The sequence below is a fragment of the Ochrobactrum sp. Q0168 genome, from assembly GCF_016427605.1.
In the GTDB taxonomy this organism is placed as follows: Bacteria; Pseudomonadota; Alphaproteobacteria; order Rhizobiales; family Rhizobiaceae; genus Brucella.
Genome location: NZ_JAELXQ010000015.1, coordinates 1 through 54,072 on the forward strand (window position 1 = coordinate 1; position 54,072 = coordinate 54,072).

Genomic DNA, 54,072 nt, shown 5'->3' on the forward strand with positions numbered 1-54,072 from the left:
TGCATAGCGTAAGCCTCCTCTGGCATAGCCGTGACGGGCGGTTTCAGTCCAGGTAGTCTTGGTAAACCACAGAGAACCATAAACAACTGAAATCGCTCAACTTAATTTTCGCGTAGGCTCTTAGGCTCCATGCTTTTCTGCGCTTAGCATTTTTGCAAAGGTCATCTGCCATTAGCGCAAGCGTTTTGCGTAAAGCGTGCGGGTTGAAATATGGAAGCTCGACAGCTGGCATGCAGGTTTGATTATTTTGCGGACTGTGCCCTGATCCATGAGCGGAAGAACTTCGTCAGATCGCGCTCTATGACGAATTGGATCCATTGCTCGCGGAAACAGTGGGGCTGACTTATTGGATATGCCGTCGTGCAGTTACCCAGTTTGTGAAAATTGCCTCGAATTCCTCACCAACAGGAAACCAGGCTGTGTGCATGGTTTTTGCATTCTTGGTTTTGACGATGCGTGCATTTTGGAAAACACTGCGGTTCTCCAAATTGATGTGTCGCAGTTGAAGGCTCAGAGCTGCACTGATGCGCGTGCCGCTGAGCAGCAAGAATGCGAGCAAAGCCTGATCTCGTCTTTGGATGAAATTCTCATGAGGCATGGCCAAGACGATGGTGAGAACTTGTTTATGCGTTGGAACAACGTCGTCCTTCCCGGGCGCATCTGTCAATGCTTGAAGGTTGTGCGACGGGGAGAAAATTTACTCAGTCCTGATGCCACCGTCTTAATGTCCGCGTGGCTTCGAGCCAATCATAGAACTTCTTGAGATCAAGTAACGTGTGAAGCACAGTGGACGGCGAGCGCTGGTCCGATGTGCTCAGCGATAGAATTCAGCCTTAGCCAGATGCACTTGCACTTGCTTGCAGTGAACGCAAAAGACCTCACCCAAGCCTAGTGGACGGGACTTATTCCGTTTGTACCAATTCTGAAAATTATTGAGATCCTGACCAAGGTAGAGATCTGTAGCGCTTCGTGAAGCCGGAAGTCCAAGTTGCTTCCATGCAGTCAAGGTATTCGGCGTAATGCCATAAAGATCCAAGACTTCTCGGGTCGTATAAATTAAATGAGATTTTGCCGCTATATGACTATGGCGGCGAGAGTTCCGAACATTTGTTTGATTGGAGGTCATATTATGCCTCCAGATTACGGTTTTCAAATGCCAATAGGTCTGACATGCGCCAGCGCGACGTACCCGGACGAATGATGTGAGGTTTAGGAAAAGCCTCGACTTCCTTTGACCAGCGCCAAATAGTGGGAACACTATTCGAATAGCGGAGCGCGACTTCTTTAACGGAAAGGTATTTTTCTTCCTCTGTGGAAGGGGCAGTATATCCGTTGGGAACTGGCGCTTGCTTGTTCGCAGGTTTCGCTACATTGCGTTTTTCAGGACAAACGCTCTCAGAAATCGATGGGCGACCCTTAAGGTCGGCATAAGTCTGCTTGCCGAAAGAATGGGCGTTATCTGAAGAAGGCTCTTGGGTGTTTTGTGAAACTGGCAAAGCATTGTGCTTAACATCCAGATCCTGCGCATCTTTTTCAGTTTCGATAAACGAAAGCTGGCCATCCATAGTCATGATATACCCCAACCCACCGCTTAAGGGATAGGTTTCAGATTGGAGCACGTCATGCGCAAATGTTGATGTTTAAGCGATTCTAGGTATCAATCGCCACGATTGGCAAGCGGAATTTCTATCAGCGATATTTGGTGTGAATTTATGCCCCGATGAGCCCGTTGATAGGCTGATTGTGAGCGCCGTGTATTTTATAAAGAAAAAACAGTGGCTTATAAATGTCGCATGGCGGAGGGGGTGTCAGTCCAACTAATTAATCTAAATATCTGCTTTTAATGGTAATAATCTCCTGTCCTCTGCGAAGATATACGAAGAAATGTACACATTTTTTGACTCAACGGTTAGCGGTAAAATGGAAGGCTGTTCTCGTGGACGTAGCCGATCAGGTTGTGGCGTAGATTGCGTGAATGGACGCCGGTACTATCCGCGTACGCGATCTAAACGAATCAAGGCACCAGATGTTTCAACAAATAATCGATTGGCTATTGAACATTGTTATCTCAACGGGTGCCATTGGCTTCATTGCTTTCATAATGCGGGATACCATTTCACAACTATTCACTCGTTCGGTTGCAAACCATTACGAAAAGGAGCTGGAAACCTTTCGCGCCGAGATTCGAGAGAAAGAAGAGATATTTCGAACTGAGTTGCGCGGAAGTGAGAAGGAACTCGACGAAATTCGGAGCTATCTGATATCTGCCAACAAAGAGCGAAACACGCTAATTCAAGCAAAACGCCTTGACGCAGCAGAAAGCTTACTTAAAGCAAGACAATCTCTGTCTCAGTTCAGCATGTTGGTAGAATACATTAATATTCTCAACATTGACCACATACTCGAGAATGGCAACAACCCAAAGATCATTGAATTTATAAAGACATTATTGAATCCATTTGATATTGACAACAAAATCCAAACGCTGAGTGCCACAGATAAAACGCTATTCAACCTTTATTTAAGCGATCAAACTCTGAAGCTTTACTCCGCTTATGAAAGCCTGATTTACAGCGCCGTGATACTAATGAAATTTATGACTGTTCCGCTCGAAGATAAAAGCGATATCATTGACGCCGTTGGACTCAGAAAAAAGATAATCGAAATAGCTCCAACTTCCAAAGAAGGTTTTGATAAGTTTGGTGAGCGTTATGCATTTCATTGGAGTGGATACGTTCATGATCAAATTCTAATATCAACGCGGCGGGATATTTTCGGAGACGATTCAAGTCTTGTAGAAATGAAATCAATGGAACGCGTTGCCGTCCAGTCGCGAGAAGCACAAAACAACATTCGCGAAATATTGCGTCGCTCAGGTCTCTCCGACGCATTGTTGGAGCCTCCTGATAAAACTAACGCAACGTGATGAATAGGCGGGGGTTAACGTGAGCCGCCGAGCTAGAACAATTCTTCGGATGCCGGCTTAGAAGGCAGGTATTTTTATTTCAGAAACAAAGAAGGTTCCAACATCTGAATCGTCACTGTAGACGCTGAAAGATCAAATGTTGGAACCCATTTAAACCAAAAATAGTATTGATCAGATCATCCTATTAAAAGAATCCATCCTGTCTGCTCACCAATTTAATCAATTCATTGTATAAAGCCGCAGAACCACTCGTGCCCGGAGGAAAACGTTCAGTTGTGAAGTCCTTATCCTCTAAATCGGAAGCTTCAAAAATTTTTAAGAATTTCTGCTTTGACACTACTTCTGGACTTCCAGTGATCTCCAAGTAAGCGTCCTTAAGAAATCGAATTAATGCATTAAAGCCATTAGTTCGGGCCAAAATAGCACCACGCCCACGCGACTCCCAGGCATTTGGCCATCTTTCCTTTACCGCGTTGAAGTAATTGATAAGAATCGCAAGAACTTTGTAATCCTCATTCTTTTGAAAGAAAGGATAGAATATGCGACTATTAAAATCTTTCGGGCCGCGATCTGGCCATGCCCCCGAACGCCTGCCAATATCGCGATCACCGATTGGATCTTTTGTGATAAGTGGCAATATGCCCTTAACGATTGTTGCCTGAGAGAGTGTCTCTCCAAAAACTCCGTCAGTAGCGGATCCGAGACGTTTGATCGACTTATAAAATGGGCTATCTGGAATGTCATTCAGATTAACCACTATTTCATGGCACGTCTTCTCCGGACTTCTGCCTCGATCAAGTGAGAACAAATCGTACACGAGGCTTTTATTAACCTTAGTCTGAGCCAAGTTAACTTTAGAAAAGATCATAGCCTGCGTACCTTCATCGATGCCAACGAAAATATTCACAGAAAGATCCCAGTTAATACCGGTCCCCTCAAACGCTTTAAGACGATGTTGTCCATCGATAATTGTCGCGATTGAATCAAATGGAATATCGACCGACTGGGTTTCTTTATTGTAATATTCGCTAAGCTGCAGCTTGCGCTGCCCAGAATCATCAACAATAAACGAAGCGCATCTTTCGTCGACTGAGATCACGATCGAAGTGGGAAAGCTACCATCTTCGGTTCGGATATACTGGCTGATCTCCTGAACGCGGGATGCTTTTAATGGCCGTTGAATACCCAAAAACTCTTTCACGCCATTATTTTCACGGATCTGGCGAAAATCAAATGTACACAGCTCAAGCAGCGTTTGAGCTTTTATCACACACGAATAGAATACACCTACACTCTGCTCCAGTTCGAGGAAATTCAAAACAATATCTTTATTGTTCGTCACTGCTAAACTCCTCAAACTTACTGCGCATTGAGTTTGTCTCTCTTTTTAAAGTGTCCCCGGCATTTGGTGGATCTATTCTCGAATAAAAAATCGATAGATAATACAGGAAAACGACCATAGGATAGAATATATAGCTTGCGCGAATGACAGACCGATTTACGACGTTCGTAAACGTCGGGTCAAACCCTGAGTAACCTACGACTATTAACATAATTATTGTCGTTATGAACCCGACAAATATACGTGCATTGTGTCTAGCTGTCTCATTTTGAACAACAGACAACCAAAATATCGATCCAAACAATCCATATGACAATAAAAATAGTTGCCCCTTTCCCATCAACGGTTCCAGGACAGATGCATCCCATCCATCGGCCTTTGCCATGCTAATGAAGGCAGGAACCACAAATGGGACCAATGAAAACAATGTTGTTACTGTCACTTCAGTGATAGCTCGTTGGTGCAATCCACCTCGCGTGAAGAATTGACGCATCCAATACATCATACCCTCACGATCAGTTCGGTGGTTGTACCGCGAAAAGCGGAGCTGCCACTAATAACAGAATGTCTCGAGACTTCAGACTTCGTTCCCAAATCCCCATATAGTTCAGCCACAGAAATATGATTTGCATTACTAAGGATTATTGAAGCTCCACGAGCCGCCGCTGATTCAATACTTTTTTTCAGGCGGATCTGATCAGACCACGTGAAGATCTTTTCATTATATTTGACGAACCCATTCATGTTGTGCGCGACAGTATATGGCGGATCAATAAAGACTAAGTCACCACTTCCGGCCCTACTCAGAACTTTCTCAAAATCTCCTTGAATAATTTCTGCTTGCTTCAGAATTGAGGAGGCGCGGAAAAAATCATCCGATGGCAACAGGACCGCCGTTTTAGAACCAATAGGAACGTTAAATTCACCTCTTTGATTGAGACGGTACAAACCGTTCCAACACGTTCTATTTAAGTACAACATCCGCGCCGCAGATTCCAAGGAAGACACAGGAACTTGCTGTCTTATATAATAATAATAGTCTTTCGAGTGGTTCGCCTGGTGATCTTGAAGAAGTTGAATTATTCCAGCGGGATTATCACGTACATTTTCATACAGATTGATAAGTTCAGAATTTACATCTGATATCAATGCAGCATTAGGCTCTAAGGCAAAAAAACCCGCCCCACCGCCCAAGAATGGCTCGATATATCGCTCAAACTTGGGCAATGTCTTGATGAAATTGTCATTAAAGAGCCAACGTTTCCCGCCAGCCCATTTAAGAAATGGCAGCATGTTTCCCCCTGTGTTGGGCTTATATCGCCGAGGAAATGACAGCGGTCAATATTGACTTTTTAATAATAGTTAATTTCAAAAACTGATATGTCTGATCCGAACGAATCTTGGTTGTCTTGTAAATAGCCCAAATTCTGGATTGACTCATTTTCAGAATGAGAACATTTTAGGAACATCGGGGATTGACCCGATGACATTACAGACATGCTTGGTGGCGTGTATGTCTGCTTCACTGGAGCAGAACAATGAGTGCGGTTGCGCAGAAAAATGAATACGAAGACGAAATCGATCTGGTGCTATCCTATCACGATGGCGATGCGCGAGCTGCTATCCAGACCTTGCTGAAAGACCGCGATTTTCTGGTGAAGGAAATCGAATACGCCAGTCTGGCAATGTCCATGGGCTTTGCCCGCGGCTGGAAGCCACCGGTGTCCGTGAAATGAGCAGCAGGTCACGCGGTGAGCCGTCAAAAACGTTCATCAACAAAGAGTATCCGTTTCAGGTCGTGCTTTACCTCACAGACTGGCACCGAACAAACCTTGTTCAGATGTTGAACGACCGGCAGAGATTGGGCGGCTATCACCTGTGGGCCGGTGTGTATCACGATAAGAAAGATTTCAGCACGGCCATTTTCCAGACCGAGGAAGGCCAGCAAGAATTCATCCGGCTTTATGGCGGCAAGGCACATAACCCGCACGACAAGTCTTCCAAGCCGTGGGAGACGTATTTTGAAAAATGAGAATAAGACCGACCTTCCTGAAGGAAATGCCTGCTTCAGCACGGATAATGGATCTGTTCGGCTGGTACGAACTTTACGGCTATTGCTGCCGCTGCGGTCATATCGGCTCAGTAGACAGAACCATCATTCTGCGAAAGTTCGGCACGCACACCTACTTCGTGGATCTGCACCCGCGAATGCGGTGCAAGGCCTGTACAGCCAAGGGCGATGCACAATTCGGAATTACCAAGGCGCCGAGATAAATGAGCGGATATAAGAGCGAGAACACCGTCGCATCCAAAGGCGGCAAGCTTTTTGAGCATTATTGCGATGCAAAAGGCTGCAAGGCGTGGGGATCGTTCGGCTACAAGACGGCGGCCTACGGACAGCTGTGGTTCTGCCGCGAGCATAAACAGGAAGGCGAAGATGCCTTGGCTGGACGAAAACAATAAGCGCACTACATTCCTGCAACCGGGAGGCGCGCATGTGCGGACGATTTACCCAGACTTATACGTGGGCTGAAATCCACGCGATGTACAATCTGACGGCAGTTACGCCTCGGAATATCCAGCCTCGATATAACATCGCTCCGACAACGCAGGTTGGTGTCATTACGCAAAACGGCGGAAACCTCGACTATTCAGAAATGCGTTGGTGGCTCGTACCCAATTGGTGGTCGAAGGATATGAAGAGTGTCCCGGCTACTTTCAACGCTCGATCTGAAGAGATCACCGGCAAGCCAATGTTTCGCTCCGCTTTCAAAAGTACCCGTTGCCTTATCCCGGCCTCTGGTTTTTTTGAATGGACCGGCCCGAAAGAGGCACGCCAACCTTGGTTCATATCTGCCAAGGACGGCAAGCCCCTAACATTCGCCGGGCTTTATGAACGCTGGAAAAATCGCGAGACAGGCGAGGAAGTGAAAAGCTGCACGATAATCACCTGTGCGGCGAACGACTTCATGGCAAAAATTCACACCCGGATGCCCGTCATTCTGGAAGAAAAAAACTGGCATCTTTGGCTGTCAGAGCCGCGCCAAGACCTTCTCAAACCCGCAAACGACGACATATTGCAAGCATGGCGCGTGTCGCCCCAGGTTAACAATAGCCGCTACACAGGCGACGATACCATGGTGGAGGTGCACGATGAAAGGCCCGAAGCGTGAAGGGGAATACGACGATCGCGATCTGGATTGTCAAAGAGCGATTTCCGACAGCCTAGTGGAAACAATTGACGAAGCCGAAGCGGCTGGATGGAGCCGGATTGAAGCCGCTCAAGCTCTCTTTAACGCTGCCGCCGCGATCTTGGCCGGTGAAGCGGGCACAGATCCGGAGGAATAATGCTGGGCTTCGCCCATTCTAATTGAAACAATCCTCACCCTCGCCAGTTTGGACGCCCATTCAGGCCATAGCCATGCGCCTGTTTACGGCGTGGCTCGCTTCGGCAGGCGCATACCCCGTCAGCTAAACGGCTGGCGGGGTTCAATATTTTTGCTTGAGAATTAGAATTAATATTAAGTGATAATAATTAGATATCTAATATTTCTGAACGGCGTACGCTTGCCTTCTAAATATAAGGAGGCTGCCATGCCGTTTTTTAACGAAGCGAGCCGAATATATATGCCTGTGGAAGTCAATTTCTTACGTAGCTGTTTCACTCATTCAGCCATCATCCTTGAAGAAAGTAACCACAATTATTCTGCTCAAGAACTTTCTGCTAGCATAATTATGCTTTACGAACATGGGCTTCGGGACCAATCCTATCTTTGCGAACTTGCTGCAAGATTGGCCCATCAAAAGTATGCCATGCGACACAGCATGGATTCGTCGCACGCCAACTCGGACCAGCTAGAGGGAACAATTTCCTAAGCGCGCGGTTCGGAGCCGTCGGTGCCAGCGACCGTTTTGCAAGCTCGGATGCTGCGCCTACCCTGCACCGTCATGTAGGGTAACCCTTATTGGGGACGGGGACGGCGCGAGGTAACCCCGACTGACCAATACCCTGCGCAGCCCCGGCGACCTCGCAAAGGCGCCGGGTTTACTGTTTTTAAGCATTCATTATAAGAACCGCTTCATTGGCTCTGGGGGAATTTTGGCGTGTCTCGCCGACAGGATTGGGCCGTGGATCGTTCAATTGTGTATGGGGAACGCAAATGAGTTGGATTATCTTGGCCGAGGCCGTACTCACATCTATTTTAGCGCTGATTGCTCTTGCGATGATCTGGCAAGGGAAACGCTAGAACCTGCCTGAGACCGCTGTGGCTCGCATATCATTATCGGTTACGCCATCGCATTGCCGTGTCACCAGCACCCGGGAAATAGCCTTTTCTGCGCCAAGGGCATGCTTTTCAGAAACCTTCTGGGCTGTTCCGCATTAACCAATATCACTTGAATCAATGCCGCACGGCTTTTGCTTTGGTTGAGGACTGAAGGGAGGCTAGCCATGCCGTTTTTTAACGAGGGAAGCCGCATTTATACAATCGAGGAAGTGAACTTTATGCGACGGATTTATTCCGATGCTGTTGTCCTGCTCGATGAAAGCGAACGTGAATATGTGGGGATAGATCTCTCTGGAACAATTATCATGCTCTATGAGAGCGGGCTACGAGACCTCGGCTACATGTCAGAACTGGCCGCCAAATTGACGCACCAGAAATATCAATTCCGTCATCCAGACGATCATTTCCCCGCCGCAAACTCCAATATGGAACCAGCCAATTCGGATTAATGCGCGAACAAAAATGATTCGCATACACCGGAACGAATCAAAGAGTGATTCGTTCGGACTCGGTTGAAAGTGATTCGGATGAATCGCTTTGGTTGTGTCGGGAGTATGCGAGATGGTTGCGCCAAGAGCGAATTGGAAGGGCTATATCAAGTTCGGAGAGGTGTCTTGTCCAGTAGCTTTGTACACCGCCGCGTCTACTTCCGAGCGGATTTCATTTCACACAATCAACCGCAAAACCGGCAACCGGGTCAGAAGAGAATTCGTCGACAGTCAGACCGGCAAGCCCGTTGAACGTGAAGATCAGGTCAAGGGATACGAAGTGGATGATCACCGATACGTGGTTCTTGAGCCCGATGAGGTAGCCGCCGCGATCCCCGAAAGCAACAAGACCTTGCAGATCGAAGCTTTTATCCCATGCGACCAGGTTGATACTGCTTATTTCGACAAGCCCTACTACCTCGCTCCCGACAAGATGGGCACGGAGGCGTTCGTCCTGCTTCGTGATGGCATGAGGAAGGCCAAGGTGGCCGCCATAGCGCGCACCGTTTTATTCCGCCGCATGCGAACGGTGCTTATCCGTGCCCACGGAAGGGGGTTGACCGCTTCCACGCTCAATTTCGATTACGAGGTGCGTTCTGCTCAAAAAGCTTTCGATAATGTGCCGGATATCAAGATTGAAGGCGAAACGCTGGAGCTAGCGGAACACATCATCGGCACCAAGGCCGGAGAATTTGACGCCAGCAAATTTGACGACCGATATGAGGAGGCTGTGGCCGAGCTGGTCAAGGCAAAGATCGAAGGTAGAACCCTTCCTAAGAAAAAGGCGCCCGTCGCGTCCAAGCCGAGCGATTTGCTGCAGGCTCTCCGCGAAAGTGCCGGTCTTGGCGCCGCGAAGACGAAGCGTACGGCAGCTAATGCGGATCGCGCCCCAGCTCGGAGAAAGGCAGCGAAAGCTGTCACAAATTCCAGAAAGTCTGCTTCACCCACGAGACGGGCAAGTTAAGGAAAATTTGAGATGGCCGTTCGTCCATACTGGAAGGGATACCTGAAGCTCTCGCTTGTCACCTGCCCTGTCGAAATGATGCCAGCGACTTCCGAAAGTGAGAAAGTACGTTTTCATACCTTAAACCGACAGACCCAAAACCGCGTTGTCAGTCACTATGTCGACGCGGTGACTGGCAAGGAAGTCAGGGAAGGCGATGAGGCAAAAGGTTACGAGCGAGGAGAAGGAGAATATGTTCTCCTCGAAGATGATGAACTGGAGAATGTTGCGCTCGACAGTACCAAGACGATCGACATTGAAATGTTCTCGCCTCGTGAAAGCATCGGGTGGATTTGGCTCGGCACCCCCTACTATCTGTCTCCTAGCGATCCCGTCGGCGAGGAAGCTTTCGCGGTTATTCGCGAGGCTATGAAAGCTGAGAAAAAGGTTGGCATATCCAGGTTGGTCCTGTCTCGGCGTGAACGGGCCGTTATGCTTGAGCCGCGCGGCAAAGGGATAGTTCTCTGGACACTCCGCTACGGTGACGAAGTGCGCGACGAAGATCTCTATTTTGAAAGGATTGGCGAGGAGAAGGCCGATCCGGACGCACTGCCGCTGATAGAAAAGTTCATCAAAAAGCAAACCCGGGACTGGAAGCCCGACCTGGTTCACGACCCCGTCCAGGAGCGCCTGCTTGACATCATCGCAGACAAAAAGAAATCGCTGAAGAAACCGGTAAAAGCCAAGTCCAAAAAGGCCGAAACGGAACCAGCCGCCGGCAATGTCATTAATATCATGGATGCACTGCGGAATTCTCTGAAGAAAGAAACCAGCAAGACGAAATAGCTTTTGGAGGGAGACTAATGGCCCAGAAGAAAAATCCATGGTCAGATCCCGATCTCGTACGGGAAAAGGACGTAACCGACCCATCACCGGTCGAACCCAGCGACCATCAGGAAAAACCTACCCATGAGCAGACAAACTCGCCCGGCAATCCTAATATTAGATTGCCAAAAGAACCCTATCCGGATCGGGCGAAGGACTAGTAATTACTTTTTTGCCCAATTGGATAAATTTCTGTCGCCCTTGGGAGAGAGGGCTCAGTTGCCTAACCCCGCGCGGTTTTCGCTGCGGGGTTCTTTTTTAAATGGAATTTCGACACGGTATCAGTTGGACATCCGCATGAAAACTGCGCCCCAGTAATCATATTCCTCCTTCGTGCCGTTTGCCCATGCATTGAAGGCAGTCCATGCAACACTGGTTTTAGCGTGCTCCCCAAATCTTTCGTAGGCGTAGTCGATCATTTGGTCGGCTGGCACGTCGGCGTATTCCTCAAGATCGATCTTTATCCCATCGTCAAAATTCATTGTCGCGTCCTCCTCAAAACATGAGGATAGCCACAATTGACAGAAACGCAAAAACCGCCCCGAAGGGCGGCTGATTGTTTTATTGGCGTCTCTGCTCCAAAGCCTTCAGCCTCTCCGCGAAATATATAATCTTATTCAGATCGTACATTCGGCTGGCCGCGTCTTTCTCACCGAACCTATAGCAAGCCTTGAAGATGTTGCCGAGCGCGAAGGACATGCCTTTGTGCTCGATCAGGTCGTTTAGCTCGGTCGCATGGGGAGGCAGCTCGTAATAGCTCGTGCTGCCGCCGTCGGAGGTGACTGATTTAAACTTGAGGTCGGCATAAATGGGCGCTGTTCTGTCGACGACGAAACTCATACCTCTTCCCTCACCTTCCGCTTCGGCTCTTCAAACTTCTCAGTTACTGGCCCGCCCGCAAGCAGACCGCGCAGCGCCGACAGCTTATCGCGAACAAGCGGGCGAAACCGACGCGCCGCGAACGGCGGATTGTCATAACCGAACTGCGGGCAGATGCCTCGATCAATGCCCTTAAGGCGAACGCCGATGTAGTTGCCCTGCGTGTAATGCTCGAAGGGGCCTATCCAGGCGATTTCATAAATTTCGCCTTCCTTGATCTCGATGAACTGCTCGAAGCCGACCTTGGCATCGATGCAGACAACCTGATCACCCATGTGGAAGTTGGTCATGGCGTCTCCCCGATCATTTCGAGAGCTTTTGTGTAGCGTACTCGATGTTCCTCATCGTCGCGATAGGTGCGCAGATTATCGCGCAGGTCTGCGATTTTGACCGGTCGCGCGATAGGGTTAGAGCAGGCCCTTTTGACAAACACGAAGTAGTCTTCGTCATCGCGACGAGTGATCGCATTCAGGGCCAGCACGATGTCGTCGTCAAAGCCAAATGAATAGATATCATTCAGCGACGTGTTCGTGTGCTCAATCATGTCGTGCATAACAGCGAGGATCTGCGTTTCGCGCGTCTCCTGAGCCATCATGACGCGCAGCGGATGAAGAATGTAGGGATCGCCGTTGTCGCTCTTCTGGTCCATATGCGCCGCTGCCGCTACCGCAATTGCTGTCTCAAGGTTACTCATAGTTTTTCTCCTGCGGCGCTCTCAAGCTGCGGCCCTTGCTTCAATATTGCGGAACTCGACCAGCACACCAAACCGCTTGGCCCGCTGGATGCCCTCGATCATACCACCGCTAATGCCACGGTCACCGTAAACAACGCATTTCTCTGCCACGCGATACCATGCGAGGCCAGCCTCAATGCCGAGCTCACGTTCATCAGGCCGCGAGTCGTCCAACACTTGCGTGTGCAGCAAGTGGCTCGTGATGGGTGCCTCTCCGCGCCGCAAACTGTCCAGAAGGCAGGCGCGGGCATATTCAGTGTTGCGTGCGATGTCGCCGCCGTACGGGCTTTCGATGATGACGAGGGGCTTGCGTGCTTGTTGCTGGGCAACGAGCACCGGCTGCGGCAGAGGAACGTCACCGATGCAAAGCTCCCCAGCCCTTATCGTCACTCTGGCTACCGGCTCGTTGTCGTTATTAGGTTTTGGCAGGCAACTTATAACCGCCCCACCTGCCCTCATCCGCCGCCCTTCAACAGCCGCTCGCGCAGCGCGGTCTTCTGCTTCTTCAAGCATGTTATCTCCTCGTGTTTGTGGTGAAAGCGCCGCTTGGTGGGCGGCGCGGTGGTCAGGCTGCAGCTCTTTCCGGATTATTATCATTCGCCGCAACCGGCATACGCGCTGCGCCCTGCACCATTTCAGGCCGGAGTGTCAGCCGTGAAACTTCGCCGTACAGCTTCGAGTACGTGATGACCTTCGCCGATCTGCCTGACAACCAGCCGCCGCCAGCAGCATATGCGTCTGGAGCCGCCAGCGTCTCATGGCGCTCGACATACATCAGTCCGGACTTACGCCCCTCGTCCGAATGCAAATGGCCGATGTGCGCATAGGCATATTTGCTCCGGCCGTACATTTCGCGAAACATGCCAGCGAGCGTCGCATCGACGTTATTAACGCCGCGCTTGTGGCCGTGATGTGCGAATATCGCCGTATTGCCCCACTCGTAGGCGTAATAAAGGCTGGGCGAGTTGTCGACGGTGATGCGGGGCTCGTTCTCATACATCGCTGCCAGCATTTCCCGCAGCCATGCCGATGAGGCTGGATCATGATTCCCTTGCGCCATGATGATATGCACTTGCCGATGCTTTTGCAGTAGCATGTCGATGACACGACGAACTGTCCGGATGATGACGCGAATTATCTTCTGCAGTCGTGAATCCGAATCCAGCACGTGCTTGCTGGCGGGCGTGACCGTCTCCATGCTGTCGTAGTGAGCAAGGTCGCCAAGCTGCGCCAGAACAGCGGTATGTGCGTCGGGCGCAAGATCAATCGCGGCAGCGAACCAGTCCATAACAAGCTGCTCTGCAATCTCGATATCGTAATCGGCGCCGGTTTCTTCACGCCATGCCAACATCCCAAAATGGGCGTCTGTTAAACAAAAGAAGTTCAACAGATCCGCATTAGAGCCTCGCGGAGCGCGCATAATGCTGACACGAGGCAGGCTTTCCGAGAGAGCCGCAACCAGGGCATCCAGCACGACGCGCTGTTGCTGCACATCAGATCGCTCCATAATGTGCTGCGTGATTACCCTGCCTTCGGCATTGACGAGCGTCGTCTTTCCTTTGACGGCAAGGCCAGCCGTCGGTTCATAAACCGGGCCAGCCTCTTTCGTCTGGCGCATATATGTGCCGTTCGGCGTCTCGGTCAGGCTTTTGATCGCATAGCCTGGCAGCGTCTGCGACGGACCCAACAGCCCAATCTCTGCCGCCCGCTTGATGCTCTCATGGAATGCCGACTTCTTTATCCCAAGCGCAGCGGCAGCCTTAACCAGCGTGCCGTGCTCGCGGTAAGCCTCCGCGCGCCGCAGGAGTTCTTCGTGTGAAAGGCGCGCACCCGCGCCCTGTCTCTCATGGGACATACAGTCTCCTCGTGTTTGGTTGGTAGCGGTGGTGAGCGGCGCAATAGGAAGGATGGAATGTCTCGATAAATGTGGTGTTAATGGATTGTTGGAAAAACGATTCTGAGCGGCGAACTATGACGACTGAAGAGATAATTGCGACAGCATCGAAGTATATTCTTGGCCTGTTGACGCTCGGTGGCGGAGCAGCAGGTGTTGCTTTCTTCATCATGAAGTCTTGGGGAAAGGGCTGGCTTGATAATCATTTCAATAAGCGACTTGAGCTATTCAAGCACGAGCAAACGAAAGAAATTGAGCGTATCAAAGCAGAACTAAATACGACGTTTGATCGTGCGCAACGACTTCATCAATGGGAATTTGAGGCGCTGCCAGAAGTGTGGAGCGCCGCCAATGAAGCTTATGGCTATGTTGTCTCGCTATCCTCCCCATTTCGACAGTACGCAGATATTAGTCGAATGACGGACAAACAACTCGACGAGTTTTTAACCGACAATGAATTTCGTCCTTCTGACGTTGAAATAATTAAATCATCGGAACGGCCACAAGATAAGTATAATAATTTAGTTGAGTTGCGAAGAATATACGAAACTGACAAACGATTTAGAAAATTCACCATCCTATTTAGATCAAAAAGAATATTCATTGATGATAAACTATGCACCAGCTTCGATACGATTGTTGAATTGATGAATGCCGGCATAGTAGAGGCTGAACTTAACTATCGGTATGAAACCGACAAATTCTCCAAGGACGCCTATGAGAAACTGACGAACGACGGCAAAACCCTAATGCTGAATATTGAAGCCGACATCAAGAGACGGCTCCAATACCAATCAACTACCCCCTGCCCCGCGTCGTCGTCCTCGTCGCCATGATGTTATCAATCCGCTCGGTGAGCCCGTCGATGCGGTGTGCCACGCTTTCGATGGCCCGCATGATCTGGGACGTCTGTTCCTGCATACCTGCCTTGGTGGCGAACGTCTCTGCCGCGCGCAGCTTGTAATCGGAAAGCTCCTGCCGTGTCAGGCTAGCAAGAGCCGTTGCAGCGTCCGCTTTCGCAGCGTTGCGCGTTTCGGCTTTCGCGATCTGGCTTTCCACGTATTTCCAGAGCCCGAACAGAAAGCCCATCAGCATAACGATAAAGCCGACGACGGCCATGATTTCAGCGCCGGTCATCCAATATTCCCCCTTGCTGCCACACCCAGCCACAGGCAGGCCAGCCACGCCTTTGCGTATGCATACCGGGCGCTCACGATCGCACCCCGCACAGTTTTTCCAGTTTGGTGTTCTCCGCGAGGATCTGGCGCTTCGTGCCGTCTGTCAGGCTGTCCTCAATGCTCGGGCGAACGGGCCGCGCAACGTCGCAATAGCTACCGGCTGTCACGCATCCACCGAGACAGAGCAGCGTCAACATCACCGCCGCCAAGCTTGCTGGTTTCATCTTCGATCTTCCTTGCTTTATTGGCGGCCTTGAGCCGGTCGGCAGTGGCGGCAGACGAGTTGTCCGCCCTGCCCTTGAGGTAGGCACCCGCCAGAATCGCAAGGGCCGCAGCGATTGCCACGGCCCAGCCTGTGATTTTGGAGAGCAGGGATAAGAGCCAGGTCATGTCGGCACTCCAGTCAACATAATGGAAGCACTGCCGTCGCATTCGCGGCGGATGAGGTAGCCGTCTCGCGTCTCGGTGATTCCCTGAGCGAAGGTCAGCTTGGCGTCGCGCCATTCCTGTGTCTTGCCGACGTATTGAACGACCGCAGTTTCAGCGTCCGCGTCATACTCGATCACCACGCGAATCACGCCGCCACCCTCTTCAGTTCGAGCCGTCCGCTCTTCCACAGCCAGAAGCCCGCGCCTGCTGCGACCAGCAGAAGCGCGACCGTCGCAAACGCCCACGGGTTGCTCACCGCGCCGATAAGTCCAGTCACGAGCGTGCCACCCGTGCCAGCGACGATCGTCTGCACGGTCTTGTCCTGCAGCAACGGCACATCGTCAGGCTTGGCGTCCTCTGCAATGGCGGGCTTCATTTCGCGCGCCGCCACAAGGCTGTCGAGGAAGTTGCGATAATAGCCAGCGATGAGGCTGGCCTTGTCGCTGCCGTTGACGATAGCGCGGGCACCTTCTGGGTTAGCGTTACCGGCGCCGAAATAGTCTGCCAGCCGCTTGCCGGTAAACTTGCCGTTGATCATCCCGTCAATCAGGATGCGGATAGCAGTCGCCATCTCCAGCGCGGCGTCGGGATTATCGCTGAGACCATATTTCTTATAATTGTCCTTGCCGGTAATCATCGACAGGCCACGACCGCGGAACCGCCAGCCGTCATTTGCGCCAACATTGCCCATGCGACCGCCATAGACCTTGTTAGCCAAAGCCTGCGGATTGCGCACATAGGGCTGTGCTGCGGCAACTGTGCTGAACCGCGACGGCCAGACCTGCCTGATACGTGCAGCACTGGTGTAGTTCAGATTTTCCTCGATCGGCTGCATCTTGCCGCCTGTCTCGTGGAATGCCGTTGCGAGCACGTAAGCCGTCTGCTCGTCCGGCAGGCCTCGGCGCTCAGCTTCGGCCAGAATGGCCGACGTGCCGTCGACCTGCGCCTGGCTCAGGCGCCCGCCAAAAGGCGCGCGCCTCGCATACGCGAAGAACGTTGTTCTGTTCATTGGGATGTCCTGAAATTTTGAAAATGCGGTTCTTGAAACCGCCAACACGATCACTAAATCGATGCCGTCATTCCAACTTTATCGTTCGATCAAATGGAGGTTCCGATGAGCGACCGTTTGTTTGACAGCCCTATCTTTGTGAAGGACGGCAAATACTTAATCAGGGAAATTGCAAGCCCTGCCGACGCAATCGATTTTCTCTATGAATGGCCACACGATGATCGAGATATTATCTATGAAGTGGCATGGAGCGCCTGCTGCGACGCTCACAGCGGCCAGAAACCGCTTATCGTCGCCCAAAACGCATTTGAAGGTTTTGCTCGAAAGCGGAAAATCATTGAAAAGCCCGAAGTCGCGATGCCGTGGATGAATTCGCACAGCTCAGGCGGCGGGCGCGTTCCGGCCTGAGGTAGTTTCGATGCACTGGTATTATCTGATTGAAGGCGCAATTCTCGCAGCGCTTCTATGGGTGATAACCGCCCTTTTCTGGAATGCCAGACGACGGCAGTAGCGACGAACCCCGGCCCAGCCGGGGTTTTTCTTAAGCAAAGAAAAAGCCGCCTCAGTGGGCGGCTGTTGATCGTTTAAGCGTCTGCTATTCTTCGGCTTCGTCCGACGGAACCCATCGCCCTGAGCCAGAAACGGTTCAAATAGATGAGCGGTATGCTTGCTACCACGCTCAACAATAAGGATGCTGAAACGGCTGCGATCGCCGAACGCCCTCCCGCTTCATGAACGCGAACATAAATCCATGACCCAACCGATGTTATAACGAGCATATGCGCGAGATAAATCGGGAATGACAGCTCACCTAGGATAGCAAATAGTTTCGCTATCCAACCTTCTACACTGGACTGCAGAAACGCCACAATAAGAAGCATACTCGCCGCGGCATAGATAAAAACACGGTCTATACCGTCGAGATACCAATACCATCCAATTGGATTAAAATACCCCATCATATAAATGGCCGCTAGAATAGCGAAGGCTTTAAACGGCAGACTACTTTTAACATCGCGTTGGAACAGCGCGATCACAACGCCAAGCGTGAAACAGAGATACCATGGCGAAATAATTGAGGCGAGAACCGTCACCACACCGATTGCATAAAGCGACAAGCCGCGGTCCGCCTTTACTGCGATGATGAAATAGGCAAGCCCAAAGACGATAAAGCTCCCGATGAATTCGAAATGCATCGTCCATAGCGCGGTATTGTAATTATAATCCCCGCGGAAAAACGTGAAAAACAATCCTTCTGAAACCGCGTCCGATACTGGCTTTCCTAATGGAAGCACCGGAGACCCGCCAAACCCGTTCAGCCATCCCGATTTTGATATTTCTGCCGCTGCGCCGTAGCTATAGGCGTCGAAATAAAAAAGTGCCCATGATGTTATCGTAATCACGACAACCGGCATCGCTAGACGCGGCCACCGCCTCATAAGATTCCTGTTGATCGACGCGACATCCTGATCGTCGACGGCTCGATAGACCAGAACGAAGCCTGACAATGTGAAAAAGAAGGCCACAGCCGCCGTTCCGTTAATGAACGAGAAAAGCGGGGTTCCAGCGACGGAAACAGCGGGGTCGTCTATATATCGACCGACTACAGCCGGATGAAATGCAAGGATCGAATGATAGACGACAACGATAAGTGCCGCCAGCCCTCGCATTCCTTCCAAAATAACAAGTCTATCGGTCGATTTATGCATAAAAAGCCCCAGTGTGTTCTGAGACTTATAATCTAGATTTGGGAATCCTGCTTAAGAAAATTCGTTCCTTCGCATTGCTGTAGCTGACCCAGATATAGTTTTCCCCTTCAAAAACGTCTGGATAAGCGGCTGCGCCTATTTTGTACTCGCTTGGGTAAGTGGGGTCTTTCGACAAGCCTTGGCGCACGTAGTAAAGTTTGGACAGCTCGCCTTGGTCGAAGAGGCCAAGGAATAACGGATCTCTTTTATTCCCGCCTTCCAGATTGCCGACCAATGCGATTTGTCCATTTGATAGTCGGACCCCCGAAGAAACGGCAACATTAGGAATATCTGTTCGCCGTAGGCCTCCCCACGTCATCCCGCCATCACGGCTTCGACTGATCCATGCCCTTTCATTCAAGCCGCGCGCCCGCGACCCGCCAATCTGCCGCCAGAGTCTCAAAAGATCATTTTGGTCTTCCGATCTTTGAAAAGTTGTCGGCTCCGTAAAATAAACACCCGTCGATTGAACCCACCCTATCCATGGCGAGAGAATGGGGGCGTCTGGTGTGCTCCCTCCCCATATTCCGAAGACCTTAGAATACGCTAAAAGCACTGGCGAGAGGACGCTGTCGTAATTGGGAGACCATCCAAGTGTCGATTTATAAGGCGCGACCGATACACGGAAAGGTACCCCTAATGAACCGTCCGAAAGGCATTCAACAGCAAGTAATGCCTGACCTACCCGATGATCGCCCGACGTGTCATCGACAGCACCGACAAGGAATAGGCGCCGATCTATGACCTGAAAATTGCGCGGCAGAATGCCGGGGCCGTTAGAGGCAGGCTGGTTGGCATTGAATGCCTCAATATACGGGAACGCCATCACAGGTGCGGAAAAATTGACAACGTCTGATGCTGATGACTGAAGCAGAACAGTCATCCCTTTTGCATCTTCATTTATTCCGGTAGTTGTATATGCAGCCCACACGCGCCCTTCATGCTCTATAATACGAGTATGGTGGTGATATCTGTGAGAATACAAATCCCCCGCAGTTACCGGCAATCCATTGGGTTCTATAAGTAGAAAATGCTCCACGCCGGGCGCTTCGTCAGCTAAGCTGCCAGTCCTCTGCTTGCCTGCCCAAGAGAGTTCCGCACCAGCTATTTCTCGGACAGTGAGTGTGCAGGGCGACTTGTCACCCCACTGCACATTGCCGCTTCTTCCGCCCATCGTCACATAGTTACCACCAGAAACGTCATTAAGCCCCACCCGTAGAGAAACTTTCACAGGCCCAGCGATGCCGATTGTGTCCGTGACAAAGGCGTTGCCAATATTGACATAAAACGCATTCGTACCGTTTACGCCCCACGCTGCCGATGCTGAAGACTGTTCACCGACGAATACGGCGCAAGTAATGATCCCGCCCATTGTACATGATGCTACACCCGCGACCGATATTTCCAGTTTGCTAGACGGCTTGGTCACATCAATTACTAGAGATACGATTTCGTCTCCCTCATACTTTTGTGGCAAAGTATCGTCATTGGCAATTACAGCGTAGATCGAGCGATCTATGTCGCTAAAATCAGATATCTGCTGAAGTATAATTCCCACACTTATTGTCCTCGAATTCAGAGATTGAAGGAAGCGCCAAAATGAACTGATCTACTGGCTCCATAACTCGCTTGCCATCGTTCATGTCGGCAAAAGCCGAAAACACGAATGTCCAAACCTGATCGCGCCACTTGACGAATCCAATGGCTTGCGATGCCCACTCAGAGATGGTGGAATTCACATAGCTGGCGAGATTCGCGGAATTTTCATAACCCAAGCCTTGCGCCACACTATCGATATGGTTTTGAACGGCGGCTTTGTATATCTGCAAGCCGTTTGACGATTCGGAAAACGCCCCACCATCGCGCTTGGCCAGCCATTCTTTGTCAGCGACGACGGTCTTACCGTCGTGCAACGCCTTCTGATTACCCATTGATGGCTCCAATCAAAGTCACACGGCCACTTGAGATGTTTCCGGACGAGAAAAACACACGGATCGTCGTCACTCGCTGGAATACCGTCAGCAACGAACCGGCATAGATTTGAACCTTGTATCCAAAAGACGCCTGCACGCCTGTGACAGCCGACATCGCGGGCCGACCGGCAGAACTTCCTGGATGAATGGAAATGCGCGACGAAACGCCGTGAATGTTACTGATGTCGTTGGAAACAACTAGATTTGTCGCGATCATAGCCCCGCCGAATGCGCCGGTACTAGCGCTGGTCACAGAAATAGCTGAGGAACGATAGTCGCTGCCAGTGAAGAACGTCGCCCCATTGTCGGTACTGAACTGCAAGCCAAGCGCGACCGCATTTGTTGATGGGATAAGATAATTCAATACGAGATCGAAACACTCGTAACCACTTGGTAAACTCACATCGATATACGCGACGGGCGTTGCGACAGCGACGGTAGATATGGTTTTAGTGGATTTATCGTCCGCAAGTGATACTTGGGCAGAACCGTTCGTGACAAGCTGCTTGTTAGCAACGAGTGCCAATGGGGTGAGGGCGCCGTTAGCATCTGTCTGAAGAATTTGCTTGGTTGCAAGCGTAATCGCTGTGAGGCTTCCTGAACCGTCCGTCTGCAAAATCTGCCGACCACCAAGCGTCAGGGCTGCCAGATTGCGCAAGCTGCCATTTGGGTCAGTGACTACCGCCTGCAACTCATATTCCCCGGTCGGCCCTCCAACTGGGGCCTTCCCTTCCTCGACACCAAGTTCAGCGATGTTGGCCAGAACACCGTTGCCGAGCAGTTCAATGATGGTTGCGGCCTGCGTTGAAACACGCGATCCGTCGCCAAGCTGGCGGGCGCGGTATGGACCGTTGACGATGCTCGCGCCGGTCCAAGGCTCTGCAAGTGTCAACTGGGTATTGCTATCGACGCTGGCAATAACTGCTGTCAGGTTCTGGATTTGGAGCGTGTCACCTTCCCGAAACCGCGTCACCTCGAACAGCGTCCCGGTGCCGGTAACAGTCACTGACCCATTGGCGAGCGAAATCGTTCCCGACATATAGTCGGACAAAGTAACCATAGATTTTTCTCCTGGGATCAGTTCGGCGTTATGCCAAAAATGTAATACCGGACGCCCTGAATACGGGCACCGTAATCAAGCCGCGTCCAGCTGCCAGCCTGACTGAACGCATCGGACCAACCGCTATCCGGCGAACAGAAGAAATCGACATAGGTGTCGTTCACTTCGGCCAGCATGGATATGTTGGAGACATCAACCCCGCGCTCAGCTCGATAGATTGGCGTCGTTACGCAGTTCGGAAAGACGGTTGAGTATTTCAGGTAAGGCACGAAACCGGCATTATTGAAGTTCAACCGAAAGGTTCTCGCGCCCTTATATACCGCGTCCCCTGCCGACGAGTTGCCAAAGCTCGATAACGGAATAAAGCCCTGCGCGATGATCTGGAATTGCGGATAGCGACTGTCGAACAAGATATCATTCGGACGACTGGCAGGGTCACTCGTGCCGGGTTTCTTGATCTGAACGAAATCCCTCGCACCATCGTTTCCCCGAAAGATAACCTGGTTGCCGCCTGTCGACGTCGGCTGGTCATCCACGTTGAATACGACATACCGCAAATCAACGGCGTCCTTCTCGGAATTGTAGAACGTGACGCTGTTGTTGGACACGGTGTAAGACAAACGCCAAGTTCCTGCCGCCGTGGTATCGGTCAGCAGTCCAGGTACGCGCCACGTCTGCCCGGAGACACGGAACATAACGTCAACAACCGCCCTTTGCGAAAAAATGACGCCAGCAGGTGCTGAAATCGTTCTCGATCCATTGGCCGGGATATTATTTTCTGTTCCGTTCATGACGCAGAGAGCCGGCGAACGATTGTTCGAGCTGATGATCGTCCCGAACTCATTCGTCGTGTTCACATCATAGCCGGGTCTGGATAGCACAAACCGGCTGGAACTCGCCTCAAGTGACAGAAGGTTCGGAGCAGACGTATAGGTCCGCATGGCCGATGCGTCGGCGGGCAAGTCCCATACACTCGGATAAATGGCGTTCGGGTTTCTATTGTCGGTGTAGATCAGCTGGTTTTTCCAGACGAACCATTCTCCAAGCCCGACAAATCCCTGATCGCCCGTAGATATTATGCCGTTGTAGACCGTCGGGAATGTCGTTGAACCACTCGTCGTTCCAACCATCCTTCCCATAACGGTATAGAACTGCTGCGCCGTCACCACGTTATGATTGGTCGAGCCAACCAAGGCGTAATAGCTAAGGAAGGACCCGCACTCAATTCGGTTGGTCAGCAAGTCAACCTGTCGGAACTCAGACATCGGAACATAGCCCATACTCGAATAGGCATTCGTTATCCTGTAGAAGGTCGAGACATTATAGAAGCCGGTTGCCGTTCCCGTTCGTCCAGAAATGACGACGTTGCCCCGATCATTTGTGATGTTGAATGTCGCCGGAAGAGCCGAAAGCTCTGCCGAACGATAGAAAAACGGGTTCGTCGGGAAAACATAGGACAGGTTCTGTGTCTCCGAATTGAAGAAGAACCTGTCGAATGCCGTGTTCGCCAGCGTCAGCGGATCGTCAGTGTCATATTTCAGGCATTTCAGAACCGGGCCGACACCCGGTTTGTAGCCGATAAACGTCTGGGTCATGTGAATATCCGCAGATCGGCCAAGTTGTCATAGCCACGCATGATCATTTTGCCGTTGTTGGACTGAAGCACGTCGAAATACAGCGTTCCGAGACGGGCATTCTGAATGTAGACCTGCCCGTTTTGCACAACGAACGGATAGGTGAAGGTGCCGTTATTGTTCGGATCGGCAATCGCGAACTGGTTGGACACGACGATGAATTGACTTCCCGTCGGCGTGACATTGATAAACCAGCCCGCCTGTTTCCAAGTGTCGCCCGTGTTGATGCGCGCGTAAGCCGATATCCTGGCCGATGTGCCACCACCGCCTACTGTCGATGTCATGCGCCAACCCGAGTTAGCCACCGTGCCATCAACCGACGCGTTCACGTCGGTGATTGCATCCGCGACCGCGGTGTACTGGCCTTCGACATTATCCACTCGCGTAGACAGAAGCGTCACAACGCTTGCATCTGCCTTGTCGTCAAGCTCGGCGTTCAACTGTGTCAATTGCTGCACAATGGCGCTGTTTGGCCCAGTAGCTACATAAATATCTTCAGACCACGAAGCCTTTGCCTTGCCGTAAGTGCTGGCAAGTTCGCGGCGAAGCGACCGGCTATCTGCATAACCCGCCAGAATGCCGTCAGCGGTCTTGGTCGCATTCTCCTGAGCCTGACGAAGCGCCTCGCGCCGGTCATCAGTCATCCAGTTGATGAGGCCCTTCGTGTCACTGTCTAGGCGCTCATAATCGACCGGGCTATCATCGCCCGCCGCCTTGAGCGTCGTGAATGGCGTTTCTGTCGACCAAGCGACGGATCGGCCATTATCCACGCGCAAGCGCGTCCGGACAAACCAGTCAGTCAGCGAGGTTAGACCTTCAACAATAGGAACGTTGATAACGTCCCATGTTACGAACTTGGTGAACACCTGCGAGGGGTCATTCGCTGGCCAATATTCGATGTCGACACCAACGACTGAGATATCGTCAATCGGGTCCCAGATCAGCCGCACACCGGGCAACTCCCCTTGCCCATCTGCTACGACAACAATTGGAATGGCGAAGAAATTCTGCACCTCGGCCAGATATTGCGGCGGCGGAATAACGATGATGTTCGGCGGGTTGGTTTCGTAAGCTGTAGGATCAAACACGCCATTGCTGATCTGCTGCAAAGACAGCGAGATATCGCGAGCGCCATCCGTATTGATCCCGCCAAGCTGGCGCGTCAGAACCTGAAACGTGCGGTCGCCATACTTGGCGCTATTCCAGCGAACCCACCGTCCTTCCTTGATTGTATCGAGGAATTTCGGATGAACGACGATTTCCGCTGATGCCTGATAACGCGCCCCACGGATCGCGATGTCTGCCAGCCTGTCCACCTGCCGCACATCGGTGACGGCAGCGTAAGGAATGGCACTAGCAAGCGTTTCGCGGTCTTCAGCCAATGCGCCGGCATCAATGCGAGTTGCGGCGTCCTTCGTTTCATAAAAGTCATCCGGCGAAACATAAGAAGCCGCGACAGTATTGATAAGTTCGGTACGTTTGCGCTTGGCACTGAACCGCAACGGTGCGCCACGTTTGATGTCGGCGTCGGTGATGGTTGCAACGATGGCCTGAGGAGCACCTGCAATCGGGAATTCACCATCAACACGTTCAACCCACGAGCCGCACATAGCTTCAAGAATCGGCGTAAGGTTGGCGTCGTGGTTGGCGCCGGGACCATCCTTGGCAATCGCATGGGCGCGATAGCGCTTCGAACCATCCGGCATACCTTCATCGCAGATGTTCGCCGCCTGGGTGTATTCTGCCAACGGTAGGCGGCTTGCGCGAACAGCCTTGCCGACCATGCGCTGCGTGCCGTTGAAGAAACCGCGTTCCAGATTGTAGATCTGCACAACAGGATTATCAGAATATTCCCAAGTGCTCTGGTCATCCCAGCGATGCGCGCCCGATCCGCCCATCGTGGTGTCTTTGCGCCAGTCATAAAGAGGCGCGCCGACGACTTCGAACAACAGCTTTGCTGGCGAGGTCAAACCATCGCCGTTCTTGCGAAGCTCGGAAAACACGATTGCATAGGCAACGCCAGCGCCGCGATGGTTCGCAGTCCAGCGACCGGCAGGACGGGCATTGTTGATCAGCGTAGGTTCGGCCTGCTGATCCATGGTGCCGTAGTAGAACTTGACGCGGACGTTATCGTGATCGTCGCCGCTCGTGCCTTCGTTCGGCACATGCCAGTAGCCATCCGCGTCTTGTGCGATAAGTGTGCGCCACTCACCGTTGTAACGAACACGAGGCACGGCTGTGATGCGGAAGCTCGATAGGACGAACACGTCTTGAATCAGACGCCCGCCACTGCCGTAGCTATTTCGGTAAATATGATGGCCTTCGGTCGCACATGTGCCGAGAATCACCGAACGCGGGATATTCGCCCCATACTGGGTTTCCAGTTCGGAAGCTCGGCTCTGTGTCTTGGGAGGAAATAACGCATTGACGGCGTATTTAAGCGCAATGCCGAATGCAGTCTGAGCAATACCGGCGAGAATCGGACTGGCAGCAGCCCATGCGGCCACGCTCGACACGATGCCGCCGATAGCTGTGAAGATAGGCGCTAAAAATGGCATGTGGCGGCCTCATGCAGGCGCAACAAAAAAGGCCCGCTGCTGGCGGACCTTCAAAGGCGCTGATTGTAGTGGTGGTTAGCTGCCGACCCTGTAGGCCTGCTCGATATCGGTCACCGGGTAGAATGCGAGCCCGGAAGGCTGTTTGACCCCGAAGCCAGAGCCGCAAATGAACCCGGCGACGTATTCGTCATTGATTAGCATCACGCCGACATCACCCCGGCGGGCAGAAAGCCGATTGACCGGCACAAGCTGGAGATAGGTTTCGAATACGTCCTTGACGTTCTCGCAGCCATTGGCGCGCATCTTGCGCGCGGCCCCGGCCTCGGTTTTGTATTTACCGCGGAATTCGGCGAGAGGGTTTTCTCCGATAACCGCTTCAATCGCATCTGCCGCCGTCATCAGGCAGTCCGAGACGCCCCATTCCGGAGTGATGGAGACGTGCGCCGTCGCAATATCTTCCAGCGCACGATCCCAACCTTGCACTCTAGCCGAATTTGATTTTGAAGAATTCATTCTTGATCCTCGCTGCATACTCGAAAAGCATGTCGCCTAACGAAACAAGCTGCTGATCCTCGTGCGAGGCATAACGATAACCTTCGCGGAAGTTGTCGACTGCACCGGTCTCGATATTGCCTTCTAACCAAACATTGTCGCCTTCCTCGCGGTGGTCGATGGTATCGACATAGCCGTACCAAGTCGGCTCGGCGTGAAGGAACGCGTTCGTATCCGGGTCGAAATAGAAGTCGTAGAACGTAACAGGACGGTTCTTGTAATCTTCCTGCTCAATCAGCTTCAGCTTGTCGGGTGTGAGCCCAAAATCAGCAGCAGCAGGCAATCTCATAGTTACCGGCTGGGCAGCCGTGCCGAGCGCATACATAGGCTCATCAATGTCAATCAGCGTGTTGCCGTTGTACGTGAGGCCTGCATAGTTCACGCTTCCCTTGCCAGAGAAAAAGCCATAAATGCCGGTGCCGAATTCGACTTTGACGGCAGAGGCAATCTTACCCCTGCCCTCGTCGAGCAATTGCTGTAGACGTGCTGGGAATGCCATTAGTTACCGCCAAATCATCGAAAGGGTGGATTGAACTGCGCCCAGCTGATATCTGGCCGGCATGATTAGAAGTGTTTGCATGTTGATTGTCGGTTTTGGTGCCTTGATCCAAGGTATTCTTCGCCTTGGAAATCCAGCCCAAGCAGTAGAAAAAACGGGCTGGTTATATCAGCAGTTCGGAGACCAAGGCGTAGCTTTCGGCATGATCGCCCTTGGCGCCGTCGCATTGGTCATAGGCGCCATTATGTTCAACAACACCTGGGTTCGTGCTATTCGCGCTCGGCGCCAACGGTAGCCGAGCCTACTTCGGCACCTCAATCAACTGAAACGACGCATCGGGAAACTTGCCGTCGCCAATTTCCCACGTCTTCGGCATCAGCCGCATGTTCATCACCGGGCTCTTGAAGCGAACTGCCGCGCCGACGGTTATGTAGGACGGTAAGAACGGCTCGATCTTCACCTGCACGCTCGTGCTGGCTGCTGTGGCATCAGCAACGATGCGGGCGATGAAGTTGTAATCGCCGACCGTAAACCCGATCAAATCGCCGTTCATCAGTTTAAGACCGACTGCGACGCCATTTAGCGTAAGTGTATCGCCGTTGATCGCAGCCAGCGTCGCGGTGCCAGTTATTGCCGGGTTATTGGCGTCTCCCCAGTATGCTTGCGGGATGCAGACGTGCTTTGGGGTGTAATGCACTGTAACTAGACCGCCCCGGCACCGATCGATGAACGCTTCGAGTAAATTTCTCTTGGCATTCGTCAAATCGGTGACTTTGGCCGTCCACGTCCAGAACGGATCGCCGTTCTCAATCGCTGAAATCGCCCGATCTCCGTATTGAGACATGGAAACCGGGCGATTCAGGATCGGGAAAGTCGCTTCGTAGCGGAGGCCAGTCGGAAGAAGTTCAGCCATTACTTTGCCAGCCCTCTTGAGTTCACCTGCCTTAGATCTCGCGCAGTTCGAACTGCTCCCGACTTATCGTAAGAAGCCAGTCCCTGTTTGACGTTGCGCTGCGAGATGCGTTCGACCTCGGCCTGCCAGTTGCCGTCGCGATCCACAAAGACACGAACGTCGGCAATGCCGAATTGCGCTTGCTGCGTCGCAGCAGGTGTCCGAAGGATCGGCATGGATGGCGCGCGCAAAGGTGAGCCTCCATCCTTAAGCCCGATAACACGCCCGCTATTGATGGCTTCCAGCAAAGCACGGTTGCGCTTTGTGGCTGCCGCATTCACGACGAATTCCTCGTCGCTCAGCATCGCCGGGATTTTATCGCCACGCGGCCCGCCAGGACCGCGAACAATTCCACCGCCTGCGCGCTTTACCGGTCCACCGTTCTTGCGAAAGATGCCACCCAGAGCGCCGAATAGGTTGAAGCCGCCCTTGTCGGTATCGAAGATGTTCGCAAGGCCGATATCGATTAGCTTTTGTGCAATGCGGCCAAGAGCGTTCGCGAAAATCTCAGCTGACTTTGCACCGTTTAAGAAATCATCAGCAATCCCACCGACGAGGTCTTTTTGGAAAGCCGCCATATCCTCGGCGGTCTCCTTGATACGGTTTTGCGCTTCGGCAAGTTTGTTTGCCTCGGCACTGGCAAGCGCCCACTGGTCTGCGGTCTGGGCAATCTGCGCCCGCAGTTCCGGAGTGAGCGCGACACCCGCCTTTTGCGCCGCATTGAGCAATTCCTGCTCTGTGCGCGCCTTTTCCATGGCATAGCCATAGTCGTTAATCAGCGGGTTGATCTGGCGCTGCGCTTCTGTCTCTGCAACAAGTGCAGCCGTGCGGTCAGCAATACGTTGAATGTCGCTGTCGAACCGCTCAGCAGGGGTTTTCTTTGATCGCCCCTTTTTCTTGTCGTCTGGCGTGTAGCTGGTGCCGCCGCCGTAGCCCGAGGGCGTAGAGGCGAGGATCTGCTGAGCCTTTTTCTGTTGGTCTTCTAACTTGCCAACAGCCAACCCGAGGGCGTCTGCGTTTGCTAGTGCCTGATCGGCGGCATATTCCAGCGGTTCAAACTTGAGCCCGGTTAGCTTCCGGAACCCCTGAGCCCGCGCATTAGCCGCCGAGAAGTCCGCATCAGCCTGTGCGTAAGCCGCTTTGGCGGCCTCGAGCTGCAGACTGATCTGCTTGACCAGTTCAGTCTGATACTGACGAGAAGCAGAAGCAGCGCTCTCTAACGCAACCTTGTTTCCATCGACGGCTTCGCTGAATGATTTAGCAGCACGGTCGCCCGACGACATGTTGTTATAGAGCAAATAAACCGCTCCGGCCGCGGCACCAGCCAGAAGCCCAATCGGGCCGAGAGACGCGCTGAACGCTGCTACAACACTTGTTCCGGTGCGTAGTGCGGTCAGGAACGAGCCCAACGCAACAACGGCCTGACCAAGTCCAACGACGACGCCTGCAATTGCCCTGCCAGTAAAGGCCGTAATCAGCACGGTCACAAAAGCCGCAACGACGTCAGCTATTTCTTTGAAGTTGTCGGCAACAAACTGAAGCGCCTGCACCAGTTGCCTACTTGCGCCCGCTGACTTATCGGCATTGCCGATATAAGCGGTAAACTCGTTATTAATCTGCGTGAAGGCGTCAGCGATCGTCGAGTTCGTTGCCTTAAACTGCGCTTCGATCCCCTTCTGTGCATTCAAGATAGCCTTGAATACGCGATCAGACGTCAGCTTCCCATCGGCACCAAGCTGCTTCAAGCCTGCAATAGTGGTCTTAAACTCGTCAGCAATTGCCTTCGCAATGACCGGCGCGTTTTCACGCAACGACCGGAGTTCATCACCCTGCAACACGCCAGAACCCAAAGCTTGCCCGAGCTGGAGAATGCCTGCAGCTTGCTCCTGTGCCGATGCCCCGCCCGCCTTGAATGCTTTAGATACCAGCGACGTCGCCAAAGCAATCTCGTCTTCCGACTTGGCTACGGCGGAGGCCGATCTGATCAGCCGAGCATATAGGTCAGTATAGGCTTCAAGACTTGTCCGAGCTTCGTTCGCGCCGTCCTCCAACTCATTCAGCGAACGTGCGCCAACACCAGCAGCCGTCGCTGACGAACGAATGAGGTTCCCAGCCTGCGTCCAAGCATCCGCATACTGCATCAACTCGCGCGTCCCCAAAGCGGCAGAAATGCCGGTCAAAGGTGCTGCGAGGTCTCGCATTGTGCCCTTGCCGATGTTGCCAAGCGCCGCGTTGATACGCTGTACGCTGACATCTGCAGACTTCTCCATCTGGCGCATCTGCCGCGTGAACTGCCCACGCTGACGATTGATGGCGTTCTCCAATCGCTTGAAATCGGCTGAAAATTGAACGACAAGAGATTCAAGGTTGGTTGCCATGGCAGGGAGGCTCCATGAGAGTATGTTTTTTGGTGATTGCTGCCGCCGTTATGGCAATGCCCGCGCAGGCTAATGAGCAGAACGATGCGTTCGAGCGGGCTGCGCTGGAGTGCTGGAACCCGCCTGCTTCAATGAAATTGGCAAGCAAGATCGTTCTCTCTGTCGAACTGGATAAAGACGGGGATTTGTCGGATGTGACCGCCAAAGAGTTCCCGAAAGACGGGGTTGGGAAGGCTGGCGTGGAATCGCTCAACCGGGCCTTACAACGGTGTTCGCCTTACAAGCTGCCCGGTGGCGCCTATACCTTGACCGTCGATCCGAAGGCCAAAGGCGCGAAATCGCTGAATCCGTTTAAGTAGATTTGCGGCGTCACTTTACCAATCATGCCGACACGAGCCATACTCCTTTGCGAGGAGGAAGGCCTATGAAAGCGATAACTACAGTTTGCGTAGCAATGTTGGCTATGTCCGGTTGCGCCAGCAATAAGGCATCTGACCCGGCAAACAAAGAACTGAGATGCCAGCAACTGCTTAGCCGGGCCAACTACGCAGGAATACTGGAAGCTGAACGCGCTCAGGCGCAGGCTGAGGCAACGCAGTTGGGTTGCTACTAGCAACCCGCCCTACCCCTCGCTCACCCACTCCCAAAGCTCGTCTTTTTCCGCCTGGCTCAAACCGCCATCGTCGGTCGAGTTGGCTTTGACGTAACCGTCAACGGCAGCCATGAACTGCCACATGGACATTCGTCTTACTTCTTGCGGCGTGAAGCCGAGCGCCGCACCGTTACCGTAGACCGCGGCAAATCTGACTTTTCCGTTGGGGAGACTGTCAAGCTGTTCTCCTTCAGATTTGCCGCCGATGGCTCCCCCACCGGCTCCTCCGGCACGCCTTGAATGCCCGCCTGTAGAATAATGGTAGCGAAAACTATGTTCTCAGCAGGTGGGCGCTTTTCGATGTAGGTTCGCACCAGTTTCGTGGCCGCCGTGGGCTCCAAGCCTCCGCCGATCAATCCCTGCCGGATAACATGGGCGATATCGCCGACGCGGCACTGTTTGGTGAATAGCCGCTCCAGAATGACCCAGGGGCCGGCGTCGCAAGCCTCCTGCAAGGCTTCCAATTCACCCCACCCTAGGCGGAAGGTATAAGTACCATCCGCCCAGTCTAGTTCAACTTTAGCGTCTCTGCTCATTAGGGAGCCGTCGCCGCCGAAGTGCGGACCATCTCGCCGTCGGACTGCAGCGACACATTGAGTGTAGCCCGCTCGCCGTTGTTGGCGCCGATTTCGAGGCTCTCAGCGTGCATTTTGCCAGTATAGGTGTAGGTCGTAGCAGGAAACTCGATTTCAACCTGTACCGGAATGGAGTCGATGCTCTCACCTGCATCCAGCCAATCCTCAACGGATTCTGAAGCTAGCACGCCTTCGCCGCTAATGCTCATGGAGAGCGACGCCGCGTCACGTCCAATCCAGTCGACCTTGTCAGGATTTTCACAATCCGGGATCGAGACTTCATTGAGGTTCTTGGTTAGCGTAATCGATCGCTGGGTAAAGCCACATGGTGCTTTATACACGATCGGCGTTGCGTCATTGCCGATCTTAACGCGGACCTTGCCGCCTTTGATCGTCGTAGCTTGAGCCATTGCGGCCTCCATGCGAAAAAGACCACCCAGGGGGCAGCCGTACAAAAAGATTTTCGGGGTGATCGGCGCGGAGGCCTTAAGGCTGCTCGATGATCGCCGTGTAACGGATCGACGCATGATTGATCGCGCCGTCCTGTATGTAGTCAATTCGCCAGTAGTCGAATGTCACGAGGGCATTAGATGCCAAAGCAGGTTCCCACCCTCGTGTTGCGAGACGCACTGCGTTTGCGACGTCGCGCATCTGTTTTTTGGCTGGCTCAATCGACCAGACATCCAGCTGGAAAATGATATCGTCAGCGAAAATACAGTCGGCATTTGCCTGTTGAGCGCTCGACGCGCCGATACTGACATATGGGAAAATCGAGGGCGAAACCTGCCCTTGATCATTCGTCGGTGGGTTATCGTAGCTACGCTGACCAATCAGCGAGACAAGCGCGGGAAAGCTGCGCAATCGCTGAATAATTGCGCCCTGAAGTTCTAAAACCGGGTCCATTTAACGATCCGCCGCTATCTGTTTAGCTGCCTTGGTGATAGCGCGAGATACCCTCGCCCGCGCACTTCGCCGTTTGGCTCGCCACGAGACGTAAAAGAAAGGTTGCGCCTTTGACCCCGGGTTGAATGTTCCGGGGAACATGCCGCCGTTCACGTGTGGCGCACTGCCGAATTCGACCAGATGTGCGTAACGCACCTTGGAATTGCCGGCGTAAATCGTGATTGTCAGCTTGCCGTCATTCGACTTAACGCTGCCAATGCGCTGACTGTACTTGGGCGCTTGGCCCCACGTCCACCCGATGCTTTCCATCAGTTCACCGTCATCGACGGGAACCAAGTTTTGCATCATGTTGACGATATCCTGAGCGCCTTGCTCCATAGCGGCTTTGACAAATGTTTCAGCGACTTCCGGAAATTTCGTTAGCTTGATCTGCAAGCGGTCCAGACCTTTGATCTTTACCGCCATCACGTTTCCTCGCCTTCAATCGCCAGCATCTCAATGTACTGCCCGCGCTCGTCGGGATTGACGACGGTCTTAATTCCGAAAACCCGGTTCGGCTTACCGCCAGTCTTCCCAGCCCGAGCATCATATGCCCGCCACGACGCCGTCACCTGCCTTGCCGCAGTACTGCCGCGGATCGTCAAGTTGTAAGGCTGCATGGACTGCATTCGCGCCGCCATGATGCTTTCAGCATTGCTGCCGTATCGCGGTTCGAGCCTTCCCGGCACGGTGAACTGGTCTACCCATTCGCCGCGTGTACCGCCGAAACCATCATCCACGTCCTGCCGGACCTGAAACGTCATACGGCAATTCAGGCTGCCGGCACCTGCGCGCTTCGCCATGCTTCAGCCTCGTCTTTTGTGGGAGTTGGAAGTCGCTGGGCTTTGCCAGCGACAATGGCGCGATTAGCGCAAGGCGTGGTCACCAAGCCGACGTATCCCGCCGGATACCGGATCGTCACCGCGGGTTTGGGAATAAAGTCGTAGGTGGCTGTGAAGTGGAGCCAGGGCATGAAGCCTCAATTTTAATCGGGCGTCGATTTCGCAAGCAGCGATGTAAGAATTTCCAGTTGCTCTTGCTGCTTTTCGATGAGCGCCTTGAGTTCGTTCGAACGCAACTGATCAAACTTCTCGTGTAACGCCATTATTTCAATTTCAGCTTTGAGGTTCACTTCGTAGTCATGTGCAGCATCCAGCCGGTCCCTTGCAGCTTGGCGGTTCTGACTCATCATAATTATCGGCGCTTGCACGGCGGCCAACATCGAAAGCACGAGATTGAGAAAGATAAACGGATACGGATCGAAAGCGAATGCCACCAAAATTGAATTTGCAGCCACCCACGCGACGAGCACGAGAGCAAAAAGCATTATAAATGTCCATGAACCACCGAACTCGGCGACCTTATCTGCGAGCCGTTGACCATAGGTCAGCTTCTCGTCAAACGACCTATTTACATCGCGTGCAATTGTTTGACGCTCAGACAATCGCGCTAGGACAGACTGTTCTCTTGCTGTCAGTGTATCCGCAGATCGTCCTAAATACCTGAGCGACCGTTCTGCAACCTCGTGACGAAAGCCGGTATCATTCTTGTCTGTGCGGGCCATTGCGATCTCCAATCATTCAGAGGTCCATATGTTCCACAATTGCTAGAACGATAACAATCTCAAACCCTCAACAGCCGATATGGATCAAGCAACCAGCGCGGTTTCGTCTATTCTTCCACCATCAGCGTGCGCCACACCCGATAAGGAGCGAGTAGCGCACGAACATGACGCGGCAGAACGGCATTACCTTCCGCTTTCATGTCTGGCTCGCGGTTCTCGTACAGATCAGCCGCAACCAACAAGATCGCCGCCGTGATCGGCGGTGCTAACTCAATGCCATCCGGCAAGGTAGGCGTCGCGCCGGTTGCCACGACCTCGCGGTCGACATATTCGATGACGATTCCCTCTGCCGCAGCCAGATATACTTCGAGCTCGGCATCCTCGTCGTCATGAAACACACGAAGGTGTTTCTTCAGCAGTTCGAGGTCAACCAGTGCCATCGCCACCACCCTCCGGCGGCGTTTCAGGCTCCGGTTCTGGCTCGGGCGCCGGATTTGGATCGACGATTCCCGCCCCGATGTAGCTCGCCACCCGGCGCTTGCGTGTCTTCGTGTCGGCCATCGCCAACCTCCGTAAACTTCTCGACGTAACCAAGCGCCAGAAGCGGGCCTGCTTGCCAGTTCGGCAGATCGGCGACCATGCCTTCATCCAATCGGCCGTAATTCCCGACCAGGTTTTTTAGCGCTTTGATTTTCATGTTTTCCTCGTGAAAAGGGGCGCCGAAGCGCCCCATCAACGATTAAGGAGTTACAGGCGGATTGACGTCGCCCGTCACAAACGCCTCTGGGCGGTACACTGCCAGCGCAAGGCGTTCTTCGATGCGGATCGAGAACATGTTCTTTTCGAAGTCGTCCACGTTCTCGCTCGAGAGCAGAACTTCGATACCCATACGGTCGAAAATCTGCGCACCGAGATTGAACGCACCGGTCAGGAACTTGCCCGCAGAAATTGCCTGCGTCTGGACGACCGGTAGATTCCACAGCGAAGGACCGATCGGCGACTGGGCATTGCCGACGATGTAGTTGCCGCCAAGATCCTTAGTCAGCTCAATCTTGGTCCAATCCGTCGGATGCAGAACAAATCCGCTCGCCGGATATTCGGCCAGAATGACCTGTAGGATTGCAAGGCGAAGGCGGTCAATTGCCGTTTCGTTCTCCGGAGTGAAGGCCGGAGCGAAGGCCGATGCCTGCGGGAGAATGCCGTGCAGGTTCTGACCGGTGCCGTCACCGTTCAGAAGCTGGCCTTCTTCAACGAACTTGAGACCGTACGTGCCGCGAGCGTTGATGTAGCTCGCAAGGCCCGGAGCGTCGTCGAGGATCTGACGGCTTGCCTTGAAGATATGGGCCAGCGTGCGAACAGGCGTGGTTTCCATATCAAAGGTGAGGTCAGACTTGGGCTTCTGCGTGCCTTCTGCGACGGGCGCAGCGTTGTTCGTGAAACCCGTTTCCTTAACGATTTCGACGCTTGCGGCCGAGGTCTGACCCGGTGCAATAAGGTCACGGATCGTCAGCTGGCGATTAGGTGGGGCGATGATGCCTGGCACGCGCTGCCCGGGAACAAGCGACGATCCCGCCGAACGACCGGCGCCAACCGTGGTATTGCCGGACGTAATGTCAGCGCGTTCCATGCCAACACGGATCGAACCGCGCCACGCGCCGGACACGTCAGTTGACTTGAATTTTTCAGACGCCACGACGATATCGCCAACGTCCTGCGGACCCTGCGCAACGTCTTCACGTTCACGAGCGGCGCGCTTTTCCAATTCGCTAATGCGGGTCGTGGTGTCGCCAAGCTCGGACAGCGCCTTGTCGACCTTGCCGGTCAGCTCAGTGGAAACAGTTCCGTGCTGCTGGAGCTGCGTGGTAAAATCGGTCGCAAGATTGCCGACCTGCTCTTTAATGGAGGCGAGCGAAGCACCCAGCTCGCCAATGCGTTCTGCTAGTTCAGCCATAAATGGCTCCTTTGATTTAGATTTTGAATGTCTTTGCTTCGGCAATCAGCCGTGTGACCGCTGCCAAAGCGGCAGCATCCGCATCGTCATCAGGAGCCCCCTGATCAGACTTGAGGTAGAGCCGAGCGGCCCGCTCTGCCTCCGAATTCGAAAGACCAAGAAGACCCTTCAGGCCGTTCTCGAATTCGCGTTTGGTGATTTCTTCGCCGGAGGCCATCTTGTTAGCCAACAATTGCGCAGCTTCTGCCTTTGCGGCGTTCGAAGCCTTTACGCGGCGGACATATTCCGGCTCGGTGTTCGCGCCCAATCGGGCCAAGGTCTCGTCAAGTGTGGCAATACGGTCTGCCATACCCCGGTCAATAAGGGCTTCAGAATAGAATACCCTGCCCTGACCAAATCCGTCTTCGACCTTGGATTTCGTAACGCCACGCCCATCGGCAACGCTCTGCAAAAACCGGCCATAGGAGCGGTTTACGCTGTCCTGAATGTAGGCCAGCGTGTCCTTGCCGAGTGGTTCAGTTTCGTTGCCTTCGACCTTGTGCTTGCCTGCCGAAATGTAGGTGCGCTTGACGCCAGCCTTTTCCAACGCGGCAGAGATATCGTCGTGTGCCGTGTAGACACCAATCGAACCTGCACGCCCGGATGGCGTAACAACAATTTCGTCGGCCGACGACGCGATCCAGTAGGCGGCGCTTGCCGCCAGCGAGTTCACTTGCGCTATAATCGGTTTTTCACCGCCGCGCAGTTTGCGAATTTCCGTTGCGAGTTCGTCCGTGCCAGGTACCGAGCCGCCAGGACTATCAATATCAAGAACAACGGCCTTCACATCCTCGTTGGACAGCGCCTTGTGTAGCTGACGCTTGATGCCGGCATAGGACGTGCCGCCACTCATCGCTGAGAACAGGTCCATTCGGTCGGCTAACACGCCATAAACCGGGATCACTGCGACCTTGCCTTCAATTTCGGCGATTTCCTTTGCGCGAGCATCCGAAACAGTCGCTGCAAATTCAGGTGTGACGAGCTTGTCGCCCGCCACACGTGCCGCAAGAACATCAGCCAAAACGGCTAGTTTTTCGCGCTGAATCGCCCACGGTTCGGCCTCGAAGGCCGTCAAAATGTGTTCGAATTTCATGAATTTCCCTTATCCAGCGCTTGGCTGTGCATCATCCAGCGGAGGCCCGCCGTTGTGTCCGACCATGGACAGAGGCTGCATGGTGCCGTTGACGATCAATTCGTCGCCGCCATCCATCTTTGGCTTGTTCTCGTAAGCTCTGGCCTCGTTCGGCGTATAAATGCCGTTCTGAACCATCTTCTGCAGGAACTCCGCCCTCGCCTGGCTATCGCCGCGCAGCAGGCCTTCCATATTGAACTTCACAACGGTCGTTTTGCGGGTCTTTGCATCAAGCAAGTCGCGGTAGATCGCGGATTCAATGCTCCTGAGCATGGGCGTGAGGCATGTCTTGGTAAACTGCAGGATCAATTGCTCGATCCCGCTGCCCCAAGTCGTTGTGCCATTCGCAGCATGGCCAATCATGACAGGCGGAACGCCGAAAATGCGGCAAATCTGCTCGACGCTGTACTGCCGCGTCTCAAGCATCTGCGCATCTTTTGGATTGATGGTGATCTGCGACGGGGTGAGCCCCGCCTCCAGTACCGCGATCCCGCCTGCTTTGTCGGCGCCGGCGAATGCCTGTAGAGATTCCGCGATCTGCTTGCGCTGATCAGGCTTCAGAACCTGATCCGAAGACAAGACGACTGAAGCCATCATGCCGTTCTTGAACATACGGCCAGACGTTTTTTCGCCGGCCATGGCGTTGCCGATGACATTGCGCTGTGCAGCTATTGGCGAAAGGCCCCGATCACAGCCAGGCATGACCAATCCGCGAACATGAAGCATGTCTTCTTCGCGGATTTTGCGAACGCCGCCCTTCTTGCCGTTTTTGTACTGTTCGGTGACCTCGTAGTAGCGGTTGTTCCGGTCATCGCGCTTCACATCAACGCAAAGCGGATTGAACGGGTTTAACGCTACCAGCCGACCGCCATTTTTCTTCTTTTCGGCGAAGAAATTGCCGTCAAGACACAGGCAAAGGGCAGCCATACCCCAGAAATCTGACGCACTGTCATCCAGATTCGGCAAGTCGTGCAGTAGTTCGTACAGCGGATTCTCGCGGTCGACGTCAACGCCGTCACCCTTGTAGACATTGCAGGGCAGCGTTTTCACAGCATTGGAAATCAGGTTCACACACGCCCAGACAGCATCGAGCTGCATGGCATGTTCATATGTGACCGTCTCGCCGCTTGTCGTCGACATTCCAAAGAATGCGCGCCATGGGCCGGAAAGAAGCCCGAAAGGCTTCCCGACCCAAGTCAAAAGGCCCATGGGCACTCCTACCAGGTTATAGTGATCATGTTGTTGACGAAGTCGTCGATGTCGGCTGGTTCGATCGGTGTATCCATCGCCACGCCAACTGCCATCGCCACAGCGACTGCCGCGTCGATGCGCACTGACGCCTTTGTTTTGACGAACCACCGGTTGTCTTGCGGGTCATGATCGAAAGTGGCGCCCATCAGGGCGGTCATAAGGACGGGACTGCGTCGCATACGAATGCGACCATCGATAATCATGTCTTCAAGCGCCAGGACCGAGCCCGGCATCCACAAGCCTTGCGGCGGTGGCAGGCCGGCAGCTTTCGCCGCTTCTACCTTTGCAGGCTCAGGCCGCGCCCGAACCTTGCCGCCCTGTGGGTGTGCGACATGTTCAATGTCTAACCCGAGCGCTTCGACTTCCTCGCGGAACTTGTCGTAGGCGTAGCGGTCATAGGCGATGGCCTTTATATCGAAGGCTTGATCGATTTGCTGCACCCGCGAGGCCACGAAGTCATATCGAATCCGCTTGCCCGGCGGGGCATTCAACCAGCCCTGCTTTACCCAAAGCGCATACGGTGCCTTGTCAGCCTGTTCTCGCGCTTCCAGCGTATCGGCTGGCGTCCAGGCCTCCACCCACGCATCAAACGTCGGCAGATTGACGGTAGATCCGTCCTCGCGCTCCATTTCCTTGAAGCCAGTCGGGACTACGCATGCAAGCACGGTCATGTCTTTGCTGCCCGACAGGTCGACGCCCATGAAAACCGGCTTGTCAGCGTGTTCAACTTCAGGATCGAACTCGTCCATTACGCTTTCGACGGTCTCGCGTGGCATCCATGCCTTGTCGGCATCGGTCCAGCAGCAGAAATGCAGCCGTAGAATGCCGTTCAGCTTGCCCGGCATTTGCTTTGCCTGAGCGACGACACCGGCCAGATATTCCTGCGTCAGGATAACGCCGAGAAGCGGGTTAGCCTTCTTCCAGCAAGTTTCGTCCTTGAGCGGGTCGTCGCCCTTGTCCAGCGCGCAAACATAGGAAAACGTTGTGTCGTCGATCACCTCGCCGACATAGGCAAAGTCTTCGTCTGGCGTTTGGGTACCGGCAGCCACCTTGACGGCGTGTTCGTGCTCTTCCCAGCAAATGCTGTTTCGGTCACTGCCCGAGTTCGTAATCATCAACAGTAGAGGCTGCCGACGAAACTTGAAGCCGCGTTCCAGCATTTCCATCGTCGAGCGGTCTGGATGTTCGTGCACCTCGTCGCAGAGCGCAAAGTGCGGACGCGGACCGGAGCCTGATTTGCCGGAATCCTTCGAGATCGGACGAAAGAACGATTGCGACTTGTGATGCGCGATATTGAACTCGCGCCCGATGCCGCCGCTGAACTTCAGCCGTTCGACCAGCGCAGGAGCGGCGCGCACCATTTTGACGGCGTCCTGGAAAAGGATGGCCGCCTGTTCTTTCTTAGCGGCCGCCGCATAGATCTGCGCTCCAGCCTCCTTGTCCGCGATCAGCCCGTACAGACCGACACCGCCAGCAAACGGCGACTTACCGTTGCCCTTGCCTTCCTCGATGTAGGCGCGACGAAAGCGCCGCGAACCGTCGGCCCGTTTCCAGCCGAACAGCGAACCCAGCTTGAAAGCCTGCGATGCATGCAGTTTGAAAGGCTTGCCTTCGAACTGCCCTTCGGAAAGCTTGAGCCGCCCTTCAAAGAACCGAAACACACGGTCGGCTGCGTCGTCGTCCCAGTACAGCCCGCGCTCATTCCCGTGTTCGAGATCGTAGAAATGGCGACGGCATGCATTGCGAACGTGAGGGCCGGCAACTTCTCTGCCATCAATGACAGCTTGCGCATAAGCGCTCACACGCTCAAGCGCCGGCATATCAGTCAAGCAGATCATCCTTTTCCTCGCCCTCGTCAGGCGTCGCCACCTTGGAGGCATCCGCAGGCGTGGCACCCATCTGGCCGAGCATCTGGCGGAGCAGGTTCATCGCCTGCACGCCAACTTCCTGCCCGGCCATGATGCGGCCCTGAATAGTTGAAGCCATGCCAACAAGCGTGCGATGCGATTCATTCAGCCACGGCAGCTCTTTCGCGAAAAGCTTCCAGGCTGACTTCGCTTTTATCTCAGCGCTGTCCTTCAGCCAAACGGGAGGAGCCCCAAGAGGGCCGTTTGCGGCCGGTTCGGCGCGGTTTTTGAAGCGCTGTGGGTCTTTCTTGTCTCGCCCCTCGACTTTGGCCTTGCCGAGGGGATTTCTCGGCTTTGCCATGGAATGAAATCCTTATGGGGTCATATTTTCAATTGCGGATGCGTGCGCTTTGGGACCCCGCTGGTCCTGTGACTGCGGACTTGGGCGCTTTTTGATCCCCCCGTCTACGCCGGGATACCTTCGGGGATATAGTGAAACGGCGTTCCGTCCATAACTGATATGGCGCTTTGAAGGGTTTCTATCGTTTTTGCTTCCTTCAAATACCTGACAGGCAGCTTCACATGCCCGCACCCAGGCAAAACCGGCAGATAAACGATAGTTTCCAAGTCATTATGGAAGAGAGCCAGTATATCGGCATCACGCCGATCAACCTCACGCTTCCGGCTAGCGTTGCCGCCGCGTCGGTCCACTGATATCCTGCATCTCCATTCAGCGCGTTGGCGCCTAATGATAGATGATGATTTAACCTGAATTCGATACGTCTTGTGGCCTGCTATCATAAGGACGTCGAACCCAGACGTATCTGAATGAATAGCGTGGTATCCATTCTTTGATATCAGCGCAAACCAGAAACTCTGCATACCTACCAAGCCTCGAATAATCAGGGCGGTTATCGTTGTCCGCTAATGGGGCGGAGATGCAATTTCCAAATAGATCCAAGGTCTCGACTCCTTGCCGACCTCATATGAAAGAGGCGGGGAGCCGAAGCTCACCCCCCTGAACCCTGCAAGAGGTCGAGAATTGCATGGGTATGCTATCGGCCACCCCTCCGGCCCGAACCGAACAACATCCTGGCCTAGCTCTTCACGACGCTTGATGCGGTCGTGGCAGGGAGCACAGAGGCTTTGAAGGTTGTCGGGGTCGAAGAACAATTCTTCGCACCCTTTATGGGGGCGCACATGGTCACACACCGTCGCTGGTGTTACGTCCTCTTGCTGCAAGCAGTAAGCGCACAACGGATGAGCGGCCAGTTGCCGCTCACGTAAGCGTTGCCAGCGTGCGGTCTTATAGAGCTTACGGTAAGCAGCTGCTTCGGTGCTGCGGCGGTCGGGTCTTGCCATGCTTACCTTCGTACAGCTGATTAAGAGTCAGCTGCTCTTTAATTGGTTGCGGGCATCGGGATCGAACCGATCATATCCGGCTTATGAGACCGGCGAGCACACCAGCGCTCTCGCCCGCTGAAATAGAATGGAACAATTGAATGCACATTCCCGTTCTCTCCTCGCAATCGAAAAGGAGAATGAAATGGCACAGACCACCGAAGGCATGCTTTCCGAACAAATCGACGCACTGCGCAAGGAAATCAGCAGCCTATCGTCCCGACTGTCAGATCATCTCGGCAATCTATCCGGCGCAACCGACGACGCCCTCGCGTCCACGAAAGATGCTGTGAATGTGCTTGCCGAAGGCGCACGTGAACATGGTCAACGTGCTGTGCAATACGCACGCGAAAATCCCGGCACAGCATCGGCGTGGGCATCCGTCGGACTGGTCGCCTTGGTTGCATGCATGCTCATGAAGGGCCGCGGCAACCGTTACCGTTAGAACACAATCGGCGGGGAGCCTACCGCAATAGGCTCAACCCGCCGAACCAGCAGCCGGAGGAGAAACGGCGCTGGAATAGTTACCCGGTCGTGGACCGGGGGGCATAGAACGCCCAATAAAAAGGCCCGCACACGGCGGGCCAATCTTTTTGTGTCTACTCACCCATAGGTGACTTGAGTGCGCGTTACTTAAAATGATCCTGATTTTGTGTTATTTATCCGATAGTTATCGTTATCAGCCTTGGGTTTTTGATGCGAAAAAAATCCATCAAGAACCGTAAGGCCACGGTAAACGAGCCCTTTCCCGGCCAATGATGCTGCTGTTCCCTTAAACCCCTCAGCTTCGCCGACAGCTTGTAAAGTCTGCCCACCGAGAACCGCGTCTTCAACCGGGTCCAGCAATGCTCCCAAAGCCGACCTGATGCGTGCCAGCACGGGCTTCTTGTCGATATAGTCAGCCAGCGTATCCTCGTTTAGTTTAACGTGCATGCTCTCGGTTCGACCTGACACCTGTTCCCCTCGATCATTGATAACCGACGCTCGAACCCGAACTGCAGGAATATCGTAAGCGGATTTAGACCGCCGCACCTTCGACGAGTGTACCAGTTCCCCATCTTCAAAGTTTGAATAAAACACCGTCGCCGAGCCATCAGCCCCGCCATAGCTCTGGCCCTTCAGAGGCTCGGATTCACACAGCGCCACCAACCGACGATACTTCAATACTGCTGCAATCAGATCTGGGCGCCTATCCCTGCGCAGAACAGCAAGGAGAGGGAAATCCTCATCGCGCGACTGAACGCAGTTCGGATCACCAATGGATTGGCGTTTTTCGATTTTCTTTCGCAGTCGTGCGAGAGCCCGCCTTTCTATGGTTCTCTTGTTTCCAGCGAAATCTCGGCCAGATGCTCGATCTTCGGGTGTCCGGATAATCTTCGGCTTTTCATCTTCCTTTGTCGGCTCCACTGCACGAAGCGTGTACTTGCCGTTTTCATCGCGTTCAAACCTGGTGTCGGTTCGATATTCGTGATCACCCTTCATCCGTGGGTGATACTCGCTCACCGACTCCTGCAAATTATCGTTGGAAGCGTCGTATTGTCGGTAATGCCCATCAACAAATCCGATCCTAAGCGCACTCGTCTCATTGACGAACTGATGTGCTTCAATTTCCAGCATCAGATCATCAACGGCTTTCAGTTTCCCATCCGAAATATCGCGAAACTCAAAAGAACGCTGATATGTTCGAACGGGCGAACCATCATCATTCAGGTAGATATCACCAGCTTTTTGAATTCTCATATGTCATCCTCGTGTTTTGGTTTGGTTGATTAGGCGGCCTTCGCGGCGTCCGTTTCTGCAAGCCACCCTAGAACCGCTGTAACGGCCTGCTCAGCGGCTTCTGTCGTCGTCGTGGCCCGAATGATCAGAACAGTGTAGCCAAGCCGCTCTAGGGCCTTGTGGCGGTCTTTCTGGGCCGGCGACAGTCTTCCCTGCCCGACCTTGTTCTCGATCAGCAGCAGACGACCGTATTCGCCATAGATGCGGAGGTCAGGTTCACCGCTCGTCATTCCCGTTGCGATTGCCTGAGCCTGTGCCCTTGGCCCACGCTTGCTGGCGTTCATGTCTCCGGCTAACAGGAACCGGCGCTGGTATTGTGGCAGGCGACGCAGGCTGGCTACTTGTGCCGCCTGTAATTCCCATTCGAGCGGCAAGGCTGGCTTTGTAGTAACGCGGCCATTGCGGGTGGTGATCTTGACGCGGGCGCCGTTGATGCGTGTGATCTGTGTGGTGACGGTCGTAGGCGAAGGCGCGCGTGTGCGGTTGCGTGCCATGTGTGCTCCTCGTGTTTATTGCGGTATGCCGTTGGTACCGGCAAGAGGAGTGTGGAATGCCTCAATAAACGTCGTGTTAATGGCCGACGCAGCGCGGCGAATATTTTTGGCCAACCTCAAATCAGGTTGTATTCTGGATTTGGCAAAAATCAGGAAAAGTGCGCACTTCTCAAATCTCGAGAACTGCGCGCCGCGCGCTTTGTGCGTAAGTTTCTATATAAGAACTCTTACGCACCAAAAGCAGCGTGCATTTGCGAACTTCTTTTAGGGTTTTTCGAGAAGTGCGCAAGAAGTCTTACGCGTTACCTCTGGTTGTATTTTGATTGTGACAGGCGGTTGTAGTGATGGAAAAAAAGAGAGGAAGGCGGACATCCTTCCTCTCATATGAAGCCAGAAAACTATGCCTTATTGATTTGGCTTATGGCCAAGTTCGTGAGCTTGTTATTTGTGGCTTTTTCCTGATCCAAAATCTGGGTAAGTAAGGTGTGCGCTTCCGTATGTCCGAGCTCCTTTGCCCATTCGCGCAGCGAACCGTATCTGGAAATTTCATAATGCTCAACCGCCTGGCAAGCTGCGAGCAAGCCTGCGTCAAGAGCTGTTCCGCTTGCCTCTTCAATCAAGCCGTCGGCTTCCTTAATCAGCCCTTCGATCGCGTCGCATTTCTCAGCGGTAGGCTTCAGCTTGAGAGACTTGAACACATCATTCAGGATCGTGATCTGCCCCTTGGTTTCTTCAAGATGTTCCTCAGCGGCTTGCTTAAGTTTGGCGCTTTTGGCCGCCTTGGCGACTTTCGGAAGAGCCTTGGTAATGGCGTTTTCTGCGTAATAAATGTCCTGCAAGGTATGCTCGAAAATATCAGACAGAGTTTTCATGATCGTCCTCCTGGTTTGGAAAAGCGAAACGAAACATTTGCTGATAGGTTCCTTATTATTAGCCCGCAACCTGAGCCAAGTCCTGCTGTACTAGTTGACCAGACCTATTGAACGAGGCGATAGCAGTCTCTGTTTCTTTGCGGGTTTCCGCCTTTCTCCCAATAAGGGCCGTTTATGATTGTTGCCTATGTTTCATCTGCTGTCGTTGGCGCAGGCGTTTATCTCCTATTGAGGCGCAGAACGCGCAAAGCGCGTATCACCATCTCAGCTACCGTATTCCTGGTCCTCTCAGCAATTTTCAGCGTTTGGTTTATTAATACAGGGGGAACTTACGGCATCATGGGCACGAACGGCATCACACCGGATTGGTCACAACAATAAAAAAAGCGGAGCCGAAGCCCCGCTTTCATATTCCTAGATACTAGCGCTTTTGCTCAACCCACAGAATGGAATCTGGGTCAACCCCAAGCTGCCGTGCAACGCTGATTGCCTTGCCCTTAATTTCCTTAGTCAATGTGGGCTGACGGGACAGTACCCAGAAATACTTTTCTGGTTTGTCTCCTGCCACGATTGACCATTGGTACTTTCGATCGAGGGCAACGACGTTATAGCCACCATAAAACGGCCCGAAGAAAGAAACCTTCAAGGCACCCACATCTGAAGCATCTGCGAAATTCGCCTTCCCTGTAGCGCTCCGGAAGGCACCCTTTTTCGGGTCATAGCCCGCATTCAGCACCTTAATGGTCCCGTCGGTGTTCATCGAATATTGAGCGGTTGTATGCGTCATGCCGCGCTCAAACCGATTTTCGATGCGACCAATTTCGTACCATTTACCAAGATAGCGTGCAGCATCAAAGCCACTTACGGCTTGGACCTGCGACGGGCGACCGTTCGTTTGGCAGGCCGCTAGCACCGCCAACAAAGTGAAGGCCAAGAGTGAGAGAAATCTCTTTTTCATTAATACCACCAGTTACGATATCCTCGAGATAAAGCTGAACCCAACATTTGGTTCCCTTCCACCGTGCTGCCGACTTCTTCAATCCTATACCGCCCTCACAAACGTCGTAGTCTTTCGCTGTATCGGATCGCGATCTTCGACCTTCGCCAAGAATCCTTCCTTGAACAGTGCCTTGGTAATGAGGCTGGTCCGCTTCTTCTGCACCTCGTCGTCGACATCCAGCCCCAGCGCATAAGCAACGGCGTGCCCCACCCAGTCCTTGGCCTGCGGTGCTTGCTTGTACATGCCACCATTTACAGCACCGCGGATTGCATCTTTCTGCTCGTCGGTCAGACCTTCGGCGACTTCCTCGCTGGACGGCCAATGCCATTCAGTCACGACGGGCGCGTGGTCCTGCGGCTGTGTCAGCCCACGCCCATTGCCCAGTGCCACACTTTCGATATGGCGCCAGTCCAACCGATGCGACAGCGGCGTAAGGTTCGACTTGCCATATGTGATCGAGAAGTAGCCGAACCGATCCATACCGGGAATGCCTGCCTCATTGGCCTGCGCTTCCGACATCCGGTTAAGCACACGCACCGAACGAGCGGCACCGATCAGGGCCACAGCACCGCGAGCATCTTCGACGGTGGCCTCGCGGTCACTGACCTTGCGCAGGTGGTGCACGATGTCGATGGAGCAGTTCGTGTAATCCGCGATCTGCGCCCAGAGCTTCGCGACCTTGTCGATTGCGCCGTTGTCGTTCTCGTTGACCTGGTGCGTCGACACGAACGGATCGACGATCATCACATCAATGCCATTGGCAAGGATGGTTTCCGCAACCGCCTCGACGATCGGCTCCTGGATTTTGACGCCTTTCTTGTCGTCGATTGCCACAACAAGCTCTTGCTCGCGACCGCTGTCGAGGAACAGATGACCGTCGATATCCTCGGGCTTGAGATTGAAGTGAATGCACGCCGCCATGATGCGTCGCTCCAGCTCGTCGCGGGGATCTTCGACATTGAACAGCCAGACCTTAAGTCGACGCGGAGGCTTAACGCCGTTCAGCGCCTTGCCTGACGCCATGGCCAGCGCTTCCACGATGCTGTTTGCGGTTTTGCCAAGGCCGCCCGGTGCAACCGTAACAGAGACGTACTTACGGATGAAATGCCGACCGAAAGCAAACTCACGGCGTGGCAGCGTTGACGGGTCTTTCCACTGGAATGGCGTAGCTGCGAGGATGGGTTGGTCGGTGGGGGCTTCTTCGACAGGTGGCAACTTCTCAGGATCAATCTGGACAGTCGTCACTAGTTCTTCCTGGTTGGTGTCACCGCTCTCCACCTTCGCCCGCGCGTTGTCCAGCATGCGCGTGATGTCCACGAGCTTGGTATTGTCGTTGACGGCTTCCGGCGCCTGACGCGGATGCATCTTGCCAGCCTTCAGCCCATTGTCGATCGTTTTGCAGCAACGCGGGAAGTCCCTGCCCCAGCCGCGCGCTACGTCCTGTAGCAGGGCCCGTGCTTCGGATTCCGCCAGTGCACCAGCACCGACGAACGTGCCCAGCCGAAACGCCGCGTCGTTCAGACGATTGTTGCGGTTACCCATCGGTTCCATGGCGAGGTCGTCGAGCTCGGACTGTACCGCGCGCTCCACGTATCGGTCGTTAATCGTGCCGGATACCGACGGTGCTTGATACATCGTCGTGCTGTCGTATGACCGTGGCAGGACAAGCTCCAGCAGCCATTCCGGCGCGTCTACCGGTTCCATATCGACCAGCCAGCGGTAAGGCTGGCCAACAGCCGGTACACTGCCAGCCGCAATGACATAGCCGCCGTCGCCGCGAACATCGATGCCCGCGCCAAGTGCGCCGCGGTTACGAACGCCTGCCTTGTGTTTGAAGAAATAATGTCGGCCGCCGCTCGTTGTTTCGGCCGTAAGCGTGGCTGGCAACGCACCGTGCTCGACTTCCAAAGCCGCGAGCGTATTCGGCCCGCCATGCTTCGGGTCGATGTCCAGCACCCACGCGCCGATAGGCGCTCCGGTCGGCACACCGATCATTGCACCGGGATTGCGGCGCCAGAGTTCACGCACGATGCGCTCATTCAGCGTTGCACCACGGAACCCATTTGAGGTCAGCGGAGTTTTGGTGGCGAGAATTTCGATAAGGCCGTCTTCGTCGACGAACTCCTCGTCAGCGGCACGGCATGGGAAGACAGGCCAACTGCGCGCCGTGTAGGACAGCGCGACGTCAAGCATGGGGTCTTCACCCGAAAACACCTGGATGTTATTTTGCATCAATCTTCCTTTTTGGAGCCTAGAAATGTCCAAAGGACGGTATGAAATGAAGAGAACGAGCAACGGCCAATGGTCGGTCGTCGATACCGAAACCGACCACGTGGCCAAGCTGCAAGATTCCTATTTAAGAGACCTCGATATCGATGAGGCCGAGGCGGCGGCGGCTCTAATGAACCGGATTCATGCCGCAGGTCTAAACGTCACGCCGCAGTGATTGTCGAGCATGGGGTCGGTTGCGACGGCAGCAACTTGCGATGTGTTAACCATGTCTGCAATCATAGATTTCAATCGATTCGAACCTTGAAAGGACTGGGATGAGCAGATCAACATTAAAGGGTGGGCGGTACATCGGCCGACGATACAAAGCGTCAAACGGAATTAACGACACCTGGTCAGTGGTTGATCAGAAAGTTCAAAAGCCAGTCGAGATGGGCGTACGGCAGGCGGTAGGAATGAACTACCGCGATGCCAAGGAACTGAGCGATTTGCTTAACTCGCTAGAAGAGCGACGTCAGGCCTGCTGACGGTCTGGAACACTTCGCGATGATATTGTAGTGCTTAACCCTGGCTTTCAACGCGGGGGTAAGCATGACTTGGGGCTTTGTCGTAGGCAGATATTATAACAGGCGGAAAGACATTCACGGTCAGTTTGCTGGCCAGCAACAGGGTGGCATCGTTACCCCGTCCAACCATAACGTTGTAATTATCATCACCGGCAAGGCTGGCAGTCATTACGGCTATGAAGACCAACACCTGCCGGATGGACGTTTTGACTATTATGGTGAAGGTCAAGTCGGCGACATGGAAATGGTCCGCGGCAATAAAGCAATTCGCGACCATGCTATGTTGGGCAAGGATCTACTCCTTTTTGAAAGCCTCGGGAAAGGCAAAGATCTGATCTTCCGGGGCAGCTTTATCTGCGAGAGTTGGCGATGGGGACAGTCGCCCGATCGCAACAATGATATGCGCAAAGCCATAATCTTCGAACTCAGAAACCTCGAGAATATTATAGAAGCCGTCGATGATGAGCAACCCGACCCCACCCTTGACTTGGCTGCCATGCGGCGCCTTGCAAAAGAGGCCGCCGGCAGCCGCGAGGGCAAGACATCAAGCCGAACCATCTATGAGAGAAGCCGACACGTTCGGGATTACGTGCTAGCTCGTGCCTACGGTCATTGTGAGGGCTGCGGGTGCTCCGCGCCCTTTCTGCGCGTCAACGGGCAACCTTACCTGGAACCTCATCATATCCGTCGAGTGAGCGACGGCGGCCCTGATGACCCCAGCTATGTGATTGCGCTTTGCCCAACCTGCCATCGCAAAGTTCATCATGGCCAGGGTGGCGCCACATACAACGATACGTTACTCAAGAAGATGCCATCTATCGAGCCGCCGGCGACTGGCTAAAGCGGCGTTGTCAAAACGGCGCCTCCTTCAACGCTTCCCGCATCCCTCGCCCGCAACCTTCCCATGCGGCGCGTACCAACATGCGCGCCTCTAGCTCGTCCATGTCCTTAAGATCGGTCTTTTGGATGGATCGCAAGTATTCCCCAACCGCCTCCACGCCAGCATCAAGGGCGCGCAGCTCGTAAGGGTCCAACCGACGGCGATGCCGAATATGCTCGGCGATGTCGGCGCATTCCTTGCACAGCCAGCGGATCGGCTCGCGGTCTGCTTGCACACCAAGGCCTACGGCGTGTCTCTGGCAAACCCAGCACTGTTCGGGATGACTCATGCGGCATCTCCGAAAAGGCTGGCCTGCACAGGCGGCTGGTTGTCATTCGCCGGTTGCGCTTTCGCGGCAACGGGGCGCGCTTCTGTAAAGTCAATGCAAACGATCTCGCACATTGGAGAGACGCCTTTCCATTGATCGATGAAATAGGCGGTATCGACACCGCAGCCTGTATCGAAAAGCAGGCCAGTCTGCTCCTGAAACTTAACGGCCTTGCCACTGGTTTGTCGCTCATAGCTCTGCCGTCCGGAATAATTGAATCCAGCCGACATTTGCGGAACGATGAACGTGCCGTAGTCTGCCAAATGGGACGCAATATCAATTACGTGAAACTCGAAGTCCTTACCGCTGTATCGCGGGGAATTTTTGCTCCGCTTGATATTTCCGAACGGAGGATTGCTAATCGCACTGTCGAAGTGCCCCAGCCCCATATCCAGAACGTCAAACACGTCAGCATGAATCCATTCTGCTTCTGGCAGCAGTTTCTTCCCCACCTCCAGATAATCGGCGTTACGCTCAACGCAGGTGATTTGTGGCCTGCTGTCGTCGAAACGGCTGCGCTGCCAGATGGCGTAAGACAGCATTCCAATGCCGGCACAGAGGTCGATAATGCGGCCGCCACCGGCATCTATCGCAAAATCAAACGCCATGTCGAATGGCGTGAAGAATGCGCCCGCGGCGCCATTCACGTGGTTCGCGCCTTCGTTCCAGTTCCTGTAGACAAATTCTTTATCGTCTTCCGACAGCCGTTCTTGCTGCAGTATGGCGACTGCTTGAGAGTGGGCCTGAGCCTGTGCCCGTGTGAGCTTAGCCATTACGCCACCCTCCCCAGCAAATCTTGGTTATCATTCGCCGCAGCATACTTGCCTGCCTCATTGCCCCACGATGACCATCCCGGCCACGCTTGGCGTGCGAACAGCTCAAGGTACGGCCCGTCGACAAGCCGCTCGATCCGATCGTACTGCTCATCAGGCTTGCGGCTATGCTCACGGCGGGACGCTTTGATCAGCGAGCGCACACCTTTGCTAAGGCGACGCGGCTTGCCTCGCTTGAACAGATGGCAGATTTCAACTTCCTGTCGGGTCCAATAGCCCATACCCATGCGGCCCTTGTCCCAGACAAAAGCTATACTGACAGGACGGAACCCCCACGATGCGGCCACATCGAAGGCTTCACGCTGTAGGTGTGAAACGGTCCACATGAATAGCAAACTGTCGCGGGCGCATACCTGCTCAACAGGTAGCGCCTTGATATCATCCAACATCACGCTATAAGGCTGGCGACCTCTAGTCGGGGCGATGTTCTTCTTGTTGTAGGTTCTAAATGCCCATGGCGGGTCCGCAAGGACGCAGCCGAAAGGCCCGCTAGGTAGCGGTTCATTCATCCTCATCTCCTCGTATTTCGTGGTGGTAACCCGCCAGTTGGTGGCTGGCGGGGTGGTGTGATAAGGGAATTGGTGGGGTTGATTCTGTATATTGATAGGGGGAGTGGCGTGATCGAAGTTTTTAGCGCTTTGTTGGAACTTAAGAACTTGAGCAAGTTCGCGGCCATACTTGCATGTTTAGGATGGTCGATCTCATGCTATTATTGGATTCTGTCAGCGCAAGTTAAAGCTGAATCTAGTTTGCCGCCCCCAGATGAGAACCAAAAGACAGGCACAGTTATGACGAAGGGTGGCTTCTATGTCGACGGTGTGCCTCAGATGACAACTGGCGATATTAAGCTCTTCTTAAATGAAGCAGGACGATTGAATAAGATCGCAGCAATTATCAGCAGTGTATCTGCGGTACTGACCGCCTTGTCCGTGTTCTTAAGCTAGACGGAATCTGTTTAACGCGCCACCCGCTCATCCCAGACCTTGAACCCCGGCACCTGACGCATACCCGCGCGCACTGTTTCTTCGGCCATGGACTGTACGAGTTCCTTGAAGCGCTCTGGCTCTCGGCCATATGCCCAATCCAAAGCCTTGCCTTCATCTTCCAGTGTGCAGCGCCAGATCGTGCGCAGCCCTGTGCCAGTGGTTGCTGAACGATCTTCGCGCTTAGCCCACCGGTCAGCTTTCTTGGCCTCGGCAAGCAGTTCTTCGGCCTTCTCACGCTCTTCGAGATTGCCTGCGCTGGCTCGCATGGCCGCTTGCGCTTCTCGCGCAATGCGGTCAGCCTCCTCACGCGCCGCCTTGGCCGCAGCTTCTTTCTCGGCAACGAGCTTATTGCGCCAGGGCGTCAGCAATGTCTGCAACGTCTCCTTGCCGAGCACGACCTTGCCTTTGACAGACTTAGTATTGCCGATCAGCTTGTTGTAGCGATCTTGTATCTCTGCCTTTGCATCGTCATGCGGCTTCGCTTCGTCCTTGCGAGCCTCGTCGGCGCGCTTTCCGGCCTCATGAAGCTTGTCGTGCAGTTCGGTGATCGCGTCGGCAATGGGCTGGCTGTCGATTGCTTGACCGTCTGCGAAATTTTTAGCTTCATCAAACAGGTCTTCGATTTCCTGTTTTACAGTCTCGTACGCGGAAAGCGGCGGTCTATTGTGACCAATAGGCGGCGGGTTATACGGGTCGTAATTGTTCTGCATCATTGCTCCTCGTGTTTCGGTGGTTGGTTTTGCTGCGGTAAGCAGCAGTAGGTAAGTTAACATGCCTCGCGGCGCATCCCGTTAACGCTACAGGTACATCGCGTCGTTTATTTCATCGTCAGTCAGGTCGGCGCTGTAGGCTGGCACCGGCACATTGTCGTTGCCCGCCTCCGGCACGTTGTCATTTGCAGCTCCCGCAATGGCGTCGACCACTTCCCAGTATTTGCCGTTGGGCTTCACGACTATCTCCACGGTAGGCAGCAGCTCGTTTTGGCGCTCCATGAATTCCAGCACCGTTTTCGGAAATGGAGCCTGACCTCCGTGCTTTCGCCACCACCGGTCTGACTTCGACTTGAAGAAGCCGGTGTGCGCTGGCCCCAACCATTCGGAAATTGGCGACATGCCTACCCAATAAGACACCTTCACGCTGTCCTGCTTGCCGCCTTTGCCTTCGTGGTATGCGAAGGTGCGGCGCTCCACTTGACGGGTGCTGGCGTTGTCCTTCGACAACATCGGCACGTCTTCGGCCTGCGCAGATATCTTCGGTGTTTCATCGACCGGGAATTCGTATCCGCAGTCAGGGCAAGTATATAGCGATGCATAGATCAGCGAGCCGCAGCCTACTAGACCACGATCGTCAGGCTCTAGCGGACATTGCTTGACCGGCGCTTCGCCGTCGCCCTTCTTCATACCCGGAGCCATGACCGCGTCTATAGGGCCGTGCTTACGAACTACGCCAGCAAAGTCCAGAAACAGGCAGTTTTCCTTGCCGGGATAAAGACGCAGGCCACGACCTGCCATCTGGACATAAAGGCCCGCTGATAAGGTCGGGCGGCAAAATGCGACCAGATCGATGATCGGCAGGTTTGTGCCGGTCGTAAGCACTGAATTATTCGTCAGCGCGCGGATCTTGCCAGCCTTGAAGTCAGCCAGAATCCGGTCGCGCTCACCGGTCGTGGTGTCGCCGGTCACGGTCTCACAGCTAAATCCCCGGCTACGGATTTCGTCCCGCATATGTCGGGCATGTTCAACGCCGCTGCAAAAGCAAAGCCAGGCCTTGCGCTCCGCACCCGACGCCGTGCCATACGTTACAATCTCGTCGACCACCGAGGCAGTGATATCGTCTTTGTCGATGGCGGCCTGCAATGCGTTCTGCTTGTAATCACCGGCCTGCTTGCCGACGCCAGACAGATCGAATGCCGTAGCCATACCCTTTGAAATCGGACGACAGAGATAGCCTTCCTCGATCATTTCGTCGATTGGCTTTTCAAAGCAGATGTCGTCGAAAAGTGCGCCGTCACCTTCCGTCAAAAGCCCCTCGCCCAAGCGATAAGGCGTGGCTGTGAGACCGACCAGCTTCAGGTCAGGGTTGATGGCGCGCAGGCCCTCGATCAGCTTGCCATACTGCGTTTCGGAATTGCGCGGCATGAGGTGGGCTTCATCGACCAGAACGACGTCGATGTGGCCGATCTGCTCCGCCTTGTTTGCGATGGTCTGCACGCCGCCGAAAACGATCTGCGCCTTCGCATCACGCCGGCCTACGCCAGCCGAAAAGATACCAGCAGGCGCGAAAGGCCAAATATTCAGGAGTTCCTGATAGTTCGACAGGATCAATTCACGTACATGCGTTACCACGAGCACGCGCATGTCGGGCCAGCCTTCGATCAGTTCCTTGCAGATCGTACCCAGCACGAG

The 54,072-nt window shown here is 53.7% G+C and carries 66 protein-coding genes and 1 tRNA gene (1 of these 67 only partly in view); 18 read left to right on the top strand and 49 right to left on the bottom strand.

Annotation, left to right across the window (positions count from 1 at the left end; all coding sequences use genetic code 11):
* Positions 1–343: 343 nt before the first annotated feature.
* On the bottom strand, positions 344–667 hold the full coding sequence (locus JAU75_RS19170; RefSeq protein ID WP_199058053.1) for a tyrosine-type recombinase/integrase: 324 nt from the start codon (positions 665–667) through the stop codon (positions 344–346).
* 460 nt (positions 668–1,127) lie between these two features.
* A complete protein-coding gene (locus JAU75_RS19175; protein WP_199058054.1) occupies positions 1,128–1,571 on the bottom strand; it encodes a hypothetical protein in 444 nt (147 codons plus the stop codon).
* 404 nt (positions 1,572–1,975) lie between these two features.
* On the opposite strand from JAU75_RS19175, the gene JAU75_RS19180 reads away from it, so the two are divergent.
* Positions 1,976–2,926: a hypothetical protein gene (locus tag JAU75_RS19180; RefSeq protein ID WP_199058055.1), complete on the top strand. Its 951-nt coding sequence runs from the start codon at positions 1,976–1,978 to the stop codon at positions 2,924–2,926.
* A 184-nt stretch (positions 2,927–3,110) separates the two neighbouring features.
* On the opposite strand, the gene JAU75_RS19185 is transcribed toward JAU75_RS19180, so the two are convergent.
* Together JAU75_RS19185 and JAU75_RS19190 are read right to left on the bottom strand one after the other, a co-directional pair.
* On the bottom strand, positions 3,111–4,268 hold the full coding sequence (locus JAU75_RS19185; RefSeq protein ID WP_199058056.1) for a DGQHR domain-containing protein: 1,158 nt from the start codon (positions 4,266–4,268) through the stop codon (positions 3,111–3,113).
* 501 nt (positions 4,269–4,769) lie between these two features.
* Positions 4,770–5,561 carry a Dam family site-specific DNA-(adenine-N6)-methyltransferase gene (locus JAU75_RS19190; protein WP_199058057.1) on the bottom strand — a complete coding sequence of 264 codons (792 nt, stop codon included), beginning with the start codon at positions 5,559–5,561 and terminating at the stop codon, positions 4,770–4,772.
* A 245-nt stretch (positions 5,562–5,806) separates the two neighbouring features.
* On the opposite strand from JAU75_RS19190, the gene JAU75_RS19195 reads away from it, so the two are divergent.
* The 9 genes from JAU75_RS19195 to JAU75_RS19235 all read left to right on the top strand — a co-directional run bounded on the left by JAU75_RS19195 (position 5,807) and on the right by JAU75_RS19235 (position 11,031).
* Positions 5,807–6,004: a hypothetical protein gene (locus tag JAU75_RS19195; protein ID WP_199058058.1), complete on the top strand. Its 198-nt coding sequence runs from the start codon at positions 5,807–5,809 to the stop codon at positions 6,002–6,004.
* The gene (locus JAU75_RS19200; RefSeq protein WP_199058059.1) at positions 6,001–6,300 is read left to right on the top strand and encodes a hypothetical protein; all 300 of its coding nucleotides are present in this window, start codon (positions 6,001–6,003) and stop codon (positions 6,298–6,300) included. The genes JAU75_RS19195 and JAU75_RS19200 overlap by 4 nt, the downstream gene beginning before the upstream one ends.
* Before the next feature lie 242 nt (positions 6,301–6,542).
* Positions 6,543–6,731, top strand: coding sequence for a hypothetical protein (locus tag JAU75_RS19205; RefSeq protein WP_199058060.1), 189 nt, complete (start codon positions 6,543–6,545; stop codon positions 6,729–6,731).
* A 32-nt stretch (positions 6,732–6,763) separates the two neighbouring features.
* Positions 6,764–7,441 (top strand): SOS response-associated peptidase, encoded by a 678-nt coding sequence (locus JAU75_RS19210; protein ID WP_199058061.1) that lies wholly within the window; start codon positions 6,764–6,766, stop codon positions 7,439–7,441.
* Positions 7,422–7,616: a hypothetical protein gene (locus JAU75_RS19215; RefSeq protein WP_199058062.1), complete on the top strand. Its 195-nt coding sequence runs from the start codon at positions 7,422–7,424 to the stop codon at positions 7,614–7,616. The genes JAU75_RS19210 and JAU75_RS19215 overlap by 20 nt, the downstream gene beginning before the upstream one ends.
* Positions 7,617–8,718: 1,102 nt before the next feature.
* On the top strand, positions 8,719–9,003 hold the full coding sequence (locus JAU75_RS19220; RefSeq protein ID WP_199058063.1) for a hypothetical protein: 285 nt from the start codon (positions 8,719–8,721) through the stop codon (positions 9,001–9,003).
* Positions 9,004–9,115: 112 nt separating this feature from the next.
* Entirely contained in the window at positions 9,116–10,006 is an 891-nt protein-coding gene (locus JAU75_RS19225; protein WP_199058064.1) for a Ku protein, read from the top strand.
* Positions 10,007–10,018: 12 nt separating this feature from the next.
* A complete protein-coding gene (locus JAU75_RS19230) occupies positions 10,019–10,831 on the top strand; it encodes a Ku protein (protein WP_199058065.1) in 813 nt (270 codons plus the stop codon).
* Positions 10,832–10,848: 17 nt separating this feature from the next.
* The gene (locus JAU75_RS19235) at positions 10,849–11,031 is read left to right on the top strand and encodes a hypothetical protein (protein ID WP_199058066.1); all 183 of its coding nucleotides are present in this window, start codon (positions 10,849–10,851) and stop codon (positions 11,029–11,031) included.
* Between the two features lie 120 nt (positions 11,032–11,151).
* Here the strand turns inward: JAU75_RS19235 and JAU75_RS19240 are convergent, their stop codons facing one another.
* The 6 genes from JAU75_RS19240 to JAU75_RS19265 form a co-directional block, all read right to left on the bottom strand.
* On the bottom strand, positions 11,152–11,352 hold the full coding sequence (locus JAU75_RS19240; RefSeq protein ID WP_199058067.1) for a hypothetical protein: 201 nt from the start codon (positions 11,350–11,352) through the stop codon (positions 11,152–11,154).
* 79 nt (positions 11,353–11,431) lie between these two features.
* On the bottom strand, positions 11,432–11,710 hold the full coding sequence (locus JAU75_RS19245; RefSeq protein WP_247880552.1) for a hypothetical protein: 279 nt from the start codon (positions 11,708–11,710) through the stop codon (positions 11,432–11,434).
* Positions 11,707–12,039, bottom strand: coding sequence for a hypothetical protein (locus tag JAU75_RS19250; RefSeq protein ID WP_199058068.1), 333 nt, complete (start codon positions 12,037–12,039; stop codon positions 11,707–11,709). Before JAU75_RS19250 ends, JAU75_RS19245 begins: the two co-directional genes overlap by 4 nt.
* A complete protein-coding gene (locus JAU75_RS19255) occupies positions 12,036–12,443 on the bottom strand; it encodes a GTP pyrophosphokinase (protein ID WP_199058069.1) in 408 nt (135 codons plus the stop codon). Before JAU75_RS19255 ends, JAU75_RS19250 begins: the two co-directional genes overlap by 4 nt.
* Positions 12,444–12,464: 21 nt before the next feature.
* Positions 12,465–12,995, bottom strand: coding sequence for a hypothetical protein (locus JAU75_RS19260; RefSeq protein ID WP_199058070.1), 531 nt, complete (start codon positions 12,993–12,995; stop codon positions 12,465–12,467).
* A 52-nt stretch (positions 12,996–13,047) separates the two neighbouring features.
* Complete coding sequence (locus tag JAU75_RS19265) at positions 13,048–14,337, bottom strand: oxidoreductase (RefSeq protein WP_199058071.1); 1,290 nt, start codon at positions 14,335–14,337, stop codon at positions 13,048–13,050.
* A gap of 116 nt (positions 14,338–14,453) precedes the next feature.
* Here JAU75_RS19265 and JAU75_RS19270 point away from each other — a divergent pair, with 116 nt between their 5' ends.
* A complete protein-coding gene (locus JAU75_RS19270; RefSeq protein ID WP_199058072.1) occupies positions 14,454–15,212 on the top strand; it encodes a hypothetical protein in 759 nt (252 codons plus the stop codon).
* Here the strand turns inward: JAU75_RS19270 and JAU75_RS19275 are convergent.
* From JAU75_RS19275 to JAU75_RS19290, 4 genes are all read right to left on the bottom strand, one after another.
* The gene (locus tag JAU75_RS19275) at positions 15,175–15,513 is read right to left on the bottom strand and encodes a hypothetical protein (RefSeq protein ID WP_043062918.1); all 339 of its coding nucleotides are present in this window, start codon (positions 15,511–15,513) and stop codon (positions 15,175–15,177) included. The genes JAU75_RS19270 and JAU75_RS19275 overlap by 38 nt on opposite strands.
* Before the next feature lie 194 nt (positions 15,514–15,707).
* Positions 15,708–15,944: a hypothetical protein gene (locus tag JAU75_RS19280; protein ID WP_199058073.1), complete on the bottom strand. Its 237-nt coding sequence runs from the start codon at positions 15,942–15,944 to the stop codon at positions 15,708–15,710.
* Positions 15,941–16,132: a hypothetical protein gene (locus JAU75_RS19285; protein ID WP_199058074.1), complete on the bottom strand. Its 192-nt coding sequence runs from the start codon at positions 16,130–16,132 to the stop codon at positions 15,941–15,943. The genes JAU75_RS19280 and JAU75_RS19285 overlap by 4 nt, the downstream gene beginning before the upstream one ends.
* On the bottom strand, positions 16,129–16,992 hold the full coding sequence (locus tag JAU75_RS19290; RefSeq protein ID WP_199058075.1) for a chitinase: 864 nt from the start codon (positions 16,990–16,992) through the stop codon (positions 16,129–16,131). Before JAU75_RS19290 ends, JAU75_RS19285 begins: the two co-directional genes overlap by 4 nt.
* Positions 16,993–17,097: 105 nt before the next feature.
* Between JAU75_RS19290 and JAU75_RS19295 the strand changes: the two genes are divergently transcribed.
* Positions 17,098–17,400 (top strand): DUF982 domain-containing protein, encoded by a 303-nt coding sequence (locus JAU75_RS19295; RefSeq protein WP_199058076.1) that lies wholly within the window; start codon positions 17,098–17,100, stop codon positions 17,398–17,400.
* Positions 17,401–17,576: 176 nt separating this feature from the next.
* On the opposite strand, the gene JAU75_RS19300 is transcribed toward JAU75_RS19295, so the two are convergent.
* From JAU75_RS19300 to JAU75_RS19335, 8 genes are all read right to left on the bottom strand, one after another.
* The gene (locus JAU75_RS19300; protein ID WP_199058077.1) at positions 17,577–18,701 is read right to left on the bottom strand and encodes an acyltransferase; all 1,125 of its coding nucleotides are present in this window, start codon (positions 18,699–18,701) and stop codon (positions 17,577–17,579) included.
* A 25-nt stretch (positions 18,702–18,726) separates the two neighbouring features.
* Positions 18,727–20,298 carry a hypothetical protein gene (locus JAU75_RS19305; RefSeq protein ID WP_199058078.1) on the bottom strand — a complete coding sequence of 524 codons (1,572 nt, stop codon included), beginning with the start codon at positions 20,296–20,298 and terminating at the stop codon, positions 18,727–18,729.
* Positions 20,270–20,671 (bottom strand): hypothetical protein, encoded by a 402-nt coding sequence (locus JAU75_RS19310; protein ID WP_199058079.1) that lies wholly within the window; start codon positions 20,669–20,671, stop codon positions 20,270–20,272. Before JAU75_RS19310 ends, JAU75_RS19305 begins: the two co-directional genes overlap by 29 nt.
* Positions 20,664–21,773: a hypothetical protein gene (locus JAU75_RS19315; RefSeq protein WP_199058080.1), complete on the bottom strand. Its 1,110-nt coding sequence runs from the start codon at positions 21,771–21,773 to the stop codon at positions 20,664–20,666. The genes JAU75_RS19310 and JAU75_RS19315 overlap by 8 nt, the downstream gene beginning before the upstream one ends.
* A 17-nt stretch (positions 21,774–21,790) precedes the next feature.
* On the bottom strand, positions 21,791–23,368 hold the full coding sequence (locus tag JAU75_RS19320; RefSeq protein ID WP_199058081.1) for a hypothetical protein: 1,578 nt from the start codon (positions 23,366–23,368) through the stop codon (positions 21,791–21,793).
* Positions 23,365–25,965: a DUF1983 domain-containing protein gene (locus JAU75_RS19325; RefSeq protein WP_199058082.1), complete on the bottom strand. Its 2,601-nt coding sequence runs from the start codon at positions 25,963–25,965 to the stop codon at positions 23,365–23,367. The genes JAU75_RS19320 and JAU75_RS19325 overlap by 4 nt, the downstream gene beginning before the upstream one ends.
* A gap of 75 nt (positions 25,966–26,040) precedes the next feature.
* Positions 26,041–26,478, bottom strand: coding sequence for a hypothetical protein (locus JAU75_RS19330; protein ID WP_199058083.1), 438 nt, complete (start codon positions 26,476–26,478; stop codon positions 26,041–26,043).
* The gene (locus tag JAU75_RS19335) at positions 26,450–27,016 is read right to left on the bottom strand and encodes a hypothetical protein (RefSeq protein ID WP_199058084.1); all 567 of its coding nucleotides are present in this window, start codon (positions 27,014–27,016) and stop codon (positions 26,450–26,452) included. The genes JAU75_RS19330 and JAU75_RS19335 overlap by 29 nt, the downstream gene beginning before the upstream one ends.
* Positions 27,017–27,095: 79 nt before the next feature.
* Here JAU75_RS19335 and JAU75_RS19340 point away from each other — a divergent pair, with 79 nt between their 5' ends.
* A complete protein-coding gene (locus JAU75_RS19340; RefSeq protein ID WP_199058085.1) occupies positions 27,096–27,311 on the top strand; it encodes a hypothetical protein in 216 nt (71 codons plus the stop codon).
* Positions 27,312–27,317: 6 nt separating this feature from the next.
* Here JAU75_RS19340 and JAU75_RS19345 read toward each other — a convergent pair whose 3' ends face one another.
* Positions 27,318–27,929, bottom strand: a complete 612-nt coding sequence (locus JAU75_RS19345; protein ID WP_199058086.1) for a hypothetical protein — start codon at positions 27,927–27,929, stop codon at positions 27,318–27,320.
* Positions 27,929–30,346, bottom strand: coding sequence for a tape measure protein (locus JAU75_RS19350; RefSeq protein ID WP_199058087.1), 2,418 nt, complete (start codon positions 30,344–30,346; stop codon positions 27,929–27,931). Before JAU75_RS19350 ends, JAU75_RS19345 begins: the two co-directional genes overlap by 1 nt.
* Positions 30,347–30,360: 14 nt before the next feature.
* Here JAU75_RS19350 and JAU75_RS19355 point away from each other — a divergent pair, with 14 nt between their 5' ends.
* A complete protein-coding gene (locus JAU75_RS19355) occupies positions 30,361–30,705 on the top strand; it encodes a hypothetical protein (protein ID WP_199058088.1) in 345 nt (114 codons plus the stop codon).
* 388 nt (positions 30,706–31,093) lie between these two features.
* Here JAU75_RS19355 and JAU75_RS19360 read toward each other — a convergent pair whose 3' ends face one another.
* From JAU75_RS19360 to JAU75_RS19435, 15 genes are all read right to left on the bottom strand, one after another.
* Positions 31,094–31,534: a gene transfer agent family protein gene (locus tag JAU75_RS19360; RefSeq protein ID WP_199058089.1), complete on the bottom strand. Its 441-nt coding sequence runs from the start codon at positions 31,532–31,534 to the stop codon at positions 31,094–31,096.
* On the bottom strand, positions 31,534–31,983 hold the full coding sequence (locus tag JAU75_RS19365) for a phage tail tube protein (RefSeq protein WP_151601670.1): 450 nt from the start codon (positions 31,981–31,983) through the stop codon (positions 31,534–31,536). Before JAU75_RS19365 ends, JAU75_RS19360 begins: the two co-directional genes overlap by 1 nt.
* A gap of 76 nt (positions 31,984–32,059) precedes the next feature.
* Positions 32,060–32,476, bottom strand: coding sequence for a DUF3168 domain-containing protein (locus JAU75_RS19370; RefSeq protein WP_199058090.1), 417 nt, complete (start codon positions 32,474–32,476; stop codon positions 32,060–32,062).
* On the bottom strand, positions 32,477–32,941 hold the full coding sequence (locus tag JAU75_RS19375; protein ID WP_199058091.1) for an HK97 gp10 family phage protein: 465 nt from the start codon (positions 32,939–32,941) through the stop codon (positions 32,477–32,479).
* Positions 32,941–33,318, bottom strand: a complete 378-nt coding sequence (locus JAU75_RS19380; protein WP_199058092.1) for a head-tail adaptor protein — start codon at positions 33,316–33,318, stop codon at positions 32,941–32,943. Before JAU75_RS19380 ends, JAU75_RS19375 begins: the two co-directional genes overlap by 1 nt.
* 182 nt (positions 33,319–33,500) lie before the next feature.
* Positions 33,501–34,079: a DUF1003 domain-containing protein gene (locus tag JAU75_RS19385; protein WP_199058093.1), complete on the bottom strand. Its 579-nt coding sequence runs from the start codon at positions 34,077–34,079 to the stop codon at positions 33,501–33,503.
* Positions 34,080–34,186: 107 nt separating this feature from the next.
* Positions 34,187–34,519: a head-tail connector protein gene (locus tag JAU75_RS19390; protein WP_199058094.1), complete on the bottom strand. Its 333-nt coding sequence runs from the start codon at positions 34,517–34,519 to the stop codon at positions 34,187–34,189.
* 23 nt (positions 34,520–34,542) lie between these two features.
* A complete protein-coding gene (locus tag JAU75_RS19395; protein WP_199058095.1) occupies positions 34,543–34,776 on the bottom strand; it encodes a hypothetical protein in 234 nt (77 codons plus the stop codon).
* Positions 34,777–34,818: 42 nt separating this feature from the next.
* Entirely contained in the window at positions 34,819–36,030 is a 1,212-nt protein-coding gene (locus JAU75_RS19400; protein ID WP_199058096.1) for a phage major capsid protein, read from the bottom strand.
* Between the two features lie 16 nt (positions 36,031–36,046).
* Complete coding sequence (locus tag JAU75_RS19405) at positions 36,047–37,162, bottom strand: S49 family peptidase (protein WP_199058097.1); 1,116 nt, start codon at positions 37,160–37,162, stop codon at positions 36,047–36,049.
* Positions 37,163–37,171: 9 nt separating this feature from the next.
* The gene (locus JAU75_RS19410) at positions 37,172–38,410 is read right to left on the bottom strand and encodes a phage portal protein (RefSeq protein WP_100648920.1); all 1,239 of its coding nucleotides are present in this window, start codon (positions 38,408–38,410) and stop codon (positions 37,172–37,174) included.
* A gap of 8 nt (positions 38,411–38,418) precedes the next feature.
* Positions 38,419–40,272, bottom strand: a complete 1,854-nt coding sequence (locus tag JAU75_RS19415; protein WP_199058158.1) for a terminase TerL endonuclease subunit — start codon at positions 40,270–40,272, stop codon at positions 38,419–38,421.
* Position 40,273: 1 nt separating this feature from the next.
* Entirely contained in the window at positions 40,274–40,660 is a 387-nt protein-coding gene (locus tag JAU75_RS19420) for a hypothetical protein (RefSeq protein ID WP_199058098.1), read from the bottom strand.
* 563 nt (positions 40,661–41,223) lie between these two features.
* Positions 41,224–41,661 carry an HNH endonuclease signature motif containing protein gene (locus JAU75_RS19430; RefSeq protein WP_199058100.1) on the bottom strand — a complete coding sequence of 146 codons (438 nt, stop codon included), beginning with the start codon at positions 41,659–41,661 and terminating at the stop codon, positions 41,224–41,226.
* 43 nt (positions 41,662–41,704) lie between these two features.
* Positions 41,705–41,780: transfer RNA gene (locus tag JAU75_RS19435), tRNA-Met, on the bottom strand.
* Between the two features lie 65 nt (positions 41,781–41,845).
* Here JAU75_RS19435 and JAU75_RS19440 point away from each other — a divergent pair.
* The gene (locus JAU75_RS19440; RefSeq protein WP_247880553.1) at positions 41,846–42,145 is read left to right on the top strand and encodes a hypothetical protein; all 300 of its coding nucleotides are present in this window, start codon (positions 41,846–41,848) and stop codon (positions 42,143–42,145) included.
* 188 nt (positions 42,146–42,333) lie between these two features.
* On the opposite strand, the gene JAU75_RS19445 is transcribed toward JAU75_RS19440, so the two are convergent.
* The 5 genes from JAU75_RS19445 to JAU75_RS19465 all read right to left on the bottom strand — a co-directional run bounded on the left by JAU75_RS19445 (position 42,334) and on the right by JAU75_RS19465 (position 48,077).
* Entirely contained in the window at positions 42,334–43,440 is a 1,107-nt protein-coding gene (locus JAU75_RS19445; RefSeq protein WP_199058102.1) for a hypothetical protein, read from the bottom strand.
* A gap of 29 nt (positions 43,441–43,469) precedes the next feature.
* Entirely contained in the window at positions 43,470–43,973 is a 504-nt protein-coding gene (locus JAU75_RS19450; protein ID WP_199058103.1) for a VRR-NUC domain-containing protein, read from the bottom strand.
* A 398-nt stretch (positions 43,974–44,371) separates the two neighbouring features.
* Entirely contained in the window at positions 44,372–44,845 is a 474-nt protein-coding gene (locus JAU75_RS19455) for a DUF892 family protein (RefSeq protein WP_199058104.1), read from the bottom strand.
* A gap of 421 nt (positions 44,846–45,266) precedes the next feature.
* A complete protein-coding gene (locus JAU75_RS19460; protein ID WP_199058105.1) occupies positions 45,267–45,803 on the bottom strand; it encodes a lipocalin family protein in 537 nt (178 codons plus the stop codon).
* An 84-nt stretch (positions 45,804–45,887) separates the two neighbouring features.
* Entirely contained in the window at positions 45,888–48,077 is a 2,190-nt protein-coding gene (locus tag JAU75_RS19465; RefSeq protein WP_247880554.1) for a bifunctional DNA primase/polymerase, read from the bottom strand.
* 46 nt (positions 48,078–48,123) lie between these two features.
* Between JAU75_RS19465 and JAU75_RS19470 the strand changes: the two genes are divergently transcribed.
* Complete coding sequence (locus tag JAU75_RS19470) at positions 48,124–48,291, top strand: hypothetical protein (protein ID WP_199058106.1); 168 nt, start codon at positions 48,124–48,126, stop codon at positions 48,289–48,291.
* A gap of 374 nt (positions 48,292–48,665) precedes the next feature.
* Positions 48,666–49,481: an HNH endonuclease gene (locus JAU75_RS19475; protein WP_199058107.1), complete on the top strand. Its 816-nt coding sequence runs from the start codon at positions 48,666–48,668 to the stop codon at positions 49,479–49,481.
* A gap of 10 nt (positions 49,482–49,491) precedes the next feature.
* On the opposite strand, the gene JAU75_RS19480 is transcribed toward JAU75_RS19475, so the two are convergent.
* From JAU75_RS19480 to JAU75_RS19490, 3 genes are read right to left on the bottom strand one after another with little or no spacing between them, the layout of a single operon-like run.
* Positions 49,492–49,809, bottom strand: a complete 318-nt coding sequence (locus tag JAU75_RS19480; RefSeq protein WP_199058108.1) for a DUF6511 domain-containing protein — start codon at positions 49,807–49,809, stop codon at positions 49,492–49,494.
* A complete protein-coding gene (locus JAU75_RS19485; RefSeq protein ID WP_199058109.1) occupies positions 49,806–50,621 on the bottom strand; it encodes a methyltransferase in 816 nt (271 codons plus the stop codon). Before JAU75_RS19485 ends, JAU75_RS19480 begins: the two co-directional genes overlap by 4 nt.
* Complete coding sequence (locus tag JAU75_RS19490; RefSeq protein WP_199058110.1) at positions 50,621–51,190, bottom strand: MT-A70 family methyltransferase; 570 nt, start codon at positions 51,188–51,190, stop codon at positions 50,621–50,623. The genes JAU75_RS19485 and JAU75_RS19490 overlap by 1 nt, the downstream gene beginning before the upstream one ends.
* 108 nt (positions 51,191–51,298) lie before the next feature.
* On the opposite strand from JAU75_RS19490, the gene JAU75_RS19495 reads away from it, so the two are divergent.
* Complete coding sequence (locus JAU75_RS19495) at positions 51,299–51,625, top strand: hypothetical protein (RefSeq protein ID WP_199058111.1); 327 nt, start codon at positions 51,299–51,301, stop codon at positions 51,623–51,625.
* A gap of 11 nt (positions 51,626–51,636) precedes the next feature.
* Here the strand turns inward: JAU75_RS19495 and JAU75_RS19500 are convergent, their stop codons facing one another.
* Complete coding sequence (locus JAU75_RS19500) at positions 51,637–52,380, bottom strand: hypothetical protein (RefSeq protein ID WP_199058112.1); 744 nt, start codon at positions 52,378–52,380, stop codon at positions 51,637–51,639.
* An 84-nt stretch (positions 52,381–52,464) separates the two neighbouring features.
* Positions 52,465–54,072: the 3' portion of a DEAD/DEAH box helicase gene (locus JAU75_RS19505; protein ID WP_199058113.1), read on the bottom strand. Its footprint extends 111 nt past the window's final position; only the last 1,608 of its 1,719 coding nucleotides appear in the window; its start codon lies beyond the right edge, outside the window — the gene reads right to left on this strand; its stop codon occupies positions 52,465–52,467.

Bases quoted from the DNA above. Each gene is read 5' to 3' on its own strand.
- JAU75_RS19175 (WP_199058054.1), bottom strand. From the start codon at position 1,571: ATGACTATGGATGGCCAGCTTTCGTTTATCGAAACTGAAAAAGATGCG.
- JAU75_RS19180 (WP_199058055.1), top strand. From the start codon at position 1,976: ATGGACGCCGGTACTATCCGCGTACGCGATCTAAACGAATCAAGGCAC.
- JAU75_RS19190 (WP_199058057.1), bottom strand. From the start codon at position 5,561: ATGCTGCCATTTCTTAAATGGGCTGGCGGGAAACGTTGGCTCTTTAAT.
- JAU75_RS19195 (WP_199058058.1), top strand. From the start codon at position 5,807: ATGAGTGCGGTTGCGCAGAAAAATGAATACGAAGACGAAATCGATCTG.
- JAU75_RS19200 (WP_199058059.1), top strand. From the start codon at position 6,001: ATGAGCAGCAGGTCACGCGGTGAGCCGTCAAAAACGTTCATCAACAAA.
- JAU75_RS19205 (WP_199058060.1), top strand. From the start codon at position 6,543: ATGAGCGGATATAAGAGCGAGAACACCGTCGCATCCAAAGGCGGCAAG.
- JAU75_RS19210 (WP_199058061.1), top strand. From the start codon at position 6,764: ATGTGCGGACGATTTACCCAGACTTATACGTGGGCTGAAATCCACGCG.
- JAU75_RS19215 (WP_199058062.1), top strand. From the start codon at position 7,422: ATGAAAGGCCCGAAGCGTGAAGGGGAATACGACGATCGCGATCTGGAT.
- JAU75_RS19220 (WP_199058063.1), top strand. From the start codon at position 8,719: ATGCCGTTTTTTAACGAGGGAAGCCGCATTTATACAATCGAGGAAGTG.
- JAU75_RS19225 (WP_199058064.1), top strand. From the start codon at position 9,116: ATGGTTGCGCCAAGAGCGAATTGGAAGGGCTATATCAAGTTCGGAGAG.
- JAU75_RS19230 (WP_199058065.1), top strand. From the start codon at position 10,019: ATGGCCGTTCGTCCATACTGGAAGGGATACCTGAAGCTCTCGCTTGTC.
- JAU75_RS19235 (WP_199058066.1), top strand. From the start codon at position 10,849: ATGGCCCAGAAGAAAAATCCATGGTCAGATCCCGATCTCGTACGGGAA.
- JAU75_RS19240 (WP_199058067.1), bottom strand. From the start codon at position 11,352: ATGAATTTTGACGATGGGATAAAGATCGATCTTGAGGAATACGCCGAC.
- JAU75_RS19245 (WP_247880552.1), bottom strand. From the start codon at position 11,710: ATGAGTTTCGTCGTCGACAGAACAGCGCCCATTTATGCCGACCTCAAG.
- JAU75_RS19250 (WP_199058068.1), bottom strand. From the start codon at position 12,039: ATGACCAACTTCCACATGGGTGATCAGGTTGTCTGCATCGATGCCAAG.
- JAU75_RS19255 (WP_199058069.1), bottom strand. From the start codon at position 12,443: ATGAGTAACCTTGAGACAGCAATTGCGGTAGCGGCAGCGGCGCATATG.
- JAU75_RS19260 (WP_199058070.1), bottom strand. From the start codon at position 12,995: ATGCTTGAAGAAGCAGAAGACCGCGCTGCGCGAGCGGCTGTTGAAGGG.
- JAU75_RS19265 (WP_199058071.1), bottom strand. From the start codon at position 14,337: ATGTCCCATGAGAGACAGGGCGCGGGTGCGCGCCTTTCACACGAAGAA.
- JAU75_RS19270 (WP_199058072.1), top strand. From the start codon at position 14,454: ATGACGACTGAAGAGATAATTGCGACAGCATCGAAGTATATTCTTGGC.
- JAU75_RS19275 (WP_043062918.1), bottom strand. From the start codon at position 15,513: ATGACCGGCGCTGAAATCATGGCCGTCGTCGGCTTTATCGTTATGCTG.
- JAU75_RS19280 (WP_199058073.1), bottom strand. From the start codon at position 15,944: ATGACCTGGCTCTTATCCCTGCTCTCCAAAATCACAGGCTGGGCCGTG.
- JAU75_RS19290 (WP_199058075.1), bottom strand. From the start codon at position 16,992: ATGAACAGAACAACGTTCTTCGCGTATGCGAGGCGCGCGCCTTTTGGC.
- JAU75_RS19295 (WP_199058076.1), top strand. From the start codon at position 17,098: ATGAGCGACCGTTTGTTTGACAGCCCTATCTTTGTGAAGGACGGCAAA.
- JAU75_RS19300 (WP_199058077.1), bottom strand. From the start codon at position 18,701: ATGCATAAATCGACCGATAGACTTGTTATTTTGGAAGGAATGCGAGGG.
- JAU75_RS19310 (WP_199058079.1), bottom strand. From the start codon at position 20,671: ATGGGTAATCAGAAGGCGTTGCACGACGGTAAGACCGTCGTCGCTGAC.
- JAU75_RS19315 (WP_199058080.1), bottom strand. From the start codon at position 21,773: ATGGTTACTTTGTCCGACTATATGTCGGGAACGATTTCGCTCGCCAAT.
- JAU75_RS19320 (WP_199058081.1), bottom strand. From the start codon at position 23,368: ATGACCCAGACGTTTATCGGCTACAAACCGGGTGTCGGCCCGGTTCTG.
- JAU75_RS19325 (WP_199058082.1), bottom strand. From the start codon at position 25,965: ATGCCATTTTTAGCGCCTATCTTCACAGCTATCGGCGGCATCGTGTCG.
- JAU75_RS19330 (WP_199058083.1), bottom strand. From the start codon at position 26,478: ATGAATTCTTCAAAATCAAATTCGGCTAGAGTGCAAGGTTGGGATCGT.
- JAU75_RS19335 (WP_199058084.1), bottom strand. From the start codon at position 27,016: ATGGCATTCCCAGCACGTCTACAGCAATTGCTCGACGAGGGCAGGGGT.
- JAU75_RS19340 (WP_199058085.1), top strand. From the start codon at position 27,096: ATGTTGATTGTCGGTTTTGGTGCCTTGATCCAAGGTATTCTTCGCCTT.
- JAU75_RS19345 (WP_199058086.1), bottom strand. From the start codon at position 27,929: ATGGCTGAACTTCTTCCGACTGGCCTCCGCTACGAAGCGACTTTCCCG.
- JAU75_RS19350 (WP_199058087.1), bottom strand. From the start codon at position 30,346: ATGGCAACCAACCTTGAATCTCTTGTCGTTCAATTTTCAGCCGATTTC.
- JAU75_RS19355 (WP_199058088.1), top strand. From the start codon at position 30,361: ATGAGAGTATGTTTTTTGGTGATTGCTGCCGCCGTTATGGCAATGCCC.
- JAU75_RS19360 (WP_199058089.1), bottom strand. From the start codon at position 31,534: ATGAGCAGAGACGCTAAAGTTGAACTAGACTGGGCGGATGGTACTTAT.
- JAU75_RS19365 (WP_151601670.1), bottom strand. From the start codon at position 31,983: ATGGCTCAAGCTACGACGATCAAAGGCGGCAAGGTCCGCGTTAAGATC.
- JAU75_RS19370 (WP_199058090.1), bottom strand. From the start codon at position 32,476: ATGGACCCGGTTTTAGAACTTCAGGGCGCAATTATTCAGCGATTGCGC.
- JAU75_RS19375 (WP_199058091.1), bottom strand. From the start codon at position 32,941: ATGGCGGTAAAGATCAAAGGTCTGGACCGCTTGCAGATCAAGCTAACG.
- JAU75_RS19380 (WP_199058092.1), bottom strand. From the start codon at position 33,318: ATGGCGAAGCGCGCAGGTGCCGGCAGCCTGAATTGCCGTATGACGTTT.
- JAU75_RS19385 (WP_199058093.1), bottom strand. From the start codon at position 34,079: ATGGCCCGCACAGACAAGAATGATACCGGCTTTCGTCACGAGGTTGCA.
- JAU75_RS19390 (WP_199058094.1), bottom strand. From the start codon at position 34,519: ATGGCACTGGTTGACCTCGAACTGCTGAAGAAACACCTTCGTGTGTTT.
- JAU75_RS19395 (WP_199058095.1), bottom strand. From the start codon at position 34,776: ATGAAAATCAAAGCGCTAAAAAACCTGGTCGGGAATTACGGCCGATTG.
- JAU75_RS19400 (WP_199058096.1), bottom strand. From the start codon at position 36,030: ATGGCTGAACTAGCAGAACGCATTGGCGAGCTGGGTGCTTCGCTCGCC.
- JAU75_RS19405 (WP_199058097.1), bottom strand. From the start codon at position 37,162: ATGAAATTCGAACACATTTTGACGGCCTTCGAGGCCGAACCGTGGGCG.
- JAU75_RS19410 (WP_100648920.1), bottom strand. From the start codon at position 38,410: ATGGGCCTTTTGACTTGGGTCGGGAAGCCTTTCGGGCTTCTTTCCGGC.
- JAU75_RS19415 (WP_199058158.1), bottom strand. From the start codon at position 40,272: ATGCCGGCGCTTGAGCGTGTGAGCGCTTATGCGCAAGCTGTCATTGAT.
- JAU75_RS19420 (WP_199058098.1), bottom strand. From the start codon at position 40,660: ATGGCAAAGCCGAGAAATCCCCTCGGCAAGGCCAAAGTCGAGGGGCGA.
- JAU75_RS19430 (WP_199058100.1), bottom strand. From the start codon at position 41,661: ATGGCAAGACCCGACCGCCGCAGCACCGAAGCAGCTGCTTACCGTAAG.
- JAU75_RS19440 (WP_247880553.1), top strand. From the start codon at position 41,846: ATGGCACAGACCACCGAAGGCATGCTTTCCGAACAAATCGACGCACTG.
- JAU75_RS19445 (WP_199058102.1), bottom strand. From the start codon at position 43,440: ATGAGAATTCAAAAAGCTGGTGATATCTACCTGAATGATGATGGTTCG.
- JAU75_RS19450 (WP_199058103.1), bottom strand. From the start codon at position 43,973: ATGGCACGCAACCGCACACGCGCGCCTTCGCCTACGACCGTCACCACA.
- JAU75_RS19455 (WP_199058104.1), bottom strand. From the start codon at position 44,845: ATGAAAACTCTGTCTGATATTTTCGAGCATACCTTGCAGGACATTTAT.
- JAU75_RS19460 (WP_199058105.1), bottom strand. From the start codon at position 45,803: ATGAAAAAGAGATTTCTCTCACTCTTGGCCTTCACTTTGTTGGCGGTG.
- JAU75_RS19465 (WP_247880554.1), bottom strand. From the start codon at position 48,077: ATGCAAAATAACATCCAGGTGTTTTCGGGTGAAGACCCCATGCTTGAC.
- JAU75_RS19470 (WP_199058106.1), top strand. From the start codon at position 48,124: ATGAAGAGAACGAGCAACGGCCAATGGTCGGTCGTCGATACCGAAACC.
- JAU75_RS19475 (WP_199058107.1), top strand. From the start codon at position 48,666: ATGACTTGGGGCTTTGTCGTAGGCAGATATTATAACAGGCGGAAAGAC.
- JAU75_RS19480 (WP_199058108.1), bottom strand. From the start codon at position 49,809: ATGAGTCATCCCGAACAGTGCTGGGTTTGCCAGAGACACGCCGTAGGC.
- JAU75_RS19485 (WP_199058109.1), bottom strand. From the start codon at position 50,621: ATGGCTAAGCTCACACGGGCACAGGCTCAGGCCCACTCTCAAGCAGTC.
- JAU75_RS19490 (WP_199058110.1), bottom strand. From the start codon at position 51,190: ATGAATGAACCGCTACCTAGCGGGCCTTTCGGCTGCGTCCTTGCGGAC.
- JAU75_RS19500 (WP_199058112.1), bottom strand. From the start codon at position 52,380: ATGATGCAGAACAATTACGACCCGTATAACCCGCCGCCTATTGGTCAC.